Source organism: Pedobacter kyonggii, from assembly GCF_004310665.1.
GTDB classification, from domain to species: Bacteria; Bacteroidota; Bacteroidia; order Sphingobacteriales; family Sphingobacteriaceae; genus Pedobacter; species Pedobacter kyonggii.
The window spans coordinates 56808-114478 of sequence record NZ_SIXF01000012.1 but is presented as its reverse complement, the minus strand read 5'-3'; the positions used below and the strand labels follow the sequence as shown (position 1 = coordinate 114478).

Sequence of the window (57671 nt, the reverse complement as noted above, 5' to 3'; positions counted from 1 at the left end):
CAGAAATTACATTGGGTGCGCGATAAGATACTCGGATAATACTATCCTGTTGGTTCAGGTAACTTTCGATCTGATTTTCTCTCTCGGCTTGCCGCAGCTCTGCTTCTTGTACATATTGTTGCCGTAAATCCTTAATATCTAATGCCCGTTGCCTGGAGTCTTGTAACTGCTTCAGTTTATTTTCAGCATCTTTCCTGTTTAAGTGATCGGCAACATTTCTACGCTGTAGTTTATTTACTACCGATGTTAGCGTTTGGTTTACCTGCTCATCAAAAAGCTGAGATTTTAGTTTGTACGATTCCCTGATGTAATACAGCTGCATTACAAAAACACCAAGCAAAGCTACTGTCATCAAAACGGTAATTAACCAAAAACTCTTTTTCTTCATGAACTAGATTGGTTTTAAAATTAAAAAAACCGGAGCATAATCTTCTTAAATCTAAACAGATATCAAAAATACTGATTAGCTAAGTGAAGTGTTTGTTTTTAACATATTTTAACAGCGGGAAGCGCTGGAAAGACTCCCAAAGTTTTCTGTAGCAAGGGCCTGGTAAACTTCGGAAGTCTGGCGCGGGCAAAAAAAATGCCGAGACTAAAGCCTCGGCATGGTTCAAAATTGTTTGCTTAAAAAAGATTCTTTATTTAGAAAGGCAAATCATCATCTTCACCTGGTGCATTGCTTACATCAACCGGAGCTGCATAAGCTGGAGTAGCTGCCGGAGCACCTGCTGCAACTGCATTTATACGCCAAATAACCAAACTGTTAAAATATGATGTTTTACCTGCTTTATCTGTCCAAGGGCGACCACGTAAATTAAAGAAAACCTCAACCTCATCGCCTGCTTTAAATGTATCTAATAATGCAGTTTTATCTTGTAAAGCCTCAAAACGGATATATTCTGGGTATGTTGGGTTTTCTGCGTATTCTACTATTAAATCACGTTTTTTAAACGTCTCACTTACTTGTTGTGTGGCACCTACTTCGTGTACTTTTCCTTTAATTTCCATATCTAATACTACTTAATGTACTATAAACATCAAATCTCTATAATTTTATTGATAACTTCGCATATATTATGATGCAAGTTTTCCACAATAAAAGCAAGGTAATTATTACCTGCAACAAGCGCCTTTCGCCCTATTTACAAGATGAAGTTACGGCTTTAGGTTACACCATAGAAAGATCTTTCGCTACGGGTGTTGAGCTCAATATCACCCTTACAGAGTGTATAAAGCTAAATTTGAACTTGCGCTGTGCCAGTCAGATTCTATATGCCATAAAAAGTTTCAAGGCCATTACACCCGATGATTTATACAATGAAATTGCAGCCATTGAGTGGGAAGAACTGATTGATTTTTCGGGTTATTTCTCGGTAACCTCAAATGTTGATAACCCAAATATTACCACGCCATTATTCGCAAACTTAAAAGTAAAGGATGCAATAGTAGACCGCATGAAAGAGAAAAAAGGCATCCGCCCTAACTCTGGATCTGATGCAAATAAAACAGTAGTGCATTTATACTGGAAAGATGCAGATGCCGATGTTTTTATGGATACTTCAGGCGAAACCCTTGCCAAACACGGTTACCGTAAAATACCTGGTAAGGCCCCCATGTTAGAAGCTTTGGCCGCGGGGGTTATTTTAGCAAGCAACTGGGATAAGAAATCGCCATTTATTAACCCAATGTGCGGTTCAGGAACATTGGCTATCGAAGCGGCGCTGATTGCAACCAACCGTGCCCCTGGATTATACCGGATGAATTATGGTTTTATGCACATTTTAGGTTATAACGAAGAAGATTTTTTCGCTGAGCGTAGAATTTTAAAAGATCAGGTAATTAAAAATGTTGACCTTAAAATCGTAGCTTCCGATCTTTCGGAAGATGCAGTTGAAGTAACCCGTAGAAATGCTAAAACTGCTGGTGTTGATACCTTAATCGAATTCGAAGTTTGCGATTTTGAGTTAACACCGGTTCCTGAAGATGGCAAAGGTGTTGTTGTTTTTAACCCTGAGTATGGTGAGCGTTTAGGGGTGCATAGCAAGTTAGAATTGACTTATAAACGTATGGGCGATTTCATGAAAACAAAATGCAAGGGCTATTCTGGATATATTTTCACTGGAAATCCCGATCTTGCAAAGAAAATTGGATTAAAAGCAGCTAAAAAAGTTGAATTTTATAATGGTAAGTTAGACTGTCGTTTACTAGAATATGAATTATATGACGGCTCTCGCCGAGCACCGTTAATTGAGGCCTAGTCTTTTTCATTGAAAATTAATATATTACCCTCTCTTACGTACCATAACGTAGAAAATTTTGAAGAATATGGAATTTGATGACATGGACCATATGCCCGAATGGGAGCATTTTAGTCGATTTGGCCGAGATGATGAGGATGAAGAAAATCTATCAAGTGTTGATGCAGAAAAAGTCAGATTAAAAGTGACCAGGGCTAAAAGCCTTTACAACCAGGCAAGAGCCGTATATAAATATGCTGCCTTGTTCTGCGAAACACTGGAAGGAGAGATGGCTGAATTGACCACTAACTTAATTATGCAGAATGCCCTCATGTTATGTCCTAAAATTGTTGGGGCAGAAGGTGCAGATATGTATATTTTAAGAATGGAAAATGCCTCAATTATCCGAACCAATTGCCGTGAATTAGAAACCCAGGTGAGGGCAGCAGATATGTTCGAAATCTGCACTCCAGAATATAAAGACATAGTTCTAGACGAAATTGAAAAATTTCGTCTACTCTTTATCGAATGGGTTAAATATTTCGAAAAAGACGAATTTGAAGATGACTGGGGGCTATATTAACCCTTAATATTTAATTTTTCTACGTTTTCTTACCTCCCACCTTTTCTCTTGTTGATTTGAGCTGCATAATGCAATAATATTCTAAATATACCTTATCACTCCTTCTATCTAAGGCACAACAACCACCACAAAAATCTGATTATCAATCAAAAACAGAACACTTAAACATTTAGGTTATTTTTTTGTTGTAATAATTAGTTCATTAATCCGTTTCGCGTATTCCCAATAGTGTTAAAATTTATAATTTAAAAACTGTTGCGGTTAAAGCTTCGTACATAATGAAAAAACACTAAAAAATTTATCCCCTTTTTATGGAAGATGTATTGGCTTTAAAGACAAAGAACGTTGCCGGGAATATCAGAAAAATTAGAGAATACAGAGACTATACTCAGGATTATCTGGCGGCGAAATTAAAAATATCTCAAAATGCTTATAGCAAAATTGAGCTCGGTTATAGTAAATTAACTATCGATCGTTTGTTCCAAATTGCAGCAATTTTAGAGGTTGAAGTATCTCATTTATTAACCCTTAACCACAATGATTTAATTAAAATTATTGCTGATGATGAGAACAGGACAGCAGCGGCGAGTTAATACCGAGGCGCTGTTGATATCATTTCTTTTACCCTGCAAATAATTCCAATACCTTTGGAACAAATTTAGAACTATGCAGGCTATTATTCAAAAAACTATTGATTTTGTTCAGAAAACACTAGCCAATGCCGAGGCGGGGCACGATTGGTTTCATATTGAACGTGTTTTTAAAACCGCTCAAACCATTAATCAACAAGAAAATGGCGATGAACTTGTGGTAGCCTTTGCCGCATTGTTGCATGATATTGCTGATCCTAAATTTAATAATGGTGATGAAGAACTGGGGCCGAACATGGCTGCTTCATTTTTAGCATCAATTGCTGTTGATGCTAAGGTTATTGCCCATGTTAAACTGATTATCCAGAACATGTCGTTTAAAAATAGTTTTGATGGCACAGGTTTTACCTCAAAAGAAATGCAAATTGTACAGGATGCAGATCGCTTAGATGCAATCGGGGCCATTGGTATTGCAAGAGCATTTACCTATGGTGGATTCAAAAACAGGGTACTTTACGATCCGGCTATTTTACCAGAAGAACACCTCACTAAAGAAAGTTATAAAAATACCACCGCTCCTACTATTAACCATTTTTACGAAAAACTGCTGTTGTTGAAAAACATGATGAATACTGAAGCAGGGGAAGCAATAGCCATAGAAAGACACAATTTTATGCTCCTGTACCTGGAGCAATTTTATAAAGAATGGGATGGTAAATAATCAACAATAAGCCATTAAAAATACCTAATAGTAAGTATTCCGAAACCATGCATTAGGGCTTAACTTTACAAAAATTAATCCTCATGCATCCTTATAAACTAAAATACCATAAAAATAGTGTTTTGTTAATCGCGATGGTTGGCATTCCTGTGTTCTTCATTTCCTTAATGTTGTATTGTCTTTTTAGTTTACCTTCATCGCTTTCTGAAACGTCTACTTTGATATTTGTTTCGCTATCGATTATTTTAATGGCACTTCTTTTATTATGGATTACCAAAACGCAGATTTTTGTACATAGTAAAATTTTAATCAGTGAAAAAGGCATAAGCTTTAAATTAAAAAGCACTTCTTTCTTATACCGGAGAACCGAGTTTTTTTCTGGATGGGAAAATGTAACCAGCTTAACCGAAATGTTCGATAACCACAATGGAGGTTACTTTTATCAAATTGCATTTAAAGACCCGGGTTTCGTGGCAAACTTTAGTCCACTGAAAAACCACGAAATAGAGGTCGATTGCTTCTTTTCTGAACTGCAATACTATCAGGAAAGTTATAATATTGCCCATCAACTGCCAATAAGCAGAAAGCTTAACCCTTCGAACAGTTTTTAATCAGCACTATTATTCCAAAATAGAATAGGTTAGATAAATCTATTTGCTAATATTTTTAGTTATTAAACTATCTTTGTTAGTAAATATATCCTTATGTTTGATCGAATCCGCGAAAAATTAAATATTCTTGCTGACGCCGCTAAATATGATGTTTCTTGTTCATCAAGCGGCGGCACGAGAAAAAACACCAATAAAGGCCTTGGCGATAGCCATACATCTGGCATTTGCCATACCTACACTGAAGATGGCCGATGTGTTTCGCTTTTAAAAATCCTCCTGACTAACCATTGTATCTACGATTGTTTATTCTGCGTTTCGCGAAAAAGCAACGATGTAAAACGTGCAGCCTTTACCGTAGATGAAGTTGTAGAACTGACCATGAATTTTTATCGGCGCAACTATATTGAAGGCTTGTTCTTAAGCTCAGGGATTTTCAAAAATGCCGATTTTACCATGGAACGGCTGTTATTAGTGGTTAAAAAACTCCGTTTGGAACAGAACTACAACGGCTATATCCATTTAAAAACCATTCCGGGTGCCAGCGACGAATTAATTAAAGAAGCTGGCTTATATGCTGATCGGATGAGCATTAATTTAGAAATGCCAACTGAAGCTGGCTTGAAGCTTTTGGCTCCTGAGAAAAACCACGGGGAAGTAATTAAACCTTTGGCTTTTGTGCAACAGCAGATTAGCCAGTTTACTGCGGATAAAAAACTGATCAAACATGTACCAACATTTGTACCTGCGGGACAAAGCACCCAGATGGTTATTGGTGCCACACCAGAAAGCGATAAAGATATTATGTATACCGCAAATACCTTTTACAAAAATTTCTCTCTGAAAAGGGTTTATTATTCTGGCTATGTGCCGATTAGCAATGACACGAGGATGCCAATACTTGGTACACAGCCACCATTGCTGAGAGAAAACAGGTTGTATCAAACCGATTGGTTAATGCGGTTTTATGGCTTTAAAGTGCAGGAAATTTTAAATGATGCCAACCCAAACCTTGATATTGATATCGATCCAAAATTAAGCTGGGCGATTAGAAATATGCAACATTTTCCTGTGGATATTAATACGGCTGATTATAAAATGATTCTCCGGATACCGGGTATTGGTGTAATGTCGGCCCAAAAAATTGTACAGGCCAGAAAGTTCGGAAAACTCAGGATTGACCAGTTGAAAAAAATCGGCATAGCTTATAACCGGGCCAAACACTTTATTATTTGCCTGGATAGCCCTTATCAGCTGAAAGATTATCAGGGCACACAGATTAAGGCTTTTATTTTGGCCGAAAGCCAGAGTAAATATTTAAAAACAGATAGCAACCAGATGATTTTGTTTTAAACGCGTTGTCATTCTGAACGCAGTGAAGACCTGCGAAGCAAACATGAATACCATAATACAGTGAGCAAAAATGAATAATCTGTAGTGTTTGGGCTGTTTCCATTGTTCAGAACGCTGGCTTTGACCTTACAGATTCTCGGCTCAGTTTTTCATAGGAAGATTCTTCACTGCGTTCAGAATGACAGTTAAACTAACCAACCCGATGATCTACATTTTCGATGGCACTTTTCAAGGTTTATTAACCGCTGTTTTCGAATGGTTTGAACGTAAGCCAGGAAAAGTTGTGCTAAAATCTACTCCAATTTTTCAGCCTGAAGCTTTTGTAGAAAGTTTTACAGTTAGCACCAATGCAGAAAAAGCGGATCGGGTTTGGGCAGGGCTGCAAAAGAAATTCAAAAAGGATTGGCAACGCAAATACTATTGCTCCTTCTTATCAGAAATACCCGAGGCTTACAACCACCTCTTTCAGTTTACCGTATACATTTTTCAAAATCAATTGGGTGCAGAAAGTAATTATGGCAATCCGCATGTAATTGCACTAGCCAAATATGCCAAAAGCGTAGAAAGGGAAAAACACAGAATAGAAGCATTTATCCGTTTTCAAAAAACTGGTGATGGGATATTTTATGCCAATATAGACCCTGATTTTAATGTGCTGCCTTTAATATCCAATCATTTTAAAAACCGTTATGCCGATCAGCCTTGGGTAATTTACGATTTAAAGCGCAAATATGGCTTACATTATAATTTAACAAGCGTTGAAGAAATTACGATCAGCTTTAGCAACGGTGCAGGTAAGCAAAATCTTGCGCCAGTTTTAATGGACGAGAGTGAGGCATTGTATGCAACCCTTTGGAAAGATTATTTTAAAAGCGCCAACATTGTAGCGCGGAAAAATACCAAACTACATCTGCAGCATGTGCCCAAAAGATATTGGAAATATTTAACGGAGAAAGTTCCAATTTAGCTAGCAAGAGTTGACAACTCTAATAGCATACAGGTTAAGTCCGATCCGTCACACTGTACCGAAACTTCAGGATCAGGGTCTATGTTGCAAAAAAGATGTTCATTTCTTGGGAAGAATCAAACATTATGTTTTGACTAAAAAATTAAAACTTACTGCCATGCTGACACCTACATTCTCAATTAGCGTGAAAAGTTTGACAGTTTGGTGAAAATTTGTCCCTCTAAACCTCTTGGCATAAAAAGTGTTAATTGTAAGCTTAGTTAAAAACTCAAATCAAAATAAAAAAATAATAAAAGTTATGGCGTTAAACCTTAAACCAATTGCTGGCAGTTCGAATAGAGTAATAGTTGAACCGGCTGCGGCAGAAGAGAAAACTGCATCAGGTTTGTATATCCCTGATACTGCAAAAGAAAAACCATCTAAAGGAACTGTAGTTTCTGTTTCTGAAGAGGATGCTGAAGGTAAAAAAGCAAGTGTAAAAGTTGGCGATGTTGTAATTTATGGTAAATACGGCGGTACCGAATTCCCTTATGAAGGTAAAGATTACTTAATTATGCGCGAAACTGATATTTACGCTGTTGTTGGGTAAAAATTAAAATGTTGCAACGTTGTAACGTTGTAATGTTATATAAATCGGAAGAGTGAAATGTTTCAACCTTCCAACATTAAAACTTTAAAATATTCTTAAAAATGTCAAAACAAGTAAAATATAACGTAGAAGCTCGTGATGCCCTGAAAAGAGGTGTTGATATTCTTGCAAATGCAGTAAAAGTAACTTTAGGTCCAAAAGGCCGTAACGTAATTATCGATAAAAAATTCGGTTCACCAGCAATCACTAAAGATGGTGTTACAGTTGCAAAAGAAATCGAATTGAAAGATGCTGTTGAGAACATGGGTGCTCAAATGGTTAAAGAAGTAGCTTCAAAAACAGCTGATATTGCTGGTGATGGTACTACTACTGCAACTGTATTAGCTCAGGCAATTATTACTACAGGTATTAAAAACGTTGCTGCTGGTGCAAACCCAATGGATTTAAAACGCGGTATTGACAAAGCCGTTGCTGCTGTTGTAGAAAACTTAAAATCTCAATCACAAGCGGTTGGTGATGATAACAATAAAATTAAACAAGTTGCCTCTATCTCGGCTAACAACGACGAAGTTATCGGTTCGTTAATTGCTGAGGCAATGAGCAAAGTTGGTAAAGATGGTGTAATTACTGTTGAAGAAGCAAAAGGTACCGAAACTGAAGTTAAAACAGTTGAAGGTATGCAATTTGACAGGGGTTATTTATCTCCATACTTTGTTACCAATGCAGATAAAATGGAAGCTGAATTAGAAAATCCTTACATTTTAATCTACGACAAAAAAATCAGTAACATGAAAGAATTGTTACCGGTTTTAGAAAAAACTGTTCAAACTGGCAAACCATTGGTTATCATTTCTGAAGATTTAGATGGTGAAGCTTTAGCCACATTGGTCGTTAACAAAATCCGTGGTTCATTAAAAGTTGTTGCTGTTAAAGCTCCAGGTTTTGGTGATAGAAGAAAAGCAATGTTAGAAGACATCGCGATTTTAACCGGTGGTATTGTGGTATCAGAAGAAAGAGGTTATAAATTAGAAAATGCTGATTTAACTTACTTAGGTTCTGCTGAGAAAGTTGTTGTTGATAAAGACAATACAACTGTAATTAACGGCGCTGGTAACTCGGATGATATTAAATCACGTGTTAGCCAAATCAAATCTCAGATCGAAACAACTACATCTGATTACGATAAAGAAAAATTACAAGAGCGTTTGGCTAAATTAGCTGGCGGTGTTGCCGTTCTTTATGTAGGTGCAGCTAGTGAAGTTGAAATGAAAGAGAAAAAAGACCGTGTTGATGATGCTTTACATGCAACCCGCGCGGCTGTAGAAGAAGGTATTGTTGCTGGTGGTGGTGTTGCTTTTATCCGTGCGGTTGAAGCTTTAGCTAACCTAAAAGGCGCTAACGAAGATGAAAACACTGGTATCCAGATTATCCGTCGTGCTATCGAAGAACCATTGCGTCAGATTTGCGAAAACGCAGGTATTGAAGGTTCTATTGTAGTTCAAAAAGTTAAAGAAGGCAAAGCTGATTTCGGTTACAATGCACGTACTGATGTTTACGAAAACTTAATTGGCGCTGGTGTTATCGATCCAACTAAAGTAAGCCGTGTAGCGTTAGAAAATGCAGCGTCTATTGCAGCAATGTTATTAACTACTGAAGTTGTTTTAGCAGACGAACCTGAAGAAGGTGGTGCTCCAATGCCTCCAATGGGCGGCGGTGGCATGGGTGGTATGATGTAATACCATTCTGCAACGAAACGATTTCGTGTAAAAATACACCCTCAAGGTATAAGGCCTTGAGGGTTTTTTTATGCCTTATTGCAGCGAAAACGAAGCTTTATCCATTCTATAACCCATTCATTTAGTTGATGTTGGTGTAAAGTTTTATAAGCGTAGTACTAAAATCACGTTCTTTGCAAACGAATATTTATTGACGCGTCTTAGGTCTAATACTCATCTCTGAGATTGGATTAAAGCAAGTTTAACTAACGGAAGCTTCCAGAACGCAATAAAATCATTCCCTAGTGTTAGAGATTTATGAAGATTCGTTGTAAAAGGAAATGGCTTTCTTTTGTCCTCTTTTTTGGGGTATTTTTGTTCACGTCAAATGTTTTCGCGCAGGTAACCATTGGCACAGTAGACCCAGGACCATATACACCGGGCAGTACCATAGCTGTTCCTTTTAAAGTACCAGCAAGCTGCATATCGCAGGGAAATCAATTTCAACTCTATTTATCAGATCAAAATGGAAGTTTTGGTACCGAAACCCTTATTGGCAGTTACACTGGCTTCTATAGCACTTATATAAATGGATTACTCCCTACAGGCCTTACGCCTGGCACAGGCTATCGCGTTCGGGTAAAAACTACCACTCCGGCCACAGCAAGTAACCCTTCTACCCCTTTTGAGGTTAAGGCAGGAGCTGCTGTTGAAGCAAAATTAACATCAACATTGTTAAATGCGGTCAATGATGAAACTTTTGGTACTTGCACCAGTAAGGCCAATAATTCTTTCTTCCTTACAAATGCATCTACAGCAAATAGTACGGTTACCGCGAGCATAACCGACGAAGTAAACGGCGGAGGGCCAATATTAATCAATTTCCCCACTGCAATACAATCTTTTACTGCTCAACAGACACATTACACCATTTATACCAAAGCAGTAATGCCCGATGGTTCGGTGGCGACCAGAGCCTATCTACTCATAAATAATAAAGCGATAACAGCCTTTGCCAATACCGGAAATACGGCACTATGTTTACCTACGGCTAATTTTACTTTTAATGTAGATGTTTCCTCGAGCTCGGGCATTCAAAACAATTTTCCGGGAGATATTTACACCATCACGTGGGGTGATCAAGCGACAACCACACACACCCTTTGCGAAATTATTGCTAATGGCGGGAAGGTAACGCATCTTTATGACAGATCATCTTGTGGAAGTGTTTCTACATCAAGCGCCGGCACCATTTATAACGCCTTTGACGTTTCCATCCGCGTATCCAATGCTTTCTGTAATACCATGGGTACACCAGTTTCTTCTTCAGCAAAGGTGGTCGTAAAACCGACAAACTCGTTCGCTTATAATACACCAGGCTGTACCAATGCAAATATCACATTTGTTAACACATCTGTTTTGGGCGAAAACCCAACCACCAATACGCCAGGTTGTACCCCCAATAACATTACTTATAACTGGTATGTGGATGGTGTAATCATAGAATCTGATAAGCCAAAATCATACAATTTTGTATACAGCTTTCCTACCCATGGAGAACATACGGTTACATTAACGTCCAAAAATCTTTCGACCGATTGCGATGCCGATCCAGCCAATAACAAAATTTGTATTCAGTATCCGCCAAAGCCAGCATTCAGTTTACCATCAAATCCAATCTGTGCGGGAACAACATTAAAAGCTTCTGATCTTTCAGTTTTAGATAATATCTGTGATGCAGCCAACAGTTACTTTTGGTCAGTTTCTCCTGCGGTTGGTTTTACAGGGGGCACAAGTGCAACAAGTAAAGAACCTGAGTTCAATTTCACCAATCCAGGTACTTACACCATCACCTTAAATATTACTACGCCATCTTGCGGTGTAGTTACAAGTCAGCCACAAACTGTTGTGGTTAATGAAAGTCCGGCAACTACACTATCACCTGATATCACCTTGTGTAACCTGGCTACTTACGATTTTAACAATACCACAACAGGGCCAACCCAAACATTAATTACAGGCACCACAAAAGATTTACCCGATAGTTATACCTGGACAGTTTCACCATCAGGAGCCGGCACCTACAGCTTTACTAACGGCACAACCGCCAATTCTAAATACCCATCGATAAAATTCGATAGCTACGACACTTATACGATAAAGGTTGTCCATAAAAATAATTGTGGAACGGCCGAGGATACCCAAATCCTAACCTTCAGCACCGCTCCCGTAATTAGTGCGGGTACTGACCAAAGCATCTGCTTCAATGATCCAAGCTTTACTTTAAGCGGAACCATAAGCGGCGCGACTACTACGCAAACCTGGGTTGGCGGATTAGGAACATTTACACCCAGCAGAAACGATTTAAATGCAATCTACGAGCCAACCGCAGCCGAAAAAACAGCGGGTACGGTTACTTTAAGATTAAGGGTTACCACCGCACTCGCCGCCCCATGCAATCAGATTGATGACGATATTATTCTAAAAACAAAACCCAATATCAGTTTAACGAGCGCAGCAGCTAAAACCATTTGTACAGGCAATAGCGTTGCATACGCCCCAACTTCTGCAGTAGCAGGTGTAATCTATACCTGGACAGCGACTGGAACTGCAACTGGCTATACCGCCAACGGAAGCGGCCCCATTAACGATATCCTCACCAATACTGATCTTAATGCCGACGCAAGCGTAACTTATATCATCACTCCCCATTTTGATGGCTGCGATGGAACGCCATTTAATTTAGCGGTTAATGTTAAACCTAACCCTATTGTAACACCAACTGCAGCCAATGCGACCATCTGTAATGCCACTTCATCGGCCATAATCTTAACAGCAAACCTAACAGGTGTAAACTATACTTATACCAGTGTGATAACCGGAGCAATAACCGGAAATAGCAATAGAGCAGTAGCATCGGCAGGAACACAGATCAACGATATTTTAACCAATTCTGGCACTACCGCAGGTACGGTAACTTACACCATTACACCTGTATCTACAAATGGTTGCCCAGGTACACCAGCCAGCATTACAATTACGGTTTTGCCAAGCGCAACACTGCCAAATGCCGGCCCTGATGAGGCGATCTGCAACGCCAGCACTTATACCCTAAAAGGAAATACGCCAGTAGTTGGCACTGGCAAATGGGCAATCGTTACTGCACCAACAGCCGTAACTTTTGCTGATGACACAAAGGACAATACAACAATTGCTGGTTTACAGCCAGGAAATACTTATACCTTTAGATGGACAATAAGCGACACCAACTGCTCCACATCCAGCGACGATGTTCAAATCATCGTTAATCCGCTCAGTGTTGGTGGCACAACCACAGGCGACGTGAATGTATGCGCCGGTGCAAATGGCGGAAACATCAGTTTAACAGGGCAAGTTGGAAACATTATCCGTTGGGAAAGATCAATCAATAACGGGGTAAACTGGTCTACCGTTACCTCAACAGCAAATCCATATGCATTTTCTAACCTCGCTATAAGCACGCAATACCGTGCAATTGTACAAAGTGGTAGTTGTGCAGAAGCCATGTCAACCGTAACCACAATCACTGTAAATCCGGGTACCGTTGCAGCAAATGCAGGAGCAGATCAAAACTTATGTAGTGGAAACAACATTACCTTAAATGGCAACAATCCTTCACCCAACAGCGGCGTGTGGGCTTTAACATCAGTACAAGCCGGCATTACCATAACCGATCCTACACTGTACAACTCCGCGGTTACCGGTTTGGTACCAGGGCAAACTTATACCTTTAGGTGGACTATTTCTGGTTTCAATGGCTGTCCTCCATCTGTAGATGATGTAATGGTTACCTATTACTCACCTGTTACCAATAATATTGGACCATCATCAGTGCCAGTTTGTGCCGGCCAAAGCATCACTATTACAGGCGATACACCAACCGGCGGAACAGGAACATTCGCCTACCAATGGCAGAGCAGTACCGATGGAAATACCTGGAGCAATATTCCTTCAGCCATCAACAAAGACTTAAGCCTAATTGTAAGTGCTTCAACCTATTTCAGAAGATTAGTGAACAGCACCATCTGTACTTCAATTAGTAATTCGTTACAGATTACCGTGTTGCAAGGCTTAACTAACAATACCATTGCTGCCGATCAAAACATCTGCATCGGTGCACCTGCAGCGGCTTTAACGGGTACTACACCTAGCGGTGGTAACGGAACTTATGTGTACCAATGGCAATCGAGTTTAAATGGAACAGCCTGGAGTGATGTATTGGGCGCAAACAGTGTAAACTTTACACCTCCAACACCAACCGTAAGCATTTATTACCGTCGATCAGTAGCTAGCGGCCCTTGCAGTAACAATTTAAGCAACCAGATTAAGATAACGGTTAATCCACATGCTCAAGCAGAAATCACCTATAATAAAAATGTTGGCTGTGCACCTTTTATTCTAGATGCAAACAATATTGCTGCAACCTTATATCCCGACAGGAATAGCATTTACACCTGGTTTGCCAATAATGTACAAATCGGAGTAGGACCAACATTCCCCGGTTATACCATAATGAATGGCAACGAAAGCGTAACCATAAAACTCATTACTACCAGTAGCACGGGTTGTAATCCAGACGAAAAAAGTGAAGCATTTAGTACACTACCAGTAGTTACACCATCATTTACCGCAAGTATAACGGAAGGATGCGGCCCCCTTAGTGTAACCTTTACCAATACCACTACCCCACTTACTGGCGCCACTTTTAGATGGAATTTCGACAATGGAATATTCTCAACATTGCCACAACCTGCAGCACAGACTTTTCAGCCAGACCCGACAGGAAAAGACAAAATTTACAATGTTATCTTAGAAACTACAACACCATGTGGACCGCTGATTATCAAAACAGTAACAATTATTGTACATGCAAAACCTGTTGCTATATTTTCTCCTGATAAGACAACCGGATGTTCTGATTTATTGGTAAACTTTATAAATACCGGACCTGAAAGTGCCGGAACAACTTACACCTACGATTTCGGGGATGGCATCTCCTCAGATCCCATTCCTGATAGAAGAACAATAAATCATACCTTCAAAACACTCGTAGTAAAGGACTTTATCGTAAATATGACAGCTAAGAATAGCTGTGGCGAGACAAATGCAATTCCTGTTGTAATCAGGGTTTCGCCAAATAATATTATACCAGCCCTAGTGGTAAATGGAAACGAGAAAAAAGGCTGTGCACCTTGGACTGTAAATTTTTTAAACAACACCAGTGGGGCAAGCCGCTTCGTTTATACCATTACCAATGAAGATTCTGGAGAAGCCCCTATCCTGATCCCGACCACTAGTACAGGCGTTTTTCCATACACTTTCATGAAACCAGGACGATATACCATCAAACTAGATGCTGAAAATGATTGTTCCAAGAATTTCGCCGCAGAAACCGTAACCGTACTTGCTCAACCTACAGCAAGTTTCAGTGCCGATAAAACAATTGGCTGCACCAATCTCACTGTTAAATTTAAAAATACAAGTGTTGGGGCTGTCGGGTATGCATGGGATTTTGGTGATGGCTCCCCGATTTCAAATGAGTTTGAACCACAGCATACCTACACGGGATCAGATGTAAATTATTCTGTCACCTTAACCGCAATCAATGGACAAGGCTGCTCCAATCCTATAAAAATCACCGATTTTATCCGTGTTGTTGCTCCACCAGTCGCAACATTCACCGTTACTCCAGGCAACGAAGTATCTATTCCCAACTATTCATTTGCCTTTAAGGATATCAGCACCGATGCCGTAAGCTGGGAATGGACTTTTGGTGACGGGTCGCGGTCAGCCCTGCAAAATCCAAACCATACTTATGCCAACGAAGGCACTTATAATGTAACCCTGAAAGTGCTGAACAAAGAAGGCTGCTCTTCCACTGCTTTCCAATCGGTACGGATTATTGGTGTACCGGGTTACTTAAATATCCCCAATTCATTTATGCCCGCAAGTGCGAAAAACGAGATTAAAATCTTTAAAGCAAAAGGCCGCGGCATAAAAGAGTGGCAAATGTCTGTTTTTAACAAATGGGGGCAGTTACTTTGGGAAACGACTAAATTGGATGACAGCGCACCGCTGGAGGGCTGGGACGGCACTTATAAAGGACAGGAACAACCACAAGGTATTTATTACTGGAAAGTAGATATAAAATTTATTAATGGCAGTGATTGGAAAGGAATGACTTACGATTCATCCCCTCCAAAGAAAACGGGTGTAATATATTTAATACGATGATGAGGAGAGGGATAATATTATTTTTGTTTTGGGTGCTGCCGATTGTTTCGTTGGCGCAGGACCACATTTATTCGCAGTTTTACAATGCGCCGATTTACTTAAATCCGGCTTTAACAGGTCAGTTTGAGGGCGACATTAGGCTTAATGCCTTATACCGTAACCAATGGACGGGTTTAGCAAGTGATTTTTCGTACGTGAGTGCTTCAGGCGACCTCAATCTACGGAGATTAAACAGCGGCATTGGTCTAATTTTTAACCGCAGCAGCGAGGGTACCGCTTACCTGGTAAAGAATAATATTGCCCTAAGCTATTCCTATATCATCGGTGGAGAGGATTTTGCCTTATCATTTGGCTTACAGGGAGGTATTACCAACCAAAAGCTAAACTGGGATAAACTTGTTTTTGGCGATCAGATCGATATCAACACGGGTTATATTCCTGGTAGTATTTCTGGCGCCGAAAGGCCAAGTGTAGATAGTCGGTATTATTTCGATTCCAATGCAGGAGCTAATCTTGTGATGGGGAAATTTATGATGGGAATAGCTGTACATCATCTTAACCGTCCGGATGAATCCTTATCGGGCTTTCAGGCCAAGTTGCCGATGCGCATCTCAGGCAATTTAAGCTACAAGTTAACATTGGTACCAGATGAGTACGATCGCGATGGGAATTACCTCATCCCATCCATTGTTGCCTACAAACAGGGCAACGTAAAATCGTTTAGTGCGGGCATGCAATATAAATATGCGGGCATAAACGCAGGTATCTGGTACCGCAATGATGGCAATTCGAATGGAAATGATGCGATTGTTTTTTCTGTAATCTTCGATATTTTTAACCGCAGAACAAACGGCGAAAAATTCAGGTTAGGCATCAGTCATGATGCTACAACCTCTAAAATCAACTACAGCAACACTGGCGGAACATCCGAAATTGGTGTGGGTTATGAAAAATATTTTCCAAATAGTTCGAATGGTGGCAGGGCAAATGGCCTAAGATGTTACGATTTTTATTAATTTGCCTTTGATAATTCAAAGCAATGAACGAGATCATAGAGCAAAACCATTTCATTACACAAAGTGAAATCAATAAATTTTTGTTGGCTACCCTGCTTTGTGGCATAATCGGCGCTGAACGCGAGTATAGAAGTAAATCTGCCGGACTCAAAACCATGATGATGATTGGTTTGGGTGCTGCCCTATTTACCATTTTATCTATCAAAATTGGGCCAACCAGTCAAGACCGTATTGCCTCCAACATTGTTACGGGAATCGGGTTTTTAGGTGCCGGGGTAATTTTTAAAGAAGAAAATCGTGTTAAAGGCCTCACTACGGCCTGCATTATCTGGATTGTTGCTGCAATTGGAATGGCCGTAGGCTCTGGTTACTACGAACAGGCTATAGGGGTTACCATTGTGGTTCTATTGGCGCTGATTATTTTCCCCTTTTTAGAAGAAATTGGCGATCGTCGTTTTACCAAAAGGCTTTACCGCATTGTTAAAAAACAGCATACACACGGCAATTTAGAAAGCTACGAAGAGGTTTTCCGCGAAAGTAAGCTTAAACCACAGCGCGGAAAACACCAATTGGTAGATAATATTATCACCGGAAACTGGACGGCAACGGGCACGCCCAAAAACCATCAGAAGTTTGTGGAACGCATGCTTAAGGACGATGAGATTATTGAGTTTGATTTTTAACCGAGTCGAATAAATTTATTTTTTGGGTTTGTAAGGCTAATTTTTCTCTTCGATCACCATTGTATCCGACCAAAGGTCATGCCATGGTGCACAAGGGTTACCCAATGCACTAAAGGCATTGAATGGGATAGCTCTTACAATATTTCGGATAAATACTTTTTGAAAAGTAATGTCGCTACCATCAGGATTTACAGCTCTTGTTCCCGTAATTAACTTTCCAATCGATCTTCCGTTAGACATTGCTTCTGTTATAAACATTACAATACCGTAAAGTAATAAAGAAATCAAACGGCCTGATAATCCATCAAAACTATCCAAAAGTTCAGGCTTAACGATTCCGAGAATAATTGCAATGCCAAATGCGATGATGTAAAAAACAACTAGATCGATAAGATAATTAGTAAATCTCTTTCCCGTAGTTGCTCGACAGTATTTTAAATCAATTTCTTGATAGCTGTCGTTGAAGTCCATTTTAGAGTCTTTAAATTAGATCTTTCTAAGGTAAAGTATTTTCACCATGGGCCAAAATTAATTTATCCAAAATCATAAAACAATTATAGCTTTGTGTAACTATATTCATAATGATCAAGGAACAGATTTCAGTTTTCGATATTTTTAAAATAGGCATCGGCCCATCCAGTTCACATACCTTAGGCCCATGGCGGGCCGCACAACAGTTTACAGCTTCTCTTGCTCAAAACAATTTGATTGATGAAATTGAGGGTATAAAAATATTGCTTTATGGTTCGCTTGCCAAAACAGGTAAAGGCCATGGAACTGATGTAGCTATTCTACTCGGTTTAACAGGAGCTGATCCGGTAACTTTTGATGTTGATGCCGTTACACCAACTTTCGAAAGCATCCAAAGAGATAAGAAATTAAATCTTGCTGATCATTTAATTCTTGATTTTGATTACGATAACGACCTGCTTTTTCTTTTTGCCGAAAGTTTGCCCTTTCACCCAAATGCGGTTACTTTTCAGGCATTTTTAAAAGGTGGAAAAGCTTTTTCAGAAACCTATTACTCTATTGGTGGTGGTTTTGTAGTTAAAGAAGGCGAAGACAATAGTAAAAAACCACAGGTAGACCTTCCCTTTCCTGTAGAAAAAGCAAAAGATCTTTTACACTGGTGCTTATCTACCGGTTTAAAGGTAAGCGAAATCGTGATGGAGAACGAACTGGCCTGGCGCAATGAAGCAGAGACAAAAAAAGGCATCCTACAGCATTTTGCGGTTATGCGCGATTGTATTTATCGCGGATGTCATACCACAGGGCTTTTACCAGGTGGTTTAAATGTAGCACGAAGGGCATTTCCGCTAAATAAACGATTAATTGATAAAAGTGAGTATTCAGACTATAATAGCTGGGTAGAAGCCATTAGAAAAGGTGGAAACGGCTTTAATTATACTTTAGATTGGGTAAGCTGTTTCGCACTGGCTGTTAATGAAGAAAATGCATCTTTTGGCCGTGTGGTAACTGCCCCTACCAATGGTGCCGCAGGCGTAATTCCAGCCGTATTACAATATTTTATTACCTTTTGCGATGGTTACAGCGAGGAAAAAATCATCCAATTTATTGCCTGTGCTTCAGAAATAGGCAGTATTTTCAAAAAAGGAGCAACAATATCAGCCGCTATGGGAGGATGTCAGGCCGAAATTGGCGTTTCATCAGCCATGGCTGCAGCTGCGCTAACAGAGTGTTTAGGCGGTTCGCAAAGACAGGTTTTAATGGCAGCAGAAATCGCCATGGAACATCACTTAGGTTTAACCTGCGATCCGATTGGTGGTTTGGTACAGATCCCTTGTATCGAAAGAAATACCATGGGTGCTATTAAAGCTATCACAGCCAGTCAGCTGGCCCTACAAAGCAATCCTGATAAGGCAAAAGTAAGTTTAGATGCAGTAGTAAATACCATGTGGGAAACTGCCCTCGATATGAATGCCAAATACAAGGAAACATCTGACGGAGGATTAGCAACCAATATTCCGATCAGTTTGCCAGAATGTTAATTCAACATTGTTGCAATAAAATGACGGATGTTATCCATTTATTACAAATTTTCTGGCGCCAAATCAACAAGTATTTTTACATTCGCTGACTTTATTAATTATTCATAAAAAATGATCAACTACACAAAAATCAGTGTGATTAGTTTGGCTTTGTCGTTATCCATATCGGCGACTTATGCGCAAGACAATCTCGTTAATTCTTTAAAAAACAACCAAAGCGAAAACAGTGCTTCTTCTTTTAAATTCACCGAAGTGATTAACCTGGCAAATACACCAGTTCAGAATCAAGGATCGTCAGGTACTTGCTGGAGCTACTCTACCAATTCATTTTTAGAATCAGAAATGATTAAAGCCGGTAAACAACCAGTAACATTATCTCAGCTTTTTTCGGCCCGTAACGCTTATGTAGAGAAGGGTAAAAATTACGTGCGTATGCATGGCGCGGTTTCATTAGGCGATGGCGGTGCTTTGCACGATGTAATCAACATGTACAGAAAATACGGTGCGGTTCCGCAAGAGGTATATACCGGATTAAATTATGGCACTAAAATCAATAAAACTGCAGAACTTGGCGATATTGAAAAAGGTGTTTTAGAAGCTGTTGTAAAGAATGCAAATGGCGAGTTAACCCCAAACTGGTTAAAAGCCTATACTGGTGTAATTGATGCTTATTTAGGTGCTGTACCAGAAAACTTTACATATAATGGCAAAAAATACACACCAAAAACCTTCGCTCAGGAAGTGGTTGGTTTAAATGCCGACAACTATGTAGAACTTTCATCATTCAACGATCACCCTTTCTATAGCAAATTTACTTTATTAGTACCTGATAACTGGTCTTTCGATCAGGTTTATAACGTTAAAGTGAACGAGTTAACCGACATTATCGATAACGCTTTAAAAAGCGGTTACACTATTGCATGGGCTACAGATGTAAGCGAAAAAAACTTCAGCTGGAAAAACGGGGTGGCTTTTGTTCCACAAACGCCTTTCGCTGATATGACCGTGAAACAGAAAGCAGATATGTTTAACGGCCCGCAGCCAGAGATGGAAATTACGCAGGAGAACCGTCAGCTTGCTTTCGACAACTACCAAACTACTGATGATCATGGTATGCACATTGTTGGTTTAGCCAAAGATCAAACAGGTAAAGAATATTATATCGTTAAAAACTCTTGGGGAGCCAGTAACGATTATAAAGGATATTTATACGTAACCAAAAACTACGTAAAATATAAAACAACAGCAATTTTATTGAACAAAGCAGGTATTCCATCTGCAATTTCTAAAAAATTAGCTTTGTAACTAAACCTAAATCAGTAAAAGAGCCGCAGAAGAAATTTGCGGCTTTTTTCTTATTAACCACAGAGGAAACAGAGACTTACACTGAGGGCACTGAGAAACGAGGCATGTTTCAAGGTTAGAGCTTGGCCTTGACATCTGATCTATCAAATTTCTTAATTTAGTTCACACCTCAAATAACCTATTCTGTGTTCTCTGTGCCACCTCTTCGCGCACTCTGTGGTAAAACAAAAAGGCCAATTAAACCAGCCCTGAATAAGTTAACACCAACCACCATAACCCCGTGGTGATAAAACACAATAAAATTCCGATTCCAACCACCAAATTAGAAAGCTTCGGATTAAGGTTATACTGATCGGCTACCACACCTGCGGTTACCAAAGTTGGCATAGCCATTTCAAAAATCGTTATTTTGGTAATCATTCCACCCATACCTAAAACAAGAGCTGTAACCAAAACGACCAGCGGCGCTAAAATCAGTTTATACAATAAAGCAAAACTGATGTGTTTCAATTCGCTAAACCAGCCACCAAATTTTAGCTGCAAACCTATTGAAAACAATGCCAATGGACCAACTGTACCTACTAGTTTGTCGAATAATGGATCTAGTGAAGAAAGGTCAATAAAATGTGGGAGAGTCAGCGCCAAGACACAACCTATAAGCGGCGGAAAGGTCAATACTTTTTTCAGCACCAATTTTGCGCTTAACTTTTGATTCTGCGAAGAGCGGATGGCTACAATAACGCCAATGGTAGATAAAAGCATAAAGGTAACCTGGTCGCAGATAATGGCGACAGCCAGTTCCTTTTCGCTAAAATAAGCCACAATTAAAGGAAAACCTACAAATGAAGTATTACTTAAAGAACTGGTTAGTTTTAACCCGCCAGCAGTGGATTTATTAATATTCCGGATGCGGCTATACAGCGTAATAAATAACCAACCAAATAGCCAGACAAAAATTGGTGCCAGTACAGGAAAGAATAGATCCTTAGTCCAGGTAATATGTGGCAGATATTTAAAAGAAACTGCCGGTAGAGCGATATAGATAATCCAGGCGTTAATGCCTTTGTGCGCATCTTTGGGAAGCGATTTACTTTTCCTGAAAAGAATCCCGGCTAAAATGCATAAACCTATAATAATGAAGTTTGCCATTGTTAGCGCAAAGATAATTTATAAAAGAAAAACGCCAATAAGAAATATACTTACGGCGTTTTTAAATATTTATACAGAAGGTTTTGGTTTTTTCTTTTTGTTCCAAACCTTTTTCTTGCCCTTATGTTGAGGTCTCTTTTCTTCCACATGCGTAATTTCCATTGCAGCTATGCTTTCCGGCAGTGGCATGCGGGGAACTTCCTTCTCGATTAATTTTTCAATGTTATCGAACTTGCGTTTATCTCTTCCGTTAACCAATGTAATGGCCGTTCCTTTGGTTGCAGCTCTTGCCGTACGGCCAATACGGTGTACGTAATCAGCCGGATCGCCAGGAACATCATAATTGATTACCAAGTCGATCCCTTCTACGTCGATTCCGCGGGATAACACATCGGTTCCGATTAAAATTGGCAATCTTCTGTTTTTGAAAGCCAGTAAAATATCTTCGCGCTCTTTCTGCCCTAAATCGGAGTGAAAAGCTTCGGCTTTAATACCCAATCCTTTAAAGGTTTTATACAACGCTTTTACTTTTTCTTTGGTCGAAACGAAAATGATACTGCTTTTGTATTGCCCACTTTTAAAAATATCAGTTAATAAGGCCTGTTTCTGTTGGTCGTGGATGTTATAGGCTTGTTGATCGATCCCCTCAGCAGGTTTAGCAATTGAAATGGTAATCTGCTTCGGTTCATGCAAAATCTTGCCCGCCATAGTTCTTATTTTCGGTGCCATAGTAGCCGAGAACAAAAGTGTTTGCCTTTTCTTTGGCAGGTAGCTGATAATACGGATGATATCGTCGTAAAAGCCCATATCCAACATTCTATCTGCTTCATCTAAAATTAAATGCTGCAAATGTTCCAGTTTTAACACACCTGAAGATAAATGTGCCATTAGTCTGCCCGGAGTGGCAATAATAATGTCTACACCATTGCGCATAGAACGTTTTTGCTGTTCGTAAGCGATACCATCTCCCCCACCGTAAACCGCTAAAGAACTGATATTGGTAAAATAAGCCAGTGCTTCAACCTGTAAATCGATCTGTTGTGCAAGCTCGCGTGTTGGAGCCAGTATCAAGGTATTGTTGTGCCTATCGGCAGCTTTGCTAATTTTATCCATTACTGGCAAAAGGTAGCTGGCCGTTTTTCCTGTACCGGTTTGAGCGCAGGCAATCAGATCATGATTATCTAAAATTACCGGGATGGCTTGTTCTTGTATTGGAGTAGCGCTTTTATACCCCATGGCCATTAAGCCTTCGTATAAATCGGGGTTAAAATTAAAGTCGTTAAAATTCAATCTATTGTGTTTATGTCTTTTAGCAAAAGTACCTTAAAATACCGCTAATAGCAAACCGCATTTTAATATCGATATATTAAATGATTTTGAAGGCCACGTGTGGTAACGCTTTAGGTGATATAAAAACAAAAAAGCCCCGATTGTTATAACCAACCGGGGCCTGGAAATTATAATAGACGAAACTTAGTCTACCAGAATATCTTTTTCTGGTGTATTCGTTTCAGGGTTTTTAGGTAGGGTAACCTTCAAAATTCCATCAGCGTAGTTTGCCGATATATTTTCTACTAAAACTTTTCCGTTTAGGCCAAAAGCCCTTTCGAAAGTGCCATTGCTATATTCTCTACGACTATACTTTTTAGCTGAATCGGCTTCTTCTTTAGCTTGGTAAGAAATGGTTAATACATCATCTTTGGTAACCACCTTTAAATTTTCTTTAACCAAAGCTGGTGCAAAAAGCTCAATAATAAAGCTGTTTTCTGTTTCCTCTATATTAGCAGGTACTTTTCTAAAGCCCTGGTTAAACATGGCATGTTTGTGGTGACTGAAAGAACCACCAAAGTGCCTTCCAAATCTTCCCTCTCCTGCGCCAAAGCGATTATGCATCTTGCCCGAATGGCATCTATGTTCGTTGTACATTTTGTTTAATTTAATTGTTATTTATTCTGTTATTTATCGGCTTAAGCCATATTAATTGTAAGCCACCTGCTCCGTTTTAGGGATGCCCAATAGCTGTGTAATGATATTTGCATAAGGATATGACGGCGAGAAAACGGCGTAGTCAAACTTTAAACCCCTTATCTGAACCAAAATATCATCGATAAATTTCATTGGTTCAAGCAGTGCGCTGATCAATCCTGATTTAGGCTTTTCTTCTTCATCAATCGCCTTTTGCCCTTGAAAAATATTCAGCTCCTGATTGTAGGCTTTAAAGTCAGCGCCGATTTGTTCTATAGGGGCCTTAAATTCATCCGAGCTAAAGAAAGTTACCTTCTCCCCTTGGATAATCAGTTCGTTTGCCATACCCAAAATCGGACTGACATCGGACTGAGATGGATCGCTTAAAAAAAGTACCTGTGACATAACCTTATCTATTTACGTTATTTATACTATCAACAGGACTAATCACAGTATTATCCATTTTTCGGCTATGGTGACTGTAACTATGATTTCTATGATGTTCTTGCTGGCAATCATCATGATAATGCCTGTTTTTAAAATCTAACCGATCGCGGTATCCATTCTGAACGGCCAGTACATTTAAGCTGTAAAAAGTTCCTGCAGCAACAGCCAATGCTAATAATATTCTAAATGTTCTCATGGCGGTTAATAATTTACGTTAATGTTGTTAACTGTTCCATTGCCTTCTACGGTTGGCCTGTACCATTGGTTATCGATCGGTACAATTGGGTTGTAATGATTTTCGAAACCGTTAAAGCGGTTATGGAAATAATGGTGGCGCCTACCCATAAAAATCCTGAACATTAAACCGATCAGCATGATGGCCAGTATAAATTTGAACACAAACGGTATGAAGAAAGCGACTGCACCAAGTACAATCCCGAATCCTATGGTTTTTAATATCTTTTTCATCTTTTTATATATGTTTTTATTTGTGATGAAGCTATCATGATTTCACCCGTTATTGTGGGTTTTGAAAATCATGTCGGTTTCATCTTCTTATAATTTTAAAGTACTGTAATCAGTTCACCTTAAATTAGTTGAACTACTAATACTGTCGTTTTTGTTATTTATATAGGAAGACGGAGCAACTTTATTTTTACTTTAAATTATTTTGTTTTTTTTACTCTTTAGGGATTTTGTCATCCTGAACGCAGTGAAGGATCTTTTTAGTAGTTACCATTTCGGTCGGTGAGCCACCAACCTATAGGAATCTTTGGGTAATATAGTCCAAAGACCTCTCCACTCCGCGTTGCTTCAGTCGAGATGACGAATCTCAAGAGATTCTTCATCTGATTCAGAATGACATAAAACAAAAAAGCCCCGAATTTAATCGAGGCTTTAAATTATTCCTTATTGCGGTGGTGACGCCATCCGCCACATCTCCGTTTATATTCTTCCTTAAATTTTGCCCGCTCCTCTTCATTCATCGAATCCCATTTGGCACGCATTCCCCGGGCGCGCTCACGGAAACCATTATGCCCCCCGTGGCCACCTTTATTAAAGTTCCCAAAAAGCAACCTGCACAGCACAAGTAAACCGAGCGCTTGCCAATAATTAAGTTTGCCTGCATGTGCCACCTCAGGTAAAATCCAATTCCATAAAAACATAACCACATAACCCAATACCGCTGCAATAAGCACCGCTACGGGTAAAAAGAAAATAAATTTCTTGCGCCGATTAAAATTTCTATTCATCATGTCTGCAAATTTAATAGTTAATAAATTCCTGATATAAATTTTGTAAACGGTTACGCAGGTGTTTTACAGCATAACCCTTTCTTGATATTAATGTTTTGATATTCTCTCCGCTTTCATCTGCCAGTTCCTGAAAAGTGCGTTCTTCCAATTCATTCTGAACAAACACGTAACGTTGATTCTCCGGCAGTTCTTCCAAGGCCAAAAACAGTTGATCCCAGAATAGTTTTTTTAAACTTTCTTCTTCTGGAGAATAAGCCTCGGCAAGTAAAATTTCTTTAAAATTGATTTCGCCATCTTCACCCTCGAAAGTGAAATCTTCTAACGATTCTTCTTTTTGTTTACGGTATTTATCGGTGATCTTATTTCTGGCCACCCGATATAGCCAACCACTAATCTGCTCAATGGCACCAGCCTCGGGTTGATTGCTGAGCTGAAACCAAACATCCTGTAAAATATCTTCCGCATCCTCATCTGTATTCACCCTTCCACGGATGAAACTGAATAAGCGCTTACCATAATTGGCAACCGTTGAAATGATATTTTGAGGTTCGTTTGTTGGCACTAAATTTTGCTTAATAACCCAGTAAACGGATGAGACTCAATATTACTTTAAATTTTTTTATTTTTTTTAGAAAATGGACATTTTCAATCAAAATATACTGATTTTTAGAGACTTATAGCGATCCTTTTTTAAGTAATCTTTCGTACAACTTTTGATAAGTCGGTGCAGCAATACCAAGTTTTTCGGCTTCGCGTACAATGTAGCCTGTTAAGGACTCAACTTCTGTTTGCGGTTTCTGATTGAGATAATCGCGGTGCATGGACGAGGTAACCTCGTATGGCATCGATTTCATCGTATTTAATGTTTTACCCGAAATGTCATCACTAATTGTTACGCTTTTAGCCAGGGCAAGGTTTTTCACTTCTTCAATTAACTTCAGAACAGTTTCAAGATTTTCGTCCAGTACCTTTCCGATAGTGCTATCGAAATAGGATGTAGAAGTAGCAGTAGGGGAAATAAATATAAATTTTTCCCAGATGGCGGTAGAGATTTTATCCGAAACCGTTAAATCGATTCCTGCATCAAGCATTAGATCTTTCAGATGTAAAACCGCTTCGCCTATTGGTCCATCCATTCCAAAGGATAGCTTTTGAATGTTACCAGAATTTTCGATTATCCCAGGCGATTTAATTTTGGAAACGATAAATGCACAGCCTTTTAAAACATTTGCATGAGGCAGAATTTCTAAAATTTCGTCACTTGCACTAACGCCATTTAAAAGTGGCAACAATATCGTACTATGGTTGATTAAGGGCTTTAACTTTTCGATGGTTTGTTTTAAGTCGTAGCTTTTCGTGCAGATTATAATATAATCGGCCACGCCAATTTTACTATAATCATCGGTAGCCAGATATGGCTTAGTTACAAAATTTTCGTTCCCTTTAATTACAGTTAAACCCTTATTTTGGATCTCATTTAAATGTTCGCCACGGGCAACAAAAACAACTTCTACATCATCTCCGTTGGTGTATTTCTTAGACAGTAAGCCTCCGAAATACCCACCTACGCCACCAATTCCTACAATAACGATTCTTGTTTTATTTAGCATGTTAATCTAAATATGATAAACAGATTATTTCAATGCCCCCGTTGGGTTATTTCCTTTATCCACTATCGTTTTAATATTCCCTTCTAAATCAGAAACATATATTTTGCTTTGCGTAAAGGGTTTTTCAGCTCCACTATAAAAAATGCGATCATCGGCTGTAAGAAAAACATAAGGAACATTTATACCTTTTGGCGAAATCCGTTGTACTTTTTTACTGGCCAGATCTAAAGCATAAACTGCTTCGCTCGGACCTGTTAATCCGTCTAAAATATCCGTATTTCCTGCATTAAAAATCAGTTTGGCCCCGTCTTTTGTATAAAAGAAACGGTTACTACTCGCAATTGAAAATTCTTTTCCGATCAAATCGGCTATCAATTTGGTATCGGTTAACTTTCCTGTACAATCAAAGGTGTAAAGCTTGGTAAGATCCTGTCCGACGATTTCCTTTTCATTTTTCCAGGTTGGCGCATAAACATTTATTTTAGATGCACTATCGAGCATCACATATCCAGAATTATCGGTTTTAATTACGCCTATCTTCCATAGGTTTTTACTGTTAAAAATATTGAAAGCGATCGCAGCTCCATCAGGCGACCACATGGCCTGATAATAATTATTGCTATTTACCTGCGATTTCCCCTGGCTTTTGTTTTCCATATCGGCAATCCAAATGGATCTGTTCCCGGCAGAATCGCTTAGTGTATATGCCAGTTTATTTCCATCGGGAGAAATAGCCGGATCGGTAGCACCGCCGAACGAAATCTGTTTCATTGTATCGATACTCGTGGCTACAATTTTATCTCCATCCTGATAGGCTAACGCGAAATTTTTACTGCTTAAAGAAACCGTATCTAAAACGGCTTTCGCATTTTCTGCCTCAGATTTATTGCTATTGCAGGAAGTAACTAATACAACGCATGAAATTAAAATAGAAGCTAATATGGTGCTGATTTTCGTCATGTACAATTTTACAAATAGTTTTTGTGTCTTAGGTTTTTGAAAGGAAGTAGAAGCTATATTTTACTTAATACAAACTTTGTGTTGGTAGATTTTATCCTTCGCCATGGGTCCTGTCTCCACGAGCGACAATCAATACCTCCATTTAAATCTAATTCGGTCTGTGAGGACACAGTCCGAGGCATTTGATTTCTTTCCGCCGTGGTTCGTGTCCTCACGAACCACGATTAAACAGATTAAATCTTTTTCTTATCCGCGTAACCGAACACCTTCTGCAACAAGGTTGTGCTGCGTGAGCCTAAGTTGCCCCTAATTTTTAGTTCTTCTTTCGCAACCTCAACAAATAAACCATCTATCGCTTTTTGTGTAACGTACTCGGTTAAGTTGGTGTTTACGGGTTTTACCAAAGGCAAACGGTTGTATTGCGTAGTTAAATCGCTGTAATACTTGGTGGCATTTACCTTATTTAAGCTTGTGGTTACAATCGGACTAAATTTCTGCATCAGCTGAGAAGTAGTTACCCTTTTAAAATATTCGGTAGCTGCATCTTTGTTACCCAAAAGGATATTAGTCGCATCGGTTAATGTCATTTGTTTAATGGCTGAGATAAAAATAGGCTTTGCTTCGGTAGCAGCATCTTCTGCGGCACGGTTTAAGCTTACAATCACATTATCGCAAAGTTTGTTCAAACCTATGCCACGTAATGTTCTTTCAACCTTTTGTGCTTCAGGAGGCATCAAAATTTTAACGGCTAAATTGCCTAAAAAGCCATCTTTAAGCGAAAGCCTATCAGCACCTGCAGAAACACCAATTTGTAGCGCTTCCTTAATCCCCTGTCCTATTTCAAAAGTAGATGGTGTTCCCGTAGCAGCTGTTGTTGTGCCCTGTTTTTCGGTTACTTTTTTAAATATATCGCTTAGTTTAATCTGTGAGCTAACATTTAAGCTTGCAAATACCAGCATGGCCAGTGATGCCGATAAAATATTGATCTTTTTCATTTTGTGTGTTTAATCATGTTTAGCAAAACAACTGCCATAATTCTTATTTACCCTCAAAGATAAGCCTTTGCGCATGGCAACAATGTTAAACCATTTAAAAAGATAGTGAACAACGTAAAATATTTAAGACCTTCTCTTCCTAAAAAATTAGTTTATGCGCCATCACTCAGAAATATTTTTTATACTTGAAAGATAATTCGAAATAGCTGCCATTTTTTGAGGTTTATAAAAAACACAGCTGGTAACGCCCAGCAAGACGACGCCAAACTGATTGCCGAGTATAAAAATACGGGCGATTTAGACGCGTTGGGTACGCTTTACAATAAATACATGCATTTGGTGTTCGGGGTTTGCTTAAACTACTTTAAAGATGAGGAGCAAAGCAAGGATGCGGTAATGCAGATTTTTGAAGAACTGGTAACGAAGCTGAAAATACATGAGGTACAGAACTTTAAAAGCTGGCTTCATGTTTTAACGCGGAACCATTGTTTAATGGCACTACGGAAATCGGCGAAGCAAAATAATGTCTCATTAGACGATACTTTTGTGGAAAATAGCGAGTTTGTGCATCTGGATATAGACAACACGAAAGAAACGCAGCTTACCATTATGGAAAAGTGTATGGAAACTTTACCTGAAGAACAGCGAAAAAGCGTAGATTTATTTTATTTACAAGAAAAATGCTACAAAGAAGTGGCCGATATTACGGGCTACGACATGCTTAAAGTTAAGAGTTACATCCAAAATGGTAAACGGAATTTAAAGATTTGTATAGAGAAAAACAGTAGTGAATAACGATTGGTTAGATATTGATGTTCTGGAAGATTACCTGGATGGTAAGCTTGATGCTAAGGCTATGCACTTCGTAGAAAGACAGGCCTTAGAAGATCCTTTTGTTGCCGAAGCATTGGAGGGACTGAAACAATCACCCAAACGCAAGCAAACACTTTCTATTTTACAAAAACAACTGTACGACCGTGTTTCTGAAAAACCTATAAAACGCAAGCTTTGGGGCATTACTACCCAAAGGTTAAGTATTGCAGCAACAGCAACCGTAGCATTTATTGCGGTAAGCATTTTATTCTTTATGCGCGAAACTAACCGCAGGAATGCAGAAATTGCTGCACATAAACAGGGAGGCGTGATGGTTCAGTTAGATAGCACAACAGCAATTGCTTCAAGTCAAGCTAAACCTAAAGAAGATACCGTTACTCAGAATTCGACAAAGGCAGCTTTGATTGATAAGGCAATTACAGCCGCAAAAACAGGCGATTTAGCGAAAAACACTAAAGTGAAACCTGCATTAGAACGGGCAGCGCAACAAATGGCCCAGGTAAAAGCGGCGAAAATTGCAACCGAGAGCAATCGCGCTAAAGCGAAGAGCGCGGTAGGCTTTGGCAATTACAGACCAAGCGCAGTTACGATAAGTGAGGCGGTAGTGGAAGCAGCACCAGCATTTGGCTCAAGTAAAATCGCGTTTAGTGGCAACGTTGTAGATCAAAGCAATGGCCAACCTGTTCAGGGTGCTGTGGTAAAGTTAGCGGGCTCTAAAAATGTAACTGCAACAGATGCTAAAGGTTATTTTTATTTGCCTGCCGATAGCAATGCAAAAGATAAGGACTTATTGATTAATGCTATTGGTTTTAAAGAATTGCCTGTAGCTGGCCTGCAAGACCCTAATGCTATTAAAAGCGCATTAAGCGGAAATAAATCATTAAATGAAATCGCTTTAATTACAGGTTCAAACGGGCATAAGAAAGAAAATATCGCTGCACCAAAAATTACCTTGCGCGCAGAACAAAACCTGGATGGAAAATCGCCCGATGATATTACGAAGCCTATTCCGGTTTCTACCATTAACTATAGTCAATACTTAGAGAACAACAATAAACTTTACAACCCTAAAGGCCCAGAACAATTTGTGATTTTAAGCTTCAAAGTTAAAAGTAACGGGCGGCCAACAAATATCAGTGTTATAAAATCGCTGAACAAAAAAGCTGATGCGGAGGCGAAACGGCTTATTCAAGAAGGTCCGGATTGGGTATTGCCTAAAAACGGGACTGATTTAGTCGAAATAAGCGTTAAGTTTTAATTTTCAGCTATTTATTGCTGACTCAGCGAAAGGTTTCAAGCACCCAATATTTCCTAATAAACTTCCTGTTCTTTTAAGAAGTCCCTTCGCATGTCAGTCTGAGCGTAGTCAGAGAAAACTACAGAGGACATAAAGTTAGGCCCAGGAGCTCGGTTTTACTCCGTGTAAAACTCCGCGGCCTCTGTGGTAAGCACCATAAGCCTAATGTTCTCTGTGGTAAAAAACAAAAACCAACAAAAAAGACCAAAGCTAATGCTTTGGTCTCTTAAGTATATTAAAGGATTTTGTTTTTATTTTAAGTAATAAATTGCTGCATAAATTATTGCAGCCAATGTAGCTGAAACAGGGATGGTTAAAATCCAGGCCCAGATTAAGTTAATGGTTACACCCCAACGTACTGCAGAAACGCTTTTAACTACACCTACACCCACGATCGAACCCGTAATGGTATGCGTTGTAGAAACCGGAATACCGAAATGCTCAGTAATACCCAATGTAATTGCCCCGGCTCCTTCTGCCGCAACGCCTTCAAGTGCTGTTACTTTGGTGATTTTAGAACCCATTGTTTTTACAATTTTCCAGCCACCACTCATTGTACCCAATGAGATTGCCGAATAACAAGCGATTGGCACCCACGCAGGCATAGAGTTAAAATCAGGAATTACTTTTGCTGCAATTAATGCTGTGGCGATAATACCCATTACCTTTTGCGCATCGTTACCGCCATGAAAGAAACTTAATGCTGCAGATGACAATAACTGCAAACGTTTAAACCATTTTTCAGCGGTTGCAGGCTTCGCATAACGGCAAATATTGATGATAATTAATGTTAAAACCACTGAAATTACCAAACCGATTATTGGAGCTAATACAATAAATGATACAATTTTAACTACATAACCCATGTTTACAGCATCCATCGGACTAGCGCCAGTAAGTAAAGCATGCGTCATACCTGCACCAGCAAAACCACCGATTAAAGTATGCGATGAGCTTGAAGGGATACCATACCACCAGGTTAAAAGGTTCCAGATAATTGCAGCAACCAAACCTGCAAGGATAACTTCTAAAGTGATATAATTTTCGATTACCGTTTTAGCAACTGTATTGGCTACTTTGTGGTCGGTAAAATAAAAGTAGGCAGCGAAATTGAACAACGCAGCCCACAAAACCGCCTGAAAAGGCGTAAGAACTTTTGTAGAAACAACTGTTGCAATCGAGTTAGCGGCATCGTGAAAGCCGTTAATGTAATCGAAAGCAATAGCCAGAATTACAACAACAACCAATAAGGTAGTTACCATGTTTGTTTTTTATTAAGCGTTTTTAACCAAGATAGTTTCAAGCACATTCGCCACATCCTCACACTTATCTGTCGCTTTTTCTATCGTTTGTAAAACCTCTTTTTGTTTAATTAATTCAATCGCATTGGTTTCGTATTCGAATAAACGGGCTACCGCTAATGTAAATACATAATCAGCCTGGTTTTCGCCACTGTTAATACGGATACAAGCATCGGCAATTACGCGGATATTTTTGAAACTGCGTAACTCTTTAATTGCTTTATCAATATCAGTACACATTTCTACCAAAAGCTCGGCAATTTTAACAATCGGCTCGTTAATGGTATTCATGTTATACATCTGCATACGGTTTGCAGTACCATAAATATAATCGGCAACATCATCAACGGCAGTAGCCAACGCATGGATGTCTTCTCTATCAAATGGCGTAATAAAGTTCCTGCTCAGTTCAAGAAAAATTGAATGGGTAATATCATCACCTACATGTTCCAAGCGCTCAATTTCTTTAAAAATTGTTTTTCTGCTTTCAGCATCACCTGTGCTAACCATTTCTAAAAGGGTTTCTGCAATTTTTAATGCATTGCTACCTGCTTGCTCGAAAAGCGGATGAAACTTTTTGTCTTGAGGTGTAAAGAACTTAAAAATATTGTTCATGTTAATTTTTAATATGTTGCAAAGCTACAAGCCCAATGTTAAGTTAATGTTAATTTCTTAATTATATTAACTAATTATCACCTTATTTAGTCAGGTGTGCTTTATTCCTATACTTTCAGGTAACTGACAATGAAATAAATAGGTTATCAACAGTGGTAAATTGCTTTTCAGAACGAAATCAGATGCCCTATTTTCCGTGCGCTCCGTGTTTCCGTGGCAAAAATGGAAGAATGATTATCAAGGCGCTAAGGCTAGCCTCCTTTTTGTAGCGTAAAAGCAAAGGTTGTGCCTATGCCCGGCGTACTTCTTACTGAAATTGTTTGCTGGTGTGCCTCTAAAATGTGTTTTACAATGGCCAAGCCTAAACCTGTGCCTCCAACTTCTCTCGCCCGGTGAGTATCGATGCGATAAAAGCGTTCAAATAAGCGTAACAAATGTTTTTCTTCTATACCGATGCCATTATCGGTAACTTCGATCAAAACCTGATCATGAAGTTCAAAAATCTTAATGGCTGTTTCGCCACCATCAATGCCATACTTAATGCTGTTTACCATTAAGTTAATCAAAACCTGCCTGATCTTTTCGCGATCGGCCGAAACCAAAGTAATGGCCGTATATTTATCTTTAAAAAAGAGTTTAATGTTTTTCGCTTCGGCGCGGTCTTCGAGGTTTTCCATTACCTCTTTGGCCAGCTGCACAAAATCGAATTTTTGATAGTTAATTGGCGATTCGCCTGTTTCTAATTTTGAAATAACGTCTAAATCATTAATTAAATAACTCAGTCGCTCGACATTGTTTTCCGCTTTTTTTAGGAATAAAACAGCTTGATCCGGGTCATCTACCAAACAGTCCTGTAAAGTTTCGATATAACCTTGAATGGCAAAAAGCGGTGTTTTAAACTCATGTGAAACATTTGAAAGAAACTCTCTTCTAAACTGTTCCTGTTTTTTTAATAGGTCTATTTCTTTTTTCTTCGCGCCCGCCCATTCTTTTACTTCTTGCTCTACATCATTAATCGGATCAGAACTTACATACTCACCAAGCGCATCTTTTAAATCTTTACCTAATTTAAGGTTATGGATGAGCTTGTAGATGAGTTTAATTTTAGTGTAAATATATTTTTCCAGCAAATAATAAAAAACCAAAAAACTACACAGAAACGATACGCCAAAAGAAATAGCCATGTAATACAGGCTATGCTGAAAATAAAAATTAACCATCCCAATGGAAAGACCAACGGCGAGAGCAGTAAATAGAACCAGCACACTTAATTTCATGTTGCAATTTAAAGCTTTTATATTAAATGTGTGTTAAGAGATAAAGGGGATCGATTCATTCTTTACGAAATATTAAAAACCAAAAAAGCTTTCCCTTTTGAGGAAAGCTTTATAAAATACGGGTAAGTATTACTTATTTCTTTGTCGAATCTGTTTTAGCTGGAGTGGAAGCAGCAGGTTTAGTGCTGTTTAAATTTCCGCCGAGTGGAGATGGTGATGGTGTTTTGTCTAAACGCTCTTGAATAGCTGAATTTCCAACCGCAGCAGTACCACCGCTGGTTTTAGCAATTGTAGTAACGGCAAGGGTTAACACTACGATTAAGGTTAACAATACCCACGATCCTTTTTCTAAAACATCGCCGGTACGCTGTACACCAAACATGTTACTGGTGCCACCACCTGTAGCTAAACCTCCGCCTTTAGGGTTTTGTACTAAAACAAACAAGCCTAAGGCTACACACGCAATAATTAATAAAATGATTAAAAAGGTTACCATGGTAATATTATATTTTAAAATTTCTTTTCTATAGATTGGATAAGGTCGGCAAAGTAACGGCTTTTTTCCGGATATTTCAAACTTAATTTTTTATAAGTATCTATGGCTTTGTGATAAAGCATTTGCTCGATATAAATTTTAGCTAAAGTCTCCGAAACAAGGTCATAATTGTCTTCTGCACTTTTCTTTGCCTTATTTTCATTGTCTATTTGTTCTGGCTTCGGAGGCTTAATTGTTGGATCTTCTTTTAAGAACCGCTCGATAATTTCAGCTCCCTTTGCATCTTTAATTTCGGCAGAAGGATATTCGGCTAAATGATCAGCTACTTCGAAAGGCGTTTGAATATGAAAGATATGTTCAACATACTGTTGTTGAAACTCAGCTCTTTCTTGCTGTTGGTTATTTTGCGGCTGTGGTTTTACCTTACCAGCATTAGGGTGTGCATAAGGCTGAAAAATCTGCTCGTGCTCTTTACGCGTTTTAGCCAGCCACCATAAAAACGTATATGGAAGCTTATCGTCGTTATATTGCGAAACAAAATTCCTTTCTGGCTCATCAGGAACAACCGTTTCAATTTCTGGTGCGGCCGTAACCACATCTGTACTTAATTTCTGTTCAAAGGCAAAGAAATCGGTAGCAGCTACACTTTCAATAAAAGAATCATCATCTGCAGGTAAGTTCATTAAATGACTATCAATATCTGGCAGTTGATTTGGCGCTTCTATCGGAATTACTGGGTTTTCTGAGTGAAGATCTGGTGCTAATTCTCCTATTTCTTCAAAAACTGCCCGTTCATCCTGTGTATTTTCAGCAAATACTTCATTAATTTCTTCTTCTGTTGTTTCACGAACCGAAACCATATTTAAAACATGGAACAGTACATGCCCCTGGCTATAGAGTGCTGCCTTTGGCACTGCTGATGCATTAGCCTTGGCTAACAGTAAATGAATGGGCTGAGCATATGGAAATTGCGCCACCATTTCCTGCAACATGGATACATGCTCTGGTCCAACCTTTCCAGGTTGCGCAAGTAAATCTGCCAGTAGCTTTTTGTTATCCATTATCGAGGTTTGCCGCTAAGTTAAAAAAATGTAGACGGGTTTTGAAAATTTTGTCTTTTAGAATCCTGCTTTATTTACCACTGCGCAAATGCACGGTTAAAAATATCTTCCGATAATTGTTTGTTGATATTTTCGATAGCCCCAGGCAATAAGGTTTGAATTGGTGCCCCACTGATCGGAAAATCGAAATATTTGGTAAAGCTTTCTTCAAAACTTTCTTTTTCGTGTTCTTTTATATTGTTCTTATACTTTACCGAAACGGTTATGGTTAATCTGTTTGCACCCGAAGTAGGTGTAGCACTATTTTGAAGCGCAACCGGCTTAATATCATAACCTGTTATTCTGCCTTCAAATGATGCATCGCCTTCACCAGTAGGAGAGATAATCAATTTGGTCTGATTACGGATCCGGGTTTTTAACGATTCGGTAATCTGGTTACTTAGTGTTGGCACCACTAATGGTGCATTGTTTTCAAACACCCGAACAACCACCGTTTTTAATCCTGTTGTTGATGCTCCACTGAATTTATAAGAGCAGGCACTCAGTATTGTAGCAACAAGGATTAAAGCAAATATTTTTATTTTCATCAGTATATAAATATAATTTGTTTTTAAAGGCGATGAACTTATAAATTTAATTCTTTAATTTTTCTGTACAGCGTACGCTCCGAAATGCCCAATTCTTGCGCGGCAAACTTACGTTTACCCTTATGTTTTTTTAAAGCTTTTTTAATCAGATCTGATTCTTTATCCACTAACGACAAAGATTCTTCTACCTCTTCGGCCTCATGCGCAAAATAATCAGCATTGTTATTGTTGTTGTTATTATTATTGCTTGGTGTAGGTTGCTGAATGGTAAAGGCATGCTCTTGCCCTGCTGGCAATTCTACATCACGATATAGCTGATTGATATACTGTGGATTATCTGCCAAAACGGTAGCGGTATTTCCACCGTGCTGAATAATTTCGGCAACGAGTTTTTTAAGCTCAACCATATCCTTTTTCATATCGAAAAGTACCTTGTACAAAATATCTCTTTCTGTAAAATCTTCTTTCGACTGCGCATTGATCGTCATTGGCAGGTTACTTCCGGCCTCGTTCGGGATATAGTTTAAAATGGCCTGTCCGGTAACATTACGGTCTTTCTCTAATACACAGATCTGCTCGGCAATATTTTTTAGCTGACGAACATTACCCGGCCAGCTATAATTGGTTAGGATCTGAATGGCATCTGGCTCCAAATGCAATGCAGGACTACGGTATTTATCGCTAAAATCGGCAGAGAATTTTCTGAATAATAAATAAATATCTTCTTTACGCTCTTGCAAAGCCGGTATGCGCAATGGAACGGTATTTAACCTGTAATATAAATCTTCGCGGAATTTTCCGTTTTTAACGCGGTTATACACATCAACATTGGTTGCGGCAATAATGCGGACGTCTGTTTTCTGAACTTTAGATGAGCCTACGCGCAAGTATTCTCCGCTTTCTAGAATACGCAGCAAACGCGCCTGTGTACCCAAAGGCAGCTCAGCAACCTCATCTAAAAAAATGGTTCCGCCGTTTGCTACTTCAAAATAACCTTTACGTGCCTCGTGCGCACCTGTAAAAGATCCTTTCTCGTGACCAAACAGTTCAGAATCAATGGTTCCTTCGGGAATGGCGCCGCAGTTTACAGCAATAAAAGCACCGTGTTTACGGGCACTCATTTGATGAATAATTTGCGAGAACACCTCTTTACCGCTACCACTTTCGCCTGTTATTAACACCGACATATCAGTTGGTGCTACCTGGCTTGCAATATCGATGGCACGGTTAAGCAATGGCGAATTGCCAATAATACCGAACCGTTGTTTAATATTTTGTGTATCCATTCTTTAGATTTGAGATTTGAGATATTAGACCTTACGCCTCTTGCCCTCTACCTTTTAAACTATTTTACCAATTAGCGTAGCTGATGTGCATTTTTCGATAAATACATTTGCATATTCGCCCGGCTTAACGCCTTCAATTGCAGGGAAAATCGCCATGGCTCCGCTATCTCCTCTTCCGCAATAATCAAGATCAGATTTTTTAGAAGTGCCTTCAATTAAAACACGAACGGTTTTACCCACCCACTCTTGCAAACGCATTAACGAATGTGCCTGTTGTTTGGCTAAAATTTCAGCTAATCGGCGTTTTTTTACTTCTTCAGGAATATCATCTTCTAGTTTACGGGCTGCTAAAGTTCCCGGTCTTTCAGAATAAGTGAAGTTATATGCAAAATCATACTCTACGTAATCCATCATACTCAGGGTTTCTTGATGCTCTTCTTCTGTTTCAGTACAGAAACCAGCAATGATATCGGTAGAAATTGCACAACCTGGTATAATGTTACGGATGGCATCAATACGATTAATATACCATTCGCGGGTGTAAGTCCTGTTCATTAACTCCAATATCCGGGTATTACCTGATTGAACTGGCAAGTGGATATAATTACAGATGTTATCGTATTTAGCAATCGTATGTAAAACCTCGTCGGTAATATCTTTTGGATGTGAAGTAGAAAAACGTACCCTTAAATCAGGGCTAACTAAAGCTGTTTGCTCTAAAAGTTGCGCAAAGTTTACGGTTTCTGTTCCATCTTCCGATGTCCAGGTATACGAATCTACATTTTGGCCTAAAAGCGTAACCTCACGGTAACCAGCTTCAAATAAACCTTTTGCTTCTTTTATAATGGAATGAGCATCGCGGCTCCGTTCGCGGCCGCGGGTAAAAGGAACCACGCAGAAAGAACACATATTATTGCAGCCACGGGTAATGGAAATAAAGGCGGTAATTCCGTTGCTGTTTAAACGTACCGGGCTAATATCTGCATAAGTTTCTTCGCGGGATAAAAGCACATTAACCGCTTTATGCCCACTTTCTACCTGTTCAATTAAGTTAGGCAGATCGCGGTAAGCATCAGGGCCTACTACCACATCAACCAACCGCTCTTCTTCTAAAAATTTAGATTTTAAACGTTCTGCCATGCAGCCCAAAACCCCAACAATTAATTTCGGATTACGGCGTTTTTCGACACCGAACTGCGACAAACGATTCCTAACCCTGGTTTCAGCGTTTTCGCGGATAGAGCAGGTATTGATGAAAATTACATCGGCCTGGTGATAATCCCCTGTGGTTTCAAATCCTGTTTCGGAAAGAATAGAAGCAACAATCTCGCTATCAGCAAAATTCATTGCACAACCATAACTTTCGATGTATAATTTACGGGCATCGGCTTTAATCGGTGTATCTAAAATTAAAGCTTCACCTTGCCTTGCTTCATCGTGCGTCTTATCCTGTACTTGTAAATCAATCATTATTTAAAAACATTTTGGGGATTGCAAAAATACATAAATAAAATTAAAAGTGACAAATTGACATATTTTGTTTAAATGTTTACAGTACGATTATGATCTTCACGTCATTGCGAGAAGGAAAGACGAAGCAATCTTACTATTAGGGGAAGATCGCAACGGTATTAAGATTGGCACTAAATGACTTCATGCTTGTTAAAAAAGATTTTTTTTGGAAATAAACGCTTCGGTACCAATGGTGGGCTACAGCCCCGCCCCCGCTTCTGCCCCAATTGAAAAAATTGTGGGATCCCGCTACGGTCGGGTTTAGATTACAGCTGTTCTTGCTACTATTTTCAGTGCTGCCGTCCTAACCCATCTAGCCCTTGGCGAAGCGGTACCATGCAGGCAGGAGGTACGACGGCCAAAGCGTACAAGCGTAGCAAAGGAGCAAACAATATTGCTTATACTGCCCTTACGCTCCAAAAAAACAATTTTAGTAATAAAGCAATTAACATTCCTTTTCTTTAGGCGTTCCGCTTCAAAAAAACCTTTCGCGCTTCTATCTGTTACATATCGATAAGCCATAACAAATGACAGCTCAGCATAAGAATAAAGTTTGGATCTGGATAGGAAGCATATTCGGCATATTGATTTTAATTGTTGCATTTGGCGCCATGTTTTTAAGCGCCCGATGGAAACCTATATTGACCGAAAAAATTAAGTCTGAGGTTTATAATGGCTCGCACCATTTGTACCGCATAGATTTTAAAAGCATTAACTTAAATGTAATTACAGGTAGCCTGGCGCTGCGCGATGTTACACTAATACCCGATACAGCCGTTTTCGACAGCTTAAAGAAAAAACAACTGGCTCCTGCCCATACTTTCGAGCTTAAATTAAAGAAACTACAGATTAGCCGTGTTGGAATATTAACGGCCTACTTTAAAAAGCGGATAGATGTAAATGAAATCCTTTTACAAAAGCCGTCTATCAATATGATTTTTAACAAAGTGACCAAGAAAGCCGATAGCATAAAAGATGAAAAATCGCTTTACGAACAGATTTCGAAAACTTTTAAATCGATACATGTTAAAAGCATTAAAATTATAGATGCAGATTTCGATTATATTAACAAAACCGCAGCAAAAAAAACCAAAAACTCGATCAAACACCTCGATATCAACATTAACGACTTCTTGTTGGATTCGCTTTCGGGCAACGACACAACAAGATTTTACTATACAAAAGATGCATCTTTTCAGATTTCGGGTTATAAATCGATAACGAAAGATAAAATGTACTCAATGAGAGTTGACACCATTAAAGGTTCTACTGCATCAAAAAAAATAACGGTTAAAGGATTTAATCTTACGCCATTGTACGATGAGCTTCCTTTTGCAAGAAAATACAAGATCCAGAAAGACCGGTATAACTTCAATTTTGATAAAATAGAATTTCACGGGGTCGATTTTATTGGTTTAAATACCGACCAGAAACTGCATGCAAAATCGTTGGGGATTGGCCCGGCAAATGTAGAAGTTTTTATGAGCCGCGAATCGCCACCTCCACCAGGTTTTGATAAAGGCCGAAACTACCCGCATATGGCCCTAAAAAGATTAAACATGCCTACCCTGATTGATACGGTAAAGCTAAGAAACATCAATGTTAAATATGCTGAATTTAACCCGGCGAGTAAAAAAATTGGATCGGTTGATTTTAAAGCACTAACAGGAAACATTTTAAATGTAACCAACGATAGTTTGCAATTGCGCAAAAAGAACCATGCCGTGGCAGATTTAAACTCGCTTTTAATGGGCTCAGGAAAGCTGAACGTAAAAATCGATTTTAATCTTACCGATAATAATGGTGCATTTACCTATAGTGGGAATCTGGGTAAATTCAATCTAAAAAATTTAAACCCACTATCGAAAGCCCTGGGTTTAATAGAGATAGAGAGCGGTGATGTACAACATATCGATTTCAGCGCTAACGGAAATTTAAGATCTGCATCGGGCAAGATGAACATGCTGTACACAAACCTAAAAGTAAAGCTCTTATCAGACAATATTGATGGAGAGGGAACCAAGGAAAAAGGGTTTTTGTCTTTTTTGGCCAATGCCATTTTAGTTAAAAACGAAAATCCACAAAAAGGCGAAGCACCAAGAACAGCAAGCATGGCCAATACTAGAATTAATTCGGCCTCCTTTTTTAACCTGATGTGGAAAACCGTTTTTGTGGGCATAAAGGATATTGCAGGTGTTGGTGTGGTACCTGAAAAGAATCCAGTAAAACAGCAAAAAGTAATTGCAAAAAAAATAAGGGAGCAAAAACGGGCAGACAGAAAAGCAGCGCGCAAGGCCCAGAGAGAAAAAAACTGATCTTACATTTTTAAAATATATGTTTATAACCGTATATTGCTAATAAAACTACAGCCTCTCATTTTTTAATGCCTGATACCAGAAGATACCGTTATAGAGTTTTTAAATGGATTGCGTGTACATTACTCAGTGTTTTTATCGTACTTGCAGGTATAGCCTGGTTGTTAAATGTTAAGTCGCGCCCTATTTTAACGGACAGGATCAAAACACTGCTCTATAAATCAACCGACAGTTTATATACCATTAGCTTTACCAAAGTTTCTACAAACATAATTACAGGTAATGCCACCTTGCAAAATGTAAAAATCACACCCGATACCAATCGGTTTAAGCAACTCATAGCCTTAAAAAGAGCACCAAATAACTTATACACAGTTTCTTTAAAAAAACTGGTGGTGAAGCACTTCCACCCATTAACCTTGTACCGCGAAAAAAAGCTGCAGCTAGAGGAAATCATATTTGATAAACCTGAGGTAACAATGGTTAACCAGCAATTTGCTTTTAACGAGGGGCGTGCGCCCAGGCCCATTAAATCGCCTTACGATATCATTTCTAAAAACCTGAAAGAGTTTAGTATTAAAAGCATCCGGTTTAAGGATGTCAGTTTTAAATACGTCAATAAAAACAGAATAAATTCTACTCCTTTTTCTATTGATGACCTCAACATTACTTTAACCGACCTATTGGTCGATTCTACTTCTGCTGACGATCCATCCCGTTTTTATCTGCTTAAAGATATTGTGATTAACCTCAACAACTATGTATACCGTACACCAGACAAGATGTACGATATCAAATTAGATAAACTGGATTTTAGGGCCACAACGGGCAAGTTAAGGATTAACAGTTTTGCTTTAGTGCCATTACATGATGAAATGAATTTTGGCAAAGCTGCAGGGTATGCCAGGGAACGTTTCAACATCAAGATGAGCGACATTATGCTTAATGGGATTGATTTGCCTTTATACATTAGCAAACAAGAACTTTGGGCGAAAGAAATGGCCATTACCAATGGCTTCGTTTCGGTATTTAACCATAACGGCCTACCCAGTAAACCACAGGAAAGCAAAATCGGAAAATTTCCTCATCAACTTTTGCAACTTGTTCATGCACCTATTCTGGTCCAGAAAATCCAGCTGAAAGATATTAATGTGAATTACGCGGTTTACAACAATGAGAGTAACCAAAAGGGGCATATCACTTTTGAGCATACCTCGGGCATTATAAAAAACGCTACCAATCTCGAAAAAATTAAAGCCATAAACCCCATTATGGAAGTTAACCTGAACACTTACCTATTTGGACAGGGGAAGCTCGATGTAAATTTCATATTTGATCTTACCGCTAAGAATGGTGCCTTTTCTTACAATGGGGTTTTACACAATTTTAATGCGCGGGTTTTAAATCAGATTACCAAACCCTTAGGCTTGGTCCGCATTAACCGTGGGAGTGTAGATAAGTTGAAGTTTAATTTTAAAGCGAACGATTTAGGCGCAAAAGGAACGGTAGCATTCTCCTATTACGACCTTTCTGTAGCGCTGATGAAAAACGATCCTGAAAAAGATCACCTGGTTACCCGCGGTTTTCTTTCTTTCTTAGCAAATGCTTTAATCATCAAATCAGAAAACCCAGGTGCAGACGGAAAGCTGGTACCTGTAACCGTAAATTACAGTAGGCCGGCAAATACATCTTTCTTTAACATGATCTGGAAGAGCCTTTTCACGGGCATAAAATATAGCATCGGTATTACAGAAGAAAAACAGGATGAAGTACGTGAACATATTGCAAAATTCAAGGCTATGCGGGCCAATCATATCCAAAGGAAGCAGAAGCGCTTAGAGCGGCGGATAAAGCGTGAACAGGAACAAAATGAAAAGCGATAACATTTTGTAACCTTTTCTTATCTTTATTCTCTAAACCTTAAACTAAAATTATGATTATTGCCCTCGTTATTATCGGACTAATATTCCTTATCGGGATTTTCTTTTACAACTCGCTTATCGGGAAGAAAAACCAGGTAACCAATGCTTTCTCGGCGATTGATGTAATGCTTAAAAAACGGTTCGACCTTATTCCAAATCTTGTTGAAGTGGTAAAACAGTACACTACTTACGAGCAGGGAACTTTGACCAAAATAGTTGAACTGAGATCTAAAGCAGGCTCACCTAACATTAGCAATGCAGAAAAAGCAGATTTAGACGCCCAATTGAGCAACAGTGTGAAAAGTTTAATGGTTAACATCGAAAATTATCCTGATTTAAAAGCCAATAGCAACTTTATCAACCTGCAAACTACCTGGACCGAAAGCGAAGAGCAGATTGCCGCCGCCAGAAGAACCTATAATGCTTCGGTAACCGATTACAATAATTCGATTATGATGTTTCCGGGCAGTTTATTTGCCGGAATGTTAAATTTCCAGCCCATTGCCGTTTTAGAAACCGCAGCTGAGGAGCGTAAAAACATTAGCGCAAAAGAACTCTTTAATAATTAATGTCGTTCGATATTGCAAACAATGTAGCCTTACAGCAAGTTTTGGCTACAATGGAGGTAGAACGCAAAAGAATTGCCGGTACCCAAACCAAAGGTTATATTTTTATTGCCGCAGGCATTCTGCTCTGTGTTCTAGGCTTTTTCTTAGGTTTTCCTATTCCTGGTGTAATTGGCGGCTTAATACCACTTATTTACGGCGGTGTTTTGTTATTTAAAATCAACGATTCTTTAACAGCTTACCAAAATGCCTACAAAGCCAATGTAATTGGTGCTGCCCTTAAATTTTTAGACGAAAGTTTATCGATTAATCCCTACCAGGGAATTGAGGCATCGGAGTTTATGTACACACAGTTGTTTAACAATGAGCCTGATCGTTATAAAACAGAGGATCTGGTAACCGGATGTGCTGATAAAACCAGGTTTTATTTTGCGGAGGTACATGCCGAATATAAAACAGTAACCCAAACAAAAAACGGAACCCGAACAGAGTGGCACGACATTTTTAGAGGAATTATCTTTGCTGCCGATTTTAACAAGAAATTTAATGGCGTAACCATTGTTAGGCCAAAAGATTTCGGGGCAGCTTTTGGTGCATGGTTTTCAAAAAACCTGTTTTCTTTTGGTAGTAATGATGTTATCCAATTAGAGAACATAGACTTTGATAAGACTTTTGTGACTTATGGCTCCGATCAGGTCGAATCCAGATACATCCTTACACCTGCCATGATGGAGCGGATATTAAACCTCAACCATCAATCAAAATATAACATCAGTTTATCCTTTATCGAATCGAGGATGTATATCGCTTTCCCGCTGAAGCGGAATTATTTCGAGGCACCTGTTTTTAAATCATTGCTAAGTCCAGAAACGGTAAATGAAGATATCTCCACCATAAAATTTATGTATGATATTGTTAAGGAGCTGGATCTGAATACAAGGATTTGGGGTAAGGAATAAATCCGAAGTTTAGCAAGGGCTCATCCTAGACTCACGAAGTTTTTCCTGCACACCGGCCATTTGAAACTTCGTGAGTCAGTCCGCTAGCTCAAATGTTTTTTCACAATTTCTTCGAGCGCAGCAATATCAAATGGTTTAGATAAGTAACTATCAGCACCGGCTTCATCGGCTAATGAAGATATATCATTATTGGCCGAAAAATAAATTACCGGAATATGTTTTAAATCAGGGTGGTTTTTTAATGCCTTCGTAGCCTGTATCCCTCCCAGATCGGGTAACCAATTATCCATAAAAATCAAATCAGGCATATATGCTGCAACCTGTTCTTCTATGTTATTGGCATTTTCAGATGTTTTTATCTCATATCCGGCATCTTCCAAAATAAATGTACAGAGATCAAGGATATCCCTATTATCATCAAAAACAAATACTTTTTTTGCAACTATCATATTAACCTCCGAAAAGCAATTAATTATTTAATTTATTTATATAATCAGCCATATCGTGGCTATCCAATATCACATGCGGCTCAACATTCAGAACCGCCTGTTGTGGCATATATGGCATTATGGCCGTATTTGGATTCTGTATAACCACCTTACCTCCAAAATTGTTTACACTTTTTAACCCTTCAACTCCATCTGCATTAGACCCTGAAAGTAAAATACAGACCAGTTTTTCTCTATAAACCTCGGCTGCTGATTGAAAGGTAACATCAATTGATGGTCGGGAATAATTTACTTTTTCCGAATAATCTAACGATATACTTTGGTCTTCCTCTATCAGCATATGGTAATCGGCTGGCGCAATAAAAACTTTGCCCGGGCTTAAAAACTCTTTTTCTTCTGCTTCATTAACCTCCAGTGTAGTGCGCGATTTTAGCAAATCGGTTAAAAGAGATTCGTTACTTGCCTTACGGTGGATCACTAATACAATAGGAAAACCAATATCGTTCATTAGCGCAGGAAAAATTTCGAGCAATACATCTAAACTACCCGCAGAGCCGCCAATAATTAATGCACCACAAGGGGTAGAATCTACAGTTTCCGCCATATTTTCTCCATTTTTACCCTTTTGTATTCTTTGGCTTTTGGCCAAAACTCCAAACTTTCTTTACTTCCTAAAGCAAGGTACCCTAATTTCTCGATGCTACCATCAAATAGATTAAATACTTTATGCTGTAAGTCTTTATCGAAATAAATTAATACGTTTCTACATAAAATTAGCTGAAACTCATTAAAAGAATGATCGGAAACCAAATTATGCGTAGAAAAGATCATCTTCCTATTTAAGCTTTCATCAAATTTTGCCAAAGAGTAGTTCGCCGTGTAATAAGTAGAAAAATCTTTTAAGCCACCCGATTGGAGGTAATTTTCTGAATACTGCTTTAAATAATTTAAGGGAAACATGCCTTTTTTTGCCTTATCTAAAACCGATGGGTTAATATCGGTGGCATAAATGAGCGATTTATTAAGCAGATTAAGTTCTTTTAAAACAATAGCAAGCGAATATGCCTCTTCTCCGGTAGAACAACCTGCCACCCAAATACGGATAAATGGATAGGTACCCAGCACAGGGAGGACATCGTTCCGCAAAGATTTATAAAAAGAAGGATCGCGGAACATTTCGGTAACATTAACCGTAATTTCCTCTAAAAAACGCTTAAAATATTGCTTATCTGTTTTAACAGTGTAACGAAATTCGGCAAAACTCACAAAATTATCCAGTCCGTAAAGACGTATAATTCTCCTTTTTATTGATGCATGAGAATATTCCAGAAAATCATACCCATGGCTTTCCAAAACATCATTCAACAGGATTTCTACCTGTTCATTATCTATCGCATCACTTATCACCTTTTATTTTGTAAAATTTTCGATTTGCATTAATAACTCGTCAACATTTATTGGTTTTGAAACATAACCCGATGCGCCTGCGCTTAAGCAACGTTCCTTATCGCCAACCATGGCCTGGGCAGTTACCGCTAATACAGGGATATTCTGCATTTTAGCTGATTTTTTCATCGCTGCAATAGCCTGATAGCCGTCCATATCCGGCATCATCATATCCATTAAAACGATGGCAACATTGTCGTGTTTCTCCATAACAGCAAATCCCTCCTGGGCACTTATAGCAGATAAACAATCGAAACCTTTGGCCTTTAAAACAGCTTTTAAAGCAAAAATGTTTCGGTTATCATCATCAATTATGAGAATTAATTTTTGAGGCATAAAAATAAAAAATGGTTTATGATTTATGATGATTTTCGTATAACCAAACTCTTAATAACGATATCAACTGATCCATATCTACTGGTTTGCTGATATAATCGGATGCACCTGCAGCAATACACTTTTCGCGATCGCCCATCATGGCTTTTGCCGTAACGGCCAAAATAGGCAGGTTCCGATATTTGATATCCTGCCGGATGGCTGTTGTAGTTTCGTAACCGTCTAGTTCTGGCATCATCATATCCATTAAAACAACATCAATTTCAGGGTTTTCATTTAATAGCTTGAGGGCTTCCTTACCATCGGTAGCTGCTACCACTTTCATCTGGTGCTGCTCTAACATTTTGGTTAAGGAGAAGATATTACGCACATCATCATCTGCTACAAGAACTGTTTTACCAACCAATACATCCTGTAATTCGGAAAACTTTTTAGGTGTTTTGCTTTTCTCCTTGCTTTTTTCTTCTACCAGATGAAGGAACAAACCTGCTTCATCCAAAATACGTTGATAAGAATGCGCCGTTTTTACAACAATGGAATCAGCATATTGCTTGATGCGGTTTTCTTCTCCCTTCGAGAGGTTTTTACCTGTGAAAATGATGATCGGTAAATTCTCCAAACCAGGTGTTTTCTTTACCACTTCAAGGGTTTCGTAAGCGTGTTTATCAGGAATACCCATATCCAAAATCACGCAGTTGACCTCCGGTTTATGCAGGGCAGAAACACCTTCGTTTACCTGGTTAACAATTTCTGTCTGGATATTAAAATTGCTTAAAAAATAACTTAATGCCTTAGCATGCTGTTCATTTTCTTCTACAATAAGTACCTTTTTAGGGTGACGGCTTAAGGCATGCTCTAGTTTTGAAAATATCTCTTGCATGTGCTCAAAGGCAAAAGGTTTATTTATAAAATCTACCGCACCTTTTAACAAACTTTCTTTCTTAACCTGTAAAGAAGACATGATGTGCACTGGAATTGGACGTGTTGAAGGGTCCGATTTCAGCTCTTCCATTACCTGCCAACCATCTTTAACAGGCAATTGGATATCGAGTAAAATGGCAAGCGGCTTAAAGGTTTTCGCCATTTCAATACCCGCATCGCCACGAACGGCCACCAAACCTTTATAATTTCTTTTTCGGGTAAAATCTAAAAGTGTTTTGGCAAAAGGGGTATCGTCTTCAACAATTAAAATTACCTTGTCATCAGGTTGAATATTATCTCGGTCATCTTCAATCTCTTGCGGAATATTTTCGACTGTTAAGTGGCTCACTTTTTTTACCGGAGCCTCTAAAGCCATTACAGGCTTCTCTACATGAGGTACAGCGCCATCAAAACCTTTATTTCTATCAATGGGCAAGGTAAGCGTAAAAATACTTCCTTCGCCCTCTGTGCTTTTTAAATCAATATATCCACCCAATAATTTAGCCAGCTCTCTACTAATTGAGAGCCCAAGGCCTGTGCCCCCAAATTTACGACGCGTAGAGCCGTCGGCCTGTTGAAAAGCTTCGAATACCATGCCTTGCTTTTCCGGTGCAATACCTACGCCCGTATCGGTAACTTTAAATACCAGCGCCCCTAACTTTTCATTTTTATCAATATTTAGTGTTACAGCACCTACGGTAGTAAATTTAATAGCATTTGATAGCAGATTTTTAATAATCTGCTCCAAGCGCATTTTATCGGTATGAAAAAACTCAGGAACTTCTGCCGATTTTTCGATAACAAAATTTAGGTTCTTATCTTTAGCCAAAGGATTAAACAGCGAACGCATGTTAAGAATAATCTCATCAACCTTAATATTTGCCCGATCGAGTTCCATTTTGCCTGCTTCAATTTTAGAAAGATCTAAAATTTCGTCTATTAAACTTAAAAGACCCTGACCTGAACTTTGGATAACCTCTGCATATTCCTGATGCTCGCGATCCATAGCCTCATTTTCGGCCATTAATCTTGATAATAACAATATCGAATTAAGTGGTGTTCTTAACTCGTGCGACATATTGGCCAAAAATTCTGATTTGTACCTCGTACTCAGTTCTAAAGCTTCCGCTTTTTGCTGAATTTCTATATTACGCTCTTCAATCAGTTCATTTTTTTCTTCCAATAAACTGCTTCTTTCTTCCAGTTCCTGGTTGCTTTGCAACAATTCTTCTTGCTGTACACGTAATTCTTCTTCACTCGCCTGAAGTTTCTGTGCCTGTGCTTCGAGCTCTGCATTTAAGCCTTCTAACTCATTGTGCTGAACCTGCAACTCTTCTGATTGTGCCTGTGTTTCTTCTAATAACTGCTGAAGCTTTTGTCTGTTCTGTGCGCCCAACAGTGCAGTACCCACATCAGATAAAACCAAGTTTAAAAAGTGTAACTGTAGGTCACTGTATTTACCGATAGTGCCTAATTCTAAACCGCCTATTGAAATTTCATTTCTAATAATTGGAAGTACAATTAACTGTGCTGGTTTAATATTCCCGGTAGCGTGTGTAATGGTTAATTCACTCTGTGGAACATCATCCAATAATATTGGCTTACCTGTTTTAACCGCCTGACCAATTAAGCCTTGGCCAAGTTCTATGGTTTGGGTTAGATTTTGTCCTTGCAAAGCATATTGCCCTTTTAAATGCAGGTATCCATCATCCTTAAATAAATAAAGGGCACCAATCTGGCTTTTGGTATAATTGGCCAAAAACTCTATAATATCTTCTGCTAAATGGAAAACATCTTTTTCGCCAACCATTTTTACGTTTAAGTTAGCTACACCAGTTTGCAGCCATTCATTTTCTTCTAAAGTATCGAAAGATTTTTTTAATGATGATGACATTGCATTTAGCGATTCGGAAAGCTCGCCAATCTCATCCTGGGTTTGGCTATCGATTTTTATACCATAATTACCATTAGAAATTTGATAGGCAATTTCTTTAATGGCAACAATACGTTTTTCCATCTCGTGTTTTTTATCTTCAATTTCCTGTTGAAGTTTAACACGTTCATCGAAATCGATTGATACTCTCCGGTAAAAAAACAACGTAATCAGAATGGCTAGTATTGCTGCAATTAAAATCAGTATCGGGGTATAGGCTGTAAGTTTATTTAATTCGTTGGTTCTTTCTTCAAGCAGTCTTTTCTCTTCGGTTATAATTTTGCTTACAATAGATCTGGCCTCATCCATATATACCTTGCCCTGAAACAAAACCGTAGGATCAATAACACCGCCTAAAGTTTTAATCTCTACGGTCGATTTAATGATATCCATTCTTTTAAAAAGAATATTTTTAAGTGCTGCTATGTTTTTTTGCTGAACGCTGTTATCCTTGGTATCGAGTTCAACTTTCTTTAGTATCAAAGCGGCCGAATCGCTGGCCCCATAATAAGGTGTTAAAAACACCTTGTTTCCGGTTAATAAAAAGCCCCGCTGACCAGTTTCGGCATCTTTTAAATAGGATATAATATTCTCAGAATTTAAAATAACTTCATCGCTGTGTTTAACCAGGTCGGTGCTTTTAATAAGGTTGCCAATACTTACATAAGAGGCAAGTGAACTGATAAATAGAATAATTAGCGATAAGCCAAGGCCTAAACGTAAATTATTTTTAAGAGTTGTTTTCATTATATGGATTAAGGATAATTAAATTTGATTTTTAAGGATTTCCTCTTCTGTAGTAGGGATAATAAAATAAAATTCAGAACCCTCATCCGGCACACTGTTTACCCCGATTGTGCCGCCGTGGCGGTTAATAATTTCCGAACAGATATACAAACCTATTCCCAGGCCATTAAAGCGGTTACTGTTATCTTCTACCCGATAAAATTTATCAAAAATTTTGTGCTGCTGCTCTTTTGAAATACCAATACCAAAATCTTTTACGGCCAGATAAAGTTTTCCATCTTTGATATTCGTGGTTACATTAACCTGATTGGTACCTGGAGCATATTTAATGGCATTCGTAATAAAATTGATCACCACTTGCTCCAAGCGCATTTCATCACCAAATATCATTTCATCTGTTTTGCCCAGTTTGCTGATTTTAAAATCTGGATTAGATTGCTGCAACATCTCGATGGCATTGTTTACCATGTTATCAGCATAAAAACTTTTCATGTTAAACTTCATCTTTCCACTTTCAATTTTTGAGATATCGAGCAGATCGACAATTAATTCGTTTAGTTTTTCGAGCTGGGTACTCGCTTTTTCGAGATGGTTTTGGGCCATGGTTTTATCATCTCTGTTAAGGCTGCGCTGCAGCAACTGAATATAACCTTTTACACTGGTTAAAGGTGTTTTTAGCTCATGACTGGCAATGCTGATAAATTCGTCTTTTTTATGTTCGGCCTGTTTTCGGAATTCGATTTCTTCAAGCAATTTTTCCTGCACCTCGTTTAGTTTTCTATTCTGCTCGTAAATGCGATAAAACGTTTTTATTTTAAGGAGCAGCACATTAATATCAACGGGCTTGGTTATGTAATCCAGTCCACCGCTCAGGTATCCTTTGGTAATAAATTTTAACTCTGTATTTACAGCAGAAAGAAATATAATGGCGGTATCTTTCGCCTTACTAAAACCCGAAATGGTTTCGGCTACCTCGAAACCATCCATATCTGGCATTTGTACATCGAGAATAATCAGGACATAGTTATTTTTTAAAACTTTTTTCAGCGCTTCTTCGCCAGACGATGCGGTATCAACCTCAAAACTGTGTGCCTGTAATACTTTCTGTAACGAGATCAGGTTTTCGGGCCTGTCATCAACTATAAGGATCATCTTTTATTAAAACAAATAAGAAGCCGGGATAATTATGCTTGGTTTTGAGATAAAAACCTCATTAACTGTAAACAAACAATGCGCTGTAAAAAAAGTTTTGATTTTTTATAAATTGTTTGAATTAAAAGTATCGCCCTGTCTAATATCTCCTGTTTCGAAGCCTTTTTTAAACCAATACATCCGTTGTGCGGAGGTTCCATGGGTAAAAGAATCTGGCTGAACATCACCAGTAGCCTGTTTTTGCAACTTATCATCACCTATGGCATTGGCAGCAGTTAATGCTTCTTCTATATCTCCTTCATCCAATTTAAAATCTTTAAGGTTTTGGGCATTGTGCGCCCAAAGTCCAGCAAAAAAATCGGCTTGTAGCTCTAATTTCACCGATAAGCGGTTATATTCTTTTTCGCTCACCTGACCACGTGCCCGATCTAGTTTTTCCGAAATCCCCAATAAATTTTGCACATGATGGCCTACCTCATGTGCAATTACATAAGCCTGTGCAAAATCTCCGGCAGCACCGAAACGATTTTTTAAATCGTCGTAAAATGATAAATCGATATAAACTTTATGGTCGCCGGGACAGTAAAACGGACCTACGTTGGCTCCTGCATTGCCACAAGCGGTTTGCACTGCTTCTCTAAATAGTCTGAGCTTAGGATATTCATACTGTTTGCCCATCGCCTGAAATTCTTTATCCCATACTTGCTCTGTAGATTCTAATACACCCGCTACAAACTGTGCCTGTGGATCGTTAGCCGGAACGCCCTGCTTAACTTCTTCTGTACCTGTAGTAGCAGGAAGTTGACTAACCAGGCCTGTTAAATCTTTACCAAAAATTAGGCCGAGCACCACAATTATTATACCTACACCGCCACCAAGGATGGTTTTCCCACCGCCGCCACTTCTTCCATCTTCTACATTATTACTGCCTTTACCAAACCATTGCATAATTTACTTTTTTAGTTTAATGAATAACCTTAATTATGGGACAATTGTTATACTAAAGTATAAATTATTTTTATTGATTTATTCTTTTGGATTATTGCGAAAAAAAAGAAGCCAGGTTTTTAAACCTGACTTCCCCGTATGATCTTCTTGCATTCGCAGAATGAATGCTAACTATTAAAAACAGCAATTGCTTTTGCTATCCTTGCTTTAGTTTCTGTTATCCCCAACAACACAGCAATATCAAAAACACCGGGCCCAAATTTACCGCCCACCAGCATAATGCGGAAAGGCAACATCAATTCGCCTGGCTTAAAGCCTTTTTCTTCGGCCAAGGCTTTAAAAGCTGCTTCGGCAGTACCCGCATCGGTTAATGTTAAACCATCAGCAAAAGCATTAAAAAAATCAGCTTTTTCGGCTGTCCATTTTGGTTTTACCGAGTTTACATCATATTCTGCCGGCGAAGTAAAAAAGTAACTGCTCTGTGCCACAAAATCAGGCAATAAAGTACAGCGATCTTTAATTAAACCAATAACGGTATTTAAAAATGTATCAGCATTAACTTCAATACCCGCTTTTTCCAGCTCCGTTTTAACGCTCGGCGCCAGACGCTCGGCACTCTCCGCCTTGATCCACTCATGGTTATACCATTTGGCTTTTTCGAAATCGAATTTAGCCCCTGCCTTACTGATTCTTTCTATTGAGAATTTTTCTTCCAGCTCTTTTAACGGGAATAACTCCTGATCGGTACCATCATTCCAGCCTAAAAGTGCCAGCATATTGATAAAGGCTTCGGGCATAAAACCCATTTCTTTAAATCCTTTGGTTACATCGCCAGTTTTAGGATCGGTCCAGTTCATGGCATAAACCGGAAAACCTAATCGATCGCCGTCACGTTTACTTAATTTTCCATGTCCATCTGGCTTTAAGATTAAAGGCAGGTGTGCCCATGCAGGCATCTCCGCTTCCCAACCTAAATACTTCCAGAGTAAAATATGAACCGGTGCCGAAGGCAACCATTCTTCTCCCCTAAAGGCATGAGTAATTTCCATTGCCCTATCATCAACCACAACAGCTAAATGGTAAGTTGGCATTCCATCAGCTTTTAATAATACTTTATCATCAACCAACGAGGTTTCGAAGCTTACATCACCACGGATTAAATCGTTAAAATGTACAATTTCATCGGCCGGTACTTTAATACGGATAACATGTGGTGTTTTGGCCGCCAATAACTCTTCAACCTCACTAATGGTAAGGGTTAACGAATTGCGCATCTGCATACGTGTGGCCTGCCCGTATTGGAAATTTGGAATTTCTTTACGTTTAGCATCTAAATCTTCCGGGGTATCGAAGGCGTAATAAGCATAACCATCGCTAATTAACTGTTCAGCAAATTTACGGTAGCTGGGTTTACGTTCGCTTTGGCGGTACGGGCCATAAGCGCCGGGATTGCTCGGACTTTCATCGGGTGTAATGCCGCACCAATTTAAACAGTTAACGATATATTCTTCGGCGCCTTCTACAAAGCGGTTTTGATCGGTATCTTCTACTCGAAGTACAAAAGTTCCATTATTTTTTTTGGCAAATAAATAATTGAACAAGGCAGTGCGCACACCACCTAAATGCAAACCTCCGGTTGGGCTTGGGGCAAATCTTACTCTAACTTTCTTATCCATAATTGGTTTGTTGAGCGCTTGGCGTTAGGCGTTGGGCGCTCTAGCGCTTACCGCTCTGCGCAAAACGCAAGACGTTGCAAAGATATGTTTTTCATCCATTTTATAGTGTTTCATCTGCGATGAAGCTATTATACATTCGAAATGATTGCTTTAAGGTTTTTGAAAAAGCATAATGGTTTTATGTTTTTTCCGTTTTGTTATTGTAATTTGGCTAGCTAAAGCATGAATCCTTATCAAAAGAAACGCCGCTGGAAGTTTTTCCTTCTCATTTTTGCCATCTTAATTGGCATTGCCTCAGTATTTTACACCGATTCTTTTGTAAAAAAAATGGAACGCGAAGAGGCAGCCCAGTTTCATCTTTGGGTGAAAATTCAGGAAAGGGCCATGTTTCTTTACGATAATGACGATTATCGTGCAATTGTAGAAACGGTACGCGCAAACACAAAAACACCTGTAATCATGATCGATTCTGCAGGCATGATCAGCTCTTTTTTCGGTTTGGACAGCACTAAAACAAATTATCCTACTGCGGACACTAAGCTGACTTACGACAGTTTATATTTTGTAAGGCAATTAAGGCAGATGAAAGCGCAGCATCCACCTGATGAAATGAATTTTTTCGGCAAAAAATTTAAGGCATACTATCGCGACTCTTTCATTTTAACACAACTGAGGTATTTTCCATACATCCAAATGGGTGTTATCTTCCTTTTCCTTTTAACAGCTTATGCAGCATTCAGTTCTGCCAGGAAAGATGAACAAGACCATGTTTGGGTAGGTTTGGCCAAAGAAACGGCTCACCAGCTGGGTACGCCAATATCATCACTCATGGCCTGGACAGAATTGATGAAATCTAAATTTGATGCAGAAGATGATCCGCTGATTGCCGAAATGGAAAACGATATTAAGCGTCTGGAAATTATTACCGACCGTTTCTCTAAAATTGGTTCTAAACCTATACTCGAAGATCATACGGTTTACATTGTAATCAGCGATTTTATCCGCTATTTTAAAGTACGTACCTCGGATAAGGTTAAATTCAGCATTACCGGTGATGAGCAGGTGAGGGCGATGTTAAACGTTCCATTATTTGATTGGGTGATTGAGAACCTATTAAAAAACGCAGCAAACGCCATCGAAAACGAAGGGTCGATCTCTATTAACATTATAGAAAATTTAGCCAAAGAACAGGTATTTATTGATGTGAGCGATACCGGAAAGGGTATTCCACGATCTAAGTTCGATGCGGTTTTTCAACCAGGCTATACTACACGTAAACGCGGTTGGGGTTTAGGTTTATCACTTACCAAACGTATTGTAGAAAATTACCACAGTGGAGAAATTTTTGTAAAAGACTCTGAACTGGGTAAAGGCACAACTTTTAGAATAATATTAAAAAGCAGTTTAAGATATGAACCGACCACAGCCTAACGAATATCCAACTTGGGGCGAAACCTATATCAGTAAAGTAGATCGAGATATTTTCGAAATTTTAAACGATCAGATGCTAAGTCTTCCGGCCTTGTTTAGGGCAAATGCCGATAAAGCTGATTACGCCTATGCCGAAGGTAAATGGACACTGAAAGAAATGTTAGGCCATATTATTGATGCTGAACGTGTTTTTGCCTTTCGCATTACCTGTTTTTCCCGAAAAGAGCAGCAGCCTCTACCAGGTTTCGAGGAAGATGACTATGTAGCTAATGCCCGCTTTGCCGAGCGCGATCTGGAAGATCTGATTGAAGAGTTTATTGCGCTGCGTAAAGCCAATTTATACCTTTTTAAATCTTTAAACGAAGAAGAACTAAACAGAAAAGGAATTGCTTCGGGCAGGGAAATTAATGTAAAATCTATTTTATTTATTGTGGGTGGCCATATTATGCATCATGTTTACATCTTAAAAGAACGTTATCATGTGGTTTAAAAACTTTACGGTGGATGAGCTGAACAATCGCCCTAAAAATCATTTAGGTGCGCTGCTCGATATCCGTTTTACCGAAATTGGCGAAGATTTTATTATTGGAACCATGCCTGTTGATGAACGTACACATCAACCTGCAGGGATTTTACACGGTGGCGCTTCGGTAGTTTTAGCCGAAACCCTAGGTAGTATTGCCTCTTATATGTGTATAGATCCTGAGAAGTATGTAGCTGTGGGTTTAGAAGTAAATGCCAACCATTTACGGCCGGTAAAAAGTGGCTTGGTAAAAGGCATTTGCAAACCTTTGCATGTTGGAGCCAAAACCCAGGTTTGGGAAATCAAAATTTACGATGAACGCGGAAAAATGAACTGCATTAGCCGTTTAACCGTAGCTATTATTAACAAACCACTGTAAATGTGCCGTCAGATGTTACCATCTGACAGTTACTTAAATCCAAAAGCAAGTTATCTAATGCCGACGACATAAGAATCGAGAGAAGTCAAGTTTAATGGCCAAAGCACTATGAAAACTTGACTTCTCTGATATTAAAGCATCTTATTATTATCCAGCCATTTCTTCTCTACAAGGTAAGAAACAATTAAACCCAGTCCGCCGAAAATTCCGATGAAACCAAAGTAAATGGCTACCGATTGTCCTTGCTCACTGTGAGTCATGTCGCTTCCGAATACTCCCCTAACGGTAAAGAGTGCTATCAGCAAACCAATTCCTAAACCCACCAACAGCAAACCGAACTTTAAACTTAAAAACGGTTTTGGTGTAGCCTTATGCACACCGGGATCGATTCCCCTTTCGATCATTGCCATTTTCTCTTTGTTTGATAGGTAGCGGATTCCGAATACCATTGCGAATGCACCTAAAAAAAGCGAGATTGGGACTAATATACCTTCCATGATTATAATTTTTTTTAATTTGTAAATATTCTATTGTTTAAATTGAACCGTGTTCTGTGTATTATGACTACACACTTTTAAATCAGGTTACACTCTTGCTGGAAAAAAATCGATAGCTTTATCAAAAGCTAAAAATCCCGTTGTACAGTCAGTTAAAAAATATAGAAATCTTTA

55 protein-coding genes (2 of these 55 cut by a window edge) are annotated in these 57671 nt (G+C 38.9%); 24 read left to right on the top strand and 31 right to left on the bottom strand.

The annotated features are described in order from the left end of the window. On the bottom strand, positions 1–388 hold the start of the coding sequence (locus tag EYS08_RS13945) for a sensor histidine kinase (RefSeq protein ID WP_131030615.1). Its footprint begins 1433 nt before the window's first position; the window shows 388 of its 1821 coding nt (coding positions 1–388); the start codon lies at positions 386–388; its stop codon lies beyond the left edge, outside the window. Between the two features lie 254 nt (positions 389–642). After that, positions 643–1008, bottom strand: coding sequence for a DUF3127 domain-containing protein (locus tag EYS08_RS13940; RefSeq protein WP_057933226.1), 366 nt, complete (start codon positions 1006–1008; stop codon positions 643–645). Positions 1009–1079: 71 nt separating this feature from the next. Here EYS08_RS13940 and EYS08_RS13935 point away from each other — a divergent pair, with 71 nt between their 5' ends. The 12 genes from EYS08_RS13935 to EYS08_RS13880 all read left to right on the top strand — a co-directional run bounded on the left by EYS08_RS13935 (position 1080) and on the right by EYS08_RS13880 (position 17335). Beyond that, on the top strand, positions 1080–2258 hold the full coding sequence (locus EYS08_RS13935) for a THUMP domain-containing class I SAM-dependent RNA methyltransferase (RefSeq protein WP_131030645.1): 1179 nt from the start codon (positions 1080–1082) through the stop codon (positions 2256–2258). Between the two features lie 67 nt (positions 2259–2325). Next, positions 2326–2820 (top strand): hypothetical protein, encoded by a 495-nt coding sequence (locus EYS08_RS13930; protein ID WP_131030614.1) that lies wholly within the window; start codon positions 2326–2328, stop codon positions 2818–2820. 311 nt (positions 2821–3131) lie between these two features. Further along, on the top strand, positions 3132–3413 hold the full coding sequence (locus tag EYS08_RS13925; RefSeq protein ID WP_029274217.1) for a helix-turn-helix domain-containing protein: 282 nt from the start codon (positions 3132–3134) through the stop codon (positions 3411–3413). 73 nt (positions 3414–3486) lie between these two features. Further along, positions 3487–4131, top strand: coding sequence for an HD domain-containing protein (locus tag EYS08_RS13920; protein WP_131030613.1), 645 nt, complete (start codon positions 3487–3489; stop codon positions 4129–4131). 83 nt (positions 4132–4214) lie between these two features. Further along, positions 4215–4742 (top strand): hypothetical protein, encoded by a 528-nt coding sequence (locus EYS08_RS13915; protein ID WP_131030612.1) that lies wholly within the window; start codon positions 4215–4217, stop codon positions 4740–4742. Between the two features lie 93 nt (positions 4743–4835). Further along, positions 4836–6092 (top strand): putative DNA modification/repair radical SAM protein, encoded by a 1257-nt coding sequence (locus tag EYS08_RS13910; protein ID WP_131030611.1) that lies wholly within the window; start codon positions 4836–4838, stop codon positions 6090–6092. Between the two features lie 178 nt (positions 6093–6270). Continuing rightward, a complete protein-coding gene (locus EYS08_RS13905) occupies positions 6271–7059 on the top strand; it encodes a TIGR03915 family putative DNA repair protein (protein ID WP_244215954.1) in 789 nt (262 codons plus the stop codon). 298 nt (positions 7060–7357) lie between these two features. Beyond that, complete coding sequence (locus EYS08_RS13900; RefSeq protein WP_010599229.1) at positions 7358–7648, top strand: co-chaperone GroES; 291 nt, start codon at positions 7358–7360, stop codon at positions 7646–7648. Between the two features lie 101 nt (positions 7649–7749). Then, positions 7750–9384, top strand: coding sequence for a chaperonin GroEL (gene groL / locus EYS08_RS13895; RefSeq protein ID WP_057933220.1), 1635 nt, complete (start codon positions 7750–7752; stop codon positions 9382–9384). A 354-nt stretch (positions 9385–9738) separates the two neighbouring features. Beyond that, a complete protein-coding gene (locus tag EYS08_RS13890; RefSeq protein WP_165456457.1) occupies positions 9739–15636 on the top strand; it encodes a PKD domain-containing protein in 5898 nt (1965 codons plus the stop codon). Further along, positions 15633–16652 carry a PorP/SprF family type IX secretion system membrane protein gene (locus EYS08_RS13885; protein ID WP_244215953.1) on the top strand — a complete coding sequence of 340 codons (1020 nt, stop codon included), beginning with the start codon at positions 15633–15635 and terminating at the stop codon, positions 16650–16652. The genes EYS08_RS13890 and EYS08_RS13885 overlap by 4 nt, the downstream gene beginning before the upstream one ends. A 23-nt stretch (positions 16653–16675) precedes the next feature. Continuing rightward, positions 16676–17335, top strand: coding sequence for an MgtC/SapB family protein (locus EYS08_RS13880; protein ID WP_131030609.1), 660 nt, complete (start codon positions 16676–16678; stop codon positions 17333–17335). 36 nt (positions 17336–17371) lie between these two features. Here the strand turns inward: EYS08_RS13880 and EYS08_RS13875 are convergent, their stop codons facing one another. Then, entirely contained in the window at positions 17372–17806 is a 435-nt protein-coding gene (locus tag EYS08_RS13875) for an RDD family protein (protein ID WP_131030608.1), read from the bottom strand. Between the two features lie 110 nt (positions 17807–17916). Here EYS08_RS13875 and EYS08_RS13870 point away from each other — a divergent pair, with 110 nt between their 5' ends. Together EYS08_RS13870 and EYS08_RS13865 are read left to right on the top strand one after the other, a co-directional pair. After that, positions 17917–19344, top strand: coding sequence for an L-serine ammonia-lyase (locus EYS08_RS13870; RefSeq protein ID WP_131030607.1), 1428 nt, complete (start codon positions 17917–17919; stop codon positions 19342–19344). A gap of 111 nt (positions 19345–19455) precedes the next feature. Then, the gene (locus EYS08_RS13865) at positions 19456–20649 is read left to right on the top strand and encodes a C1 family peptidase (protein WP_131030606.1); all 1194 of its coding nucleotides are present in this window, start codon (positions 19456–19458) and stop codon (positions 20647–20649) included. Positions 20650–20886: 237 nt separating this feature from the next. Here the strand turns inward: EYS08_RS13865 and EYS08_RS13860 are convergent, their stop codons facing one another. From EYS08_RS13860 to EYS08_RS13810, 11 genes are all read right to left on the bottom strand, one after another. Next, positions 20887–21798, bottom strand: coding sequence for an AEC family transporter (locus EYS08_RS13860; protein ID WP_131030605.1), 912 nt, complete (start codon positions 21796–21798; stop codon positions 20887–20889). 69 nt (positions 21799–21867) lie between these two features. Next, a complete protein-coding gene (locus EYS08_RS13855; RefSeq protein WP_208745858.1) occupies positions 21868–23088 on the bottom strand; it encodes a DEAD/DEAH box helicase in 1221 nt (406 codons plus the stop codon). A gap of 183 nt (positions 23089–23271) precedes the next feature. Further along, positions 23272–23724: an Hsp20/alpha crystallin family protein gene (locus EYS08_RS13850; RefSeq protein WP_131030604.1), complete on the bottom strand. Its 453-nt coding sequence runs from the start codon at positions 23722–23724 to the stop codon at positions 23272–23274. A 51-nt stretch (positions 23725–23775) separates the two neighbouring features. Then, positions 23776–24168 (bottom strand): glycosyltransferase, encoded by a 393-nt coding sequence (locus EYS08_RS13845; protein WP_131030603.1) that lies wholly within the window; start codon positions 24166–24168, stop codon positions 23776–23778. 4 nt (positions 24169–24172) lie between these two features. Then, entirely contained in the window at positions 24173–24406 is a 234-nt protein-coding gene (locus EYS08_RS13840; RefSeq protein ID WP_131030602.1) for a hypothetical protein, read from the bottom strand. 5 nt (positions 24407–24411) lie between these two features. Continuing rightward, complete coding sequence (locus EYS08_RS13835) at positions 24412–24678, bottom strand: hypothetical protein (RefSeq protein WP_131030601.1); 267 nt, start codon at positions 24676–24678, stop codon at positions 24412–24414. A gap of 434 nt (positions 24679–25112) precedes the next feature. Further along, positions 25113–25466, bottom strand: coding sequence for a hypothetical protein (locus EYS08_RS13830; protein ID WP_208745857.1), 354 nt, complete (start codon positions 25464–25466; stop codon positions 25113–25115). A gap of 10 nt (positions 25467–25476) precedes the next feature. Further along, positions 25477–26028 carry an RNA polymerase sigma factor gene (locus tag EYS08_RS13825; RefSeq protein WP_057933206.1) on the bottom strand — a complete coding sequence of 184 codons (552 nt, stop codon included), beginning with the start codon at positions 26026–26028 and terminating at the stop codon, positions 25477–25479. Positions 26029–26140: 112 nt separating this feature from the next. Further along, on the bottom strand, positions 26141–27076 hold the full coding sequence (locus EYS08_RS13820; protein ID WP_131030600.1) for a ketopantoate reductase family protein: 936 nt from the start codon (positions 27074–27076) through the stop codon (positions 26141–26143). A 24-nt stretch (positions 27077–27100) separates the two neighbouring features. After that, complete coding sequence (locus tag EYS08_RS13815; protein WP_131030599.1) at positions 27101–28036, bottom strand: TolB family protein; 936 nt, start codon at positions 28034–28036, stop codon at positions 27101–27103. A gap of 233 nt (positions 28037–28269) precedes the next feature. Continuing rightward, positions 28270–29031 (bottom strand): DUF4197 domain-containing protein, encoded by a 762-nt coding sequence (locus tag EYS08_RS13810; protein ID WP_131030598.1) that lies wholly within the window; start codon positions 29029–29031, stop codon positions 28270–28272. Between the two features lie 216 nt (positions 29032–29247). Between EYS08_RS13810 and EYS08_RS13805 the strand changes: the two genes are divergently transcribed. Together EYS08_RS13805 and EYS08_RS13800 are read left to right on the top strand one after the other, a co-directional pair. Then, positions 29248–29826: an RNA polymerase sigma factor gene (locus tag EYS08_RS13805; protein WP_131030597.1), complete on the top strand. Its 579-nt coding sequence runs from the start codon at positions 29248–29250 to the stop codon at positions 29824–29826. Continuing rightward, positions 29819–31123, top strand: coding sequence for a carboxypeptidase-like regulatory domain-containing protein (locus tag EYS08_RS13800; protein WP_131030596.1), 1305 nt, complete (start codon positions 29819–29821; stop codon positions 31121–31123). Before EYS08_RS13805 ends, EYS08_RS13800 begins: the two co-directional genes overlap by 8 nt. A gap of 290 nt (positions 31124–31413) precedes the next feature. On the opposite strand, the gene EYS08_RS13795 is transcribed toward EYS08_RS13800, so the two are convergent. From EYS08_RS13795 to miaB, 8 genes are all read right to left on the bottom strand, one after another. Further along, a complete protein-coding gene (locus tag EYS08_RS13795; protein WP_131030595.1) occupies positions 31414–32424 on the bottom strand; it encodes an inorganic phosphate transporter in 1011 nt (336 codons plus the stop codon). 12 nt (positions 32425–32436) lie between these two features. Further along, entirely contained in the window at positions 32437–33078 is a 642-nt protein-coding gene (locus EYS08_RS13790; protein ID WP_029274248.1) for a DUF47 domain-containing protein, read from the bottom strand. Between the two features lie 251 nt (positions 33079–33329). Further along, the gene (locus EYS08_RS13785) at positions 33330–34355 is read right to left on the bottom strand and encodes a sensor histidine kinase (RefSeq protein ID WP_086548560.1); all 1026 of its coding nucleotides are present in this window, start codon (positions 34353–34355) and stop codon (positions 33330–33332) included. Between the two features lie 133 nt (positions 34356–34488). Next, positions 34489–34851 carry a preprotein translocase subunit SecG gene (secG, locus tag EYS08_RS13780; protein WP_108197142.1) on the bottom strand — a complete coding sequence of 121 codons (363 nt, stop codon included), beginning with the start codon at positions 34849–34851 and terminating at the stop codon, positions 34489–34491. 14 nt (positions 34852–34865) lie between these two features. Further along, entirely contained in the window at positions 34866–35912 is a 1047-nt protein-coding gene (locus tag EYS08_RS13775; RefSeq protein WP_131030594.1) for a hypothetical protein, read from the bottom strand. A 74-nt stretch (positions 35913–35986) separates the two neighbouring features. Beyond that, a complete protein-coding gene (locus EYS08_RS13770) occupies positions 35987–36499 on the bottom strand; it encodes an LptE family protein (protein WP_131030593.1) in 513 nt (170 codons plus the stop codon). Between the two features lie 38 nt (positions 36500–36537). Then, positions 36538–37785 carry a sigma 54-interacting transcriptional regulator gene (locus tag EYS08_RS13765; protein WP_131030592.1) on the bottom strand — a complete coding sequence of 416 codons (1248 nt, stop codon included), beginning with the start codon at positions 37783–37785 and terminating at the stop codon, positions 36538–36540. Positions 37786–37839: 54 nt separating this feature from the next. Next, complete coding sequence (gene miaB, locus EYS08_RS13760) at positions 37840–39255, bottom strand: tRNA (N6-isopentenyl adenosine(37)-C2)-methylthiotransferase MiaB (RefSeq protein ID WP_131030591.1); 1416 nt, start codon at positions 39253–39255, stop codon at positions 37840–37842. 569 nt (positions 39256–39824) lie between these two features. Here miaB and EYS08_RS13755 point away from each other — a divergent pair. From EYS08_RS13755 to EYS08_RS13740, 4 genes are all read left to right on the top strand, one after another. Then, positions 39825–41612 carry an AsmA family protein gene (locus EYS08_RS13755; protein WP_131030590.1) on the top strand — a complete coding sequence of 596 codons (1788 nt, stop codon included), beginning with the start codon at positions 39825–39827 and terminating at the stop codon, positions 41610–41612. A gap of 68 nt (positions 41613–41680) precedes the next feature. Continuing rightward, entirely contained in the window at positions 41681–43495 is a 1815-nt protein-coding gene (locus EYS08_RS13750) for a hypothetical protein (RefSeq protein ID WP_131030589.1), read from the top strand. A gap of 50 nt (positions 43496–43545) precedes the next feature. Further along, positions 43546–44103 (top strand): LemA family protein, encoded by a 558-nt coding sequence (locus EYS08_RS13745; protein ID WP_131030588.1) that lies wholly within the window; start codon positions 43546–43548, stop codon positions 44101–44103. Beyond that, a complete protein-coding gene (locus tag EYS08_RS13740; protein WP_131030587.1) occupies positions 44103–45059 on the top strand; it encodes a DUF3137 domain-containing protein in 957 nt (318 codons plus the stop codon). The genes EYS08_RS13745 and EYS08_RS13740 overlap by 1 nt, the downstream gene beginning before the upstream one ends. Before the next feature lie 83 nt (positions 45060–45142). Here the strand turns inward: EYS08_RS13740 and EYS08_RS13735 are convergent, their stop codons facing one another. The 8 genes from EYS08_RS13735 to gltX form a co-directional block, all read right to left on the bottom strand. Further along, entirely contained in the window at positions 45143–45508 is a 366-nt protein-coding gene (locus tag EYS08_RS13735) for a response regulator (protein ID WP_131030586.1), read from the bottom strand. 19 nt (positions 45509–45527) lie between these two features. After that, on the bottom strand, positions 45528–46112 hold the full coding sequence (locus tag EYS08_RS13730; protein ID WP_131030585.1) for a chemotaxis protein CheB: 585 nt from the start codon (positions 46110–46112) through the stop codon (positions 45528–45530). Next, complete coding sequence (locus EYS08_RS13725; RefSeq protein WP_131030584.1) at positions 46097–46915, bottom strand: CheR family methyltransferase; 819 nt, start codon at positions 46913–46915, stop codon at positions 46097–46099. The genes EYS08_RS13730 and EYS08_RS13725 overlap by 16 nt, the downstream gene beginning before the upstream one ends. 3 nt (positions 46916–46918) lie before the next feature. Next, entirely contained in the window at positions 46919–47290 is a 372-nt protein-coding gene (locus tag EYS08_RS13720) for a response regulator (RefSeq protein WP_131030583.1), read from the bottom strand. 16 nt (positions 47291–47306) lie between these two features. Further along, positions 47307–50891, bottom strand: a complete 3585-nt coding sequence (locus EYS08_RS13715; RefSeq protein WP_131030582.1) for a response regulator — start codon at positions 50889–50891, stop codon at positions 47307–47309. An 18-nt stretch (positions 50892–50909) separates the two neighbouring features. Beyond that, positions 50910–52043 carry a hybrid sensor histidine kinase/response regulator gene (locus tag EYS08_RS13710; protein ID WP_131030581.1) on the bottom strand — a complete coding sequence of 378 codons (1134 nt, stop codon included), beginning with the start codon at positions 52041–52043 and terminating at the stop codon, positions 50910–50912. A 105-nt stretch (positions 52044–52148) separates the two neighbouring features. Continuing rightward, positions 52149–52991, bottom strand: a complete 843-nt coding sequence (ypfJ, locus tag EYS08_RS13705; protein WP_108197129.1) for a KPN_02809 family neutral zinc metallopeptidase — start codon at positions 52989–52991, stop codon at positions 52149–52151. Positions 52992–53158: 167 nt separating this feature from the next. After that, complete coding sequence (gltX, locus tag EYS08_RS13700; protein ID WP_131030580.1) at positions 53159–54667, bottom strand: glutamate--tRNA ligase; 1509 nt, start codon at positions 54665–54667, stop codon at positions 53159–53161. 222 nt (positions 54668–54889) lie between these two features. On the opposite strand from gltX, the gene EYS08_RS13695 reads away from it, so the two are divergent. Genes EYS08_RS13695 through EYS08_RS13685 form a run of 3 tightly spaced genes read left to right on the top strand, consistent with a single transcriptional unit; the run spans position 54890 to position 57000 of the window. Then, on the top strand, positions 54890–56098 hold the full coding sequence (locus EYS08_RS13695) for a sensor histidine kinase (RefSeq protein ID WP_131030579.1): 1209 nt from the start codon (positions 54890–54892) through the stop codon (positions 56096–56098). Then, positions 56079–56588 carry a DinB family protein gene (locus EYS08_RS13690; RefSeq protein WP_131030578.1) on the top strand — a complete coding sequence of 170 codons (510 nt, stop codon included), beginning with the start codon at positions 56079–56081 and terminating at the stop codon, positions 56586–56588. The genes EYS08_RS13695 and EYS08_RS13690 overlap by 20 nt, the downstream gene beginning before the upstream one ends. Continuing rightward, complete coding sequence (locus EYS08_RS13685; protein WP_131030577.1) at positions 56578–57000, top strand: hotdog fold thioesterase; 423 nt, start codon at positions 56578–56580, stop codon at positions 56998–57000. The genes EYS08_RS13690 and EYS08_RS13685 overlap by 11 nt, the downstream gene beginning before the upstream one ends. Positions 57001–57131: 131 nt before the next feature. Here EYS08_RS13685 and EYS08_RS13680 read toward each other — a convergent pair whose 3' ends face one another. Next, positions 57132–57497 carry a DUF6249 domain-containing protein gene (locus EYS08_RS13680; protein WP_131030576.1) on the bottom strand — a complete coding sequence of 122 codons (366 nt, stop codon included), beginning with the start codon at positions 57495–57497 and terminating at the stop codon, positions 57132–57134. A gap of 140 nt (positions 57498–57637) precedes the next feature. On the opposite strand from EYS08_RS13680, the gene EYS08_RS13675 reads away from it, so the two are divergent. Beyond that, positions 57638–57671, top strand: the beginning of a protein-coding gene (locus EYS08_RS13675) for a Crp/Fnr family transcriptional regulator (protein ID WP_131030575.1). 533 nt of this gene lie beyond the right edge of the window; only the first 34 of its 567 coding nucleotides appear in the window; its start codon is at positions 57638–57640; the stop codon falls past the right edge of the window.

What these genes read in the sequence shown, in the direction of transcription:
- EYS08_RS13830 (WP_208745857.1), bottom strand. Translation starts at nt 25,466, where the DNA reads ATGATGAATAGAAATTTTAATCGGCGCAAGAAATTTATTTTCTTTTTA.
- EYS08_RS13820 (WP_131030600.1), bottom strand. Translation starts at nt 27,076, where the DNA reads ATGCTAAATAAAACAAGAATCGTTATTGTAGGAATTGGTGGCGTAGGT.
- EYS08_RS13815 (WP_131030599.1), bottom strand. Translation starts at nt 28,036, where the DNA reads ATGACGAAAATCAGCACCATATTAGCTTCTATTTTAATTTCATGCGTT.
- EYS08_RS13770 (WP_131030593.1), bottom strand. Translation starts at nt 36,499, where the DNA reads ATGAAAATAAAAATATTTGCTTTAATCCTTGTTGCTACAATACTGAGT.
- EYS08_RS13840 (WP_131030602.1), bottom strand. Translation starts at nt 24,406, where the DNA reads ATGAGAACATTTAGAATATTATTAGCATTGGCTGTTGCTGCAGGAACT.
- EYS08_RS13850 (WP_131030604.1), bottom strand. Translation starts at nt 23,724, where the DNA reads ATGTACAACGAACATAGATGCCATTCGGGCAAGATGCATAATCGCTTT.
- EYS08_RS13875 (WP_131030608.1), bottom strand. Translation starts at nt 17,806, where the DNA reads ATGGACTTCAACGACAGCTATCAAGAAATTGATTTAAAATACTGTCGA.
- EYS08_RS13720 (WP_131030583.1), bottom strand. Translation starts at nt 47,290, where the DNA reads ATGCCTCAAAAATTAATTCTCATAATTGATGATGATAACCGAAACATT.
- EYS08_RS13900 (WP_010599229.1), top strand. Translation starts at nt 7,358, where the DNA reads ATGGCGTTAAACCTTAAACCAATTGCTGGCAGTTCGAATAGAGTAATA.
- EYS08_RS13730 (WP_131030585.1), bottom strand. Translation starts at nt 46,112, where the DNA reads ATGGCGGAAACTGTAGATTCTACCCCTTGTGGTGCATTAATTATTGGC.
- EYS08_RS13865 (WP_131030606.1), top strand. Translation starts at nt 19,456, where the DNA reads ATGATCAACTACACAAAAATCAGTGTGATTAGTTTGGCTTTGTCGTTA.
- EYS08_RS13935 (WP_131030645.1), top strand. Translation starts at nt 1,080, where the DNA reads ATGCAAGTTTTCCACAATAAAAGCAAGGTAATTATTACCTGCAACAAG.
- EYS08_RS13680 (WP_131030576.1), bottom strand. Translation starts at nt 57,497, where the DNA reads ATGGAAGGTATATTAGTCCCAATCTCGCTTTTTTTAGGTGCATTCGCA.
- EYS08_RS13750 (WP_131030589.1), top strand. Translation starts at nt 41,681, where the DNA reads ATGCCTGATACCAGAAGATACCGTTATAGAGTTTTTAAATGGATTGCG.
- EYS08_RS13690 (WP_131030578.1), top strand. Translation starts at nt 56,079, where the DNA reads ATGAACCGACCACAGCCTAACGAATATCCAACTTGGGGCGAAACCTAT.
- EYS08_RS13765 (WP_131030592.1), bottom strand. Translation starts at nt 37,785, where the DNA reads ATGGATACACAAAATATTAAACAACGGTTCGGTATTATTGGCAATTCG.
- secG (WP_108197142.1), bottom strand. Translation starts at nt 34,851, where the DNA reads ATGGTAACCTTTTTAATCATTTTATTAATTATTGCGTGTGTAGCCTTA.
- EYS08_RS13910 (WP_131030611.1), top strand. Translation starts at nt 4,836, where the DNA reads ATGTTTGATCGAATCCGCGAAAAATTAAATATTCTTGCTGACGCCGCT.
- EYS08_RS13940 (WP_057933226.1), bottom strand. Translation starts at nt 1,008, where the DNA reads ATGGAAATTAAAGGAAAAGTACACGAAGTAGGTGCCACACAACAAGTA.
- EYS08_RS13845 (WP_131030603.1), bottom strand. Translation starts at nt 24,168, where the DNA reads ATGTCACAGGTACTTTTTTTAAGCGATCCATCTCAGTCCGATGTCAGT.
- EYS08_RS13755 (WP_131030590.1), top strand. Translation starts at nt 39,825, where the DNA reads ATGACAGCTCAGCATAAGAATAAAGTTTGGATCTGGATAGGAAGCATA.
- EYS08_RS13685 (WP_131030577.1), top strand. Translation starts at nt 56,578, where the DNA reads ATGTGGTTTAAAAACTTTACGGTGGATGAGCTGAACAATCGCCCTAAA.
- EYS08_RS13740 (WP_131030587.1), top strand. Translation starts at nt 44,103, where the DNA reads ATGTCGTTCGATATTGCAAACAATGTAGCCTTACAGCAAGTTTTGGCT.
- EYS08_RS13715 (WP_131030582.1), bottom strand. Translation starts at nt 50,891, where the DNA reads ATGAAAACAACTCTTAAAAATAATTTACGTTTAGGCCTTGGCTTATCG.
- groL (WP_057933220.1), top strand. Translation starts at nt 7,750, where the DNA reads ATGTCAAAACAAGTAAAATATAACGTAGAAGCTCGTGATGCCCTGAAA.
- EYS08_RS13920 (WP_131030613.1), top strand. Translation starts at nt 3,487, where the DNA reads ATGCAGGCTATTATTCAAAAAACTATTGATTTTGTTCAGAAAACACTA.
- EYS08_RS13905 (WP_244215954.1), top strand. Translation starts at nt 6,271, where the DNA reads ATGACAGTTAAACTAACCAACCCGATGATCTACATTTTCGATGGCACT.
- EYS08_RS13785 (WP_086548560.1), bottom strand. Translation starts at nt 34,355, where the DNA reads ATGAAATTAAGTGTGCTGGTTCTATTTACTGCTCTCGCCGTTGGTCTT.
- EYS08_RS13710 (WP_131030581.1), bottom strand. Translation starts at nt 52,043, where the DNA reads ATGATCCTTATAGTTGATGACAGGCCCGAAAACCTGATCTCGTTACAG.
- miaB (WP_131030591.1), bottom strand. Translation starts at nt 39,255, where the DNA reads ATGATTGATTTACAAGTACAGGATAAGACGCACGATGAAGCAAGGCAA.
- EYS08_RS13745 (WP_131030588.1), top strand. Translation starts at nt 43,546, where the DNA reads ATGATTATTGCCCTCGTTATTATCGGACTAATATTCCTTATCGGGATT.
- EYS08_RS13880 (WP_131030609.1), top strand. Translation starts at nt 16,676, where the DNA reads ATGAACGAGATCATAGAGCAAAACCATTTCATTACACAAAGTGAAATC.
- EYS08_RS13735 (WP_131030586.1), bottom strand. Translation starts at nt 45,508, where the DNA reads ATGATAGTTGCAAAAAAAGTATTTGTTTTTGATGATAATAGGGATATC.
- EYS08_RS13860 (WP_131030605.1), bottom strand. Translation starts at nt 21,798, where the DNA reads ATGGCAAACTTCATTATTATAGGTTTATGCATTTTAGCCGGGATTCTT.
- EYS08_RS13810 (WP_131030598.1), bottom strand. Translation starts at nt 29,031, where the DNA reads ATGAAAAAGATCAATATTTTATCGGCATCACTGGCCATGCTGGTATTT.
- EYS08_RS13790 (WP_029274248.1), bottom strand. Translation starts at nt 33,078, where the DNA reads ATGAACAATATTTTTAAGTTCTTTACACCTCAAGACAAAAAGTTTCAT.
- EYS08_RS13925 (WP_029274217.1), top strand. Translation starts at nt 3,132, where the DNA reads ATGGAAGATGTATTGGCTTTAAAGACAAAGAACGTTGCCGGGAATATC.
- EYS08_RS13930 (WP_131030614.1), top strand. Translation starts at nt 2,326, where the DNA reads ATGGAATTTGATGACATGGACCATATGCCCGAATGGGAGCATTTTAGT.
- gltX (WP_131030580.1), bottom strand. Translation starts at nt 54,667, where the DNA reads ATGGATAAGAAAGTTAGAGTAAGATTTGCCCCAAGCCCAACCGGAGGT.
- EYS08_RS13795 (WP_131030595.1), bottom strand. Translation starts at nt 32,424, where the DNA reads ATGGTAACTACCTTATTGGTTGTTGTTGTAATTCTGGCTATTGCTTTC.
- EYS08_RS13775 (WP_131030594.1), bottom strand. Translation starts at nt 35,912, where the DNA reads ATGGATAACAAAAAGCTACTGGCAGATTTACTTGCGCAACCTGGAAAG.
- EYS08_RS13915 (WP_131030612.1), top strand. Translation starts at nt 4,215, where the DNA reads ATGCATCCTTATAAACTAAAATACCATAAAAATAGTGTTTTGTTAATC.
- EYS08_RS13885 (WP_244215953.1), top strand. Translation starts at nt 15,633, where the DNA reads ATGATGAGGAGAGGGATAATATTATTTTTGTTTTGGGTGCTGCCGATT.
- EYS08_RS13695 (WP_131030579.1), top strand. Translation starts at nt 54,890, where the DNA reads ATGAATCCTTATCAAAAGAAACGCCGCTGGAAGTTTTTCCTTCTCATT.
- EYS08_RS13870 (WP_131030607.1), top strand. Translation starts at nt 17,917, where the DNA reads ATGATCAAGGAACAGATTTCAGTTTTCGATATTTTTAAAATAGGCATC.
- EYS08_RS13835 (WP_131030601.1), bottom strand. Translation starts at nt 24,678, where the DNA reads ATGAAAAAGATATTAAAAACCATAGGATTCGGGATTGTACTTGGTGCA.
- ypfJ (WP_108197129.1), bottom strand. Translation starts at nt 52,991, where the DNA reads ATGCAATGGTTTGGTAAAGGCAGTAATAATGTAGAAGATGGAAGAAGT.